The following is a 52,500-nucleotide window of genomic DNA, read 5'->3' on the forward strand; positions in this document are numbered from 1 at the left end:
CTTCCACATAATTGGAAACCGCTGCAAGATTAATCATCTCACTGCAACCAACAATATGCAGTTGCTTGTAGGTTTACATTTTATGAGTGTATGGAATTATTCCTCTTTCATTATTATCAAATGCTTCAACGCCGGGTTGTTTAGTAAACGCTCCATCTCTGAGTGAATAATCTCCTGTATGTCCTGCTTGATCTGCAAATAATTGCGCTGCACCATTTGATGGTTTAACTTACTGATCACAGGATTTCTTGATAATGCTCCTGTTCCTTTTTCAAGGCCTCGTGATCGTTTATGATGGAACAATGAAACGTTTTTAATTCTATTTTCTGCTGTACATCACCCATCACCATACCTACAAATTCACCAGCGGAAAGTGCAGCGATGGTTGAGGGGGGTATGGCGGATTCCAGCATCCTGGAATGGTTCACAGAAGTATGCATACAACATTATTCAGCCACACAAATGCACAAGTTAGGGAGTCATAAAGTAGGAGCCTGGTGGTAATTGTGATGTTTTCTTATTGATAAGTGTATTTAGGATGCCTATAATCAGACCAATTACTTCATTTCAACCCAAAGAAGCTTGTAGTTCGAATCTGCTCGGTACCTCTAAGTGAACCGGATTGGATTCAAACCATTAAACCTGTGATTGCAATGAGCATCAGATTGTGGTTCCGAGAATCTTAATGGTCTCCATATAACACAATTAAATGAATTAAGAATCTCCTACAGCTAAATTTTCTTTTCAACAGATCATTACCAGGCAAATGTTCTAACTATTCAAAGATGATTTGATAATACTCCGGTCATTTTTTTAGGAGTAAAATAGATTTGGCTGAAAACAGCAAAGGCATTAGACCTTTGTATGCTAAAAACCAGATCCAATGCCTTAAGAGTTGTAGAAGCAACTCTAGGTAAAGTTAAGAAAGTAAGTCGACCAGTGGCAAAATTTATGGTGCACATAATGGAGTTATGGCTATCGATGAACTGTCGTTATGTGTTTGCTAATATGCAGCGCTGGGGCGGTAAAGCAGAAAAGTCCTACCGCAGGATGTTTCAGAAGTTCTTTGACTGGTTCAGCTTTAACCTTCAACTGGTCAAGCAGACTTGTGGAGGGGAAATCATAGCAGTCTTTGATCCCTGCTTCATTAAAAAGAGCGGCAAACGCACTTATGGATTAGACAAATTCTGGAGTGGGACTGCAGGCAAGGCCTTGAAGGGCTTGGAAGTAGGCTGTCTTTGCTTTGTGGATGTGGAGGCCGGCACCGCTTTGCACGCTCTAGCCGAGCAAACACCACCACAGCAGATCCTGAAACAAAAAGGGCAAACCTTAGTGAGTCATTATGTAGGTGTGGTGAAAAAGCACCTGAACAAGATCTTGAAGGTGAGCCGCTATTTGGCTGCGGATGGCTATTTTATGAAGCGGGAGTTTATCTGCCCACTACTGCAAAAGGGATTACACCTCATTACCAAAGCCAGAAGAGATGCGAACTTTCGCTACCTGTATAAAGGCCCTCACAAGCAGACCAGAGGCAGACCTAAGTTGTATGAGGGGAAGGTGGATACAGGTCATATTGACAAGCGTAGGATTCAATGCTGCTACCGGGATAGTGAAGTGAAGATTTATACAGCTGTAGTGTATGCGATGCAGTTGAAGATGAAAGTGCTGGCAGCCTTTGTCTACTACAGGGATAAAGAGCAACCGGAGATCATTATCTCAACTGACACCCAAATGGATGCCCTTGTGATGTGCCGCTATTATGGGTTGCGCTTTCAAGTAGAGTTCCTCATCCGGGATGCCAAGCAGTATGCAGGTATGGAGGACTGCCAAGCCAGAAGTAAGCAGAAATTGCACACCCATTTTAATGTGGCATTGACAGCTGTATCCCTGGCCAAAGCAGTTTATTACCTGAGTTTGCCTAAAGAAAAGCGAGACAGTTTTTCTATGGCAGACATTAAGATGCTACATATGAACCAACTAATTACCAATAGAATATTTATCAACTTAGAGCTGGATCAGAATGATAGAAAAATAAAACAACTTTATCACCAATGCCTGAACTTCGTCAGACTTAGAGCTTAAAAAATTACCGGAGTATTGATTTGAAAAAGTTGAATAGAAATGGAGCGCCCTAAAATAGATTCAAGGTTTTATTTTAATTATAATCCCAATTCTCCATGATTCCCATGTATTTAGAAATGAACACATGACATCATTTATCTTAAATCAATTATATTGGCTTTATGTAAAAAAACAACCTTGTGCAATCAACTAATATAATTTTTAGTATTCAAAAGGGTCCGGATTAAAATATGGTACGCAATTAGCAATGGACATACTTATTTATCTTTTTACTTGAACTTTATACTTTTAATCATCATTAGCTACTGAAAAAACTTTCTATTGCATTATCCCTTTACTCTTAGTCAAGAACCGTTGACGGAGTAATTGCATATCCTCGCTCACCTTGCGGTCCAGAATCTTCGCATAATGCTGCGTGGTACGCAGGTTCTTATGTCCCAGCATCTTGCTCACCGATTCGATAGGCACACCATTGGAAAGCGTTACCGTAGTGGCAAACGTATGCCGGGCTATATGAAAAGTTAAGTGTTTGTGAATACCACACACATCTGCCATTTCCTTTAAATAAGCATTCATCTTCTGGTTGCTGAAAACCGGCAGCACTTTGTTCCCAAGTTTACAATTTTTATGATCCTTGTATTGTTCTATAATTTGGAGCGCAATGGGCAATAGAGGTACACGAGAAGGTTCTTCCGTTTTCTGCCGGCTGGTGAAAATCCATTGATCTCCGTCAACACCGCTAGAGATCTCAGTTCGTTTTAACTTTTTTACGTCCGCATAGGAAAGTCCGGTAAAACAGCAAAATAGAAATATGTCCCTTACCTGTCCCAACCGTTCAGAATGAAACCTTTTGTTTGCAATACGATCCAGTTCCTCTTCACTTAAGAAATCCCGGATCACTTCCCGCTTGTTCATCTTAAAGCCTGCAAAAGGATCTCTTTCGAGCCACCCATTCCGGATGCAACGATTGACAATTTTTCGAAAGTTAGAGATGTATTTGATGGCAGAGTTGTGGTTACACCTGCGTTCACTTTTGAGCCAGAACTCGTAGTCCGACACAAATTCAAAGTCCAGCTTTTTGATATCCATGTCCTGTACACTATATTTCCATCCTAGAAAAGACTCTGTGTGTTTAAAGGAAGTTTCATAACGCTCTAAAGTCGCTGCAGAATACTCTCCTCCTACCAGGGCTTTCATCTGCTCATTGTGCAGCCTGAAGATTTCCATCAGCATCCTGGGCTTTTCCTTTCCTCCTGTGAGCAGATTTTTAATGGCTTCCGAACTCACTTCCCTGCCCGCTTCCACCAACTGGCGCCTGGCTTCATATACTTTGGCTTGGAAGGTATCCAGGTAGGCGTTGAGCGCTTTGACTTCTTCTTTCGTACCGATGGCCCTACCCGCTTTTGTATTCCATCGATCCAGGAACCACTTGCGACCCACAGAAATTTCCTTAGGTATACCGTCCACGGTTATGCGCATATACAGTGGCTGGGGCTCAGTTCTTACAATTTTTTTTCCCTTCTTAGGATAAAACAGGAGACTGAAATTTTTGGCGATCATGTAGACTCATTTTTGGGGTTGATAAAATTAGAACCCTTGAGCGCTCCAGACAAGATGTTCAATCATTGAACATGTTCATTATCAACTCGTTACATCATTTTGCGTGAGTACTTTTTTTGAGCCGGGAAAGACTCACGAATTACTCACGATTTTTTGCATCAATCTGCACCATTTTGAGTCACGCCTAAAAACAAAAAAGCCTGCCAATCAACGATTTGCAGGCTTTTGAGCTATTTTGATACGGTCTTTTGGCGGAGAGAGAGGGATTCGAACCCCCGGAGGTGTTACCCTCAACGGTTTTCAAGACCGCCGCATTCGACCGCTCTGCCATCTCTCCGGCGCAAAAGTAAGGGGATGACATTTAACAGCAAAAAATATTGCTAAGCTTTTTCCCATTTTCTGAAAAATCTTACGGAAAGTTGTAATTTCCATTAAGTGTTTATCCTAAAACCAACTATTTATGAAGAGAGTTTCAGACATCTTATCCCGCAAGGGAAGTCATGTAATCTCCGTTACCCCCGACACTAATGTGTTTGACGCACTGCAATTAATGGCTGATCAAAACATCGGCTCAGTCGCAGTAATGAGCAATTCAACCTTTCTCGGTATCATGACCGAACGGGACTATTCCCGGAAGGTAGTTTTGAAAGGTAGATCTTCATCAGATACTTTGGTTGAAGATATTATGTCTACCGACTTGCCCTATGTAACATCTTTAGATACCATCGAACATTGCATGCAATTACTCTCCAACAGGCACATTCGCTATTTGCCTGTCTTCGACGGAGATGAAATTGGCGGGATCATTTCCATCAACGATGTGGTGACAGAAATGATTCTTTCACAGAAAGAAACCATATCCCATCTGACAGATTACCTGCATTCAGGTATGTAATATCATGGTATAAAAAAAGATCAAAGTGCTGGCATCATCCGCACTTTGATCTTTTACTATTTTATTCAACCCTATTATTGTTTATTCTACAGGAGGTTTGTCTTTTACAACAACCAAATCAGCAAGTTCAACAGTCAGCGGGATCAACCCCAGTTGAACAATCGCTTTACGACCCCTGATTTCCTTCACCTCTCCTACCTTATGATTCTTCTTCATCAACACTTTAGCGCCCAGGGTTATATCACCTCCAACTTCTTCATATTTTGAACTCAGTTTCTTCTTTACCTTCTCTGCTGATTGCTTTTCTTTCTGTTTAAAGAGCAACGACTGCATTTGCTTCATTAACTCTCTTTTATCTTCTGAGTTTTCTGCCTTCCGCCAGTCGAAAACAATTTGTTTCAACTTGCGCTCCATGTCCTTTAGGTATGCAATTCTTTCTTCTGTTATTTTATTCTGCTGCTTCAGCAACTCCACTTGCTGGAGGTGCTTTTCTTTATCTATCAGCACTTCCATTTCTTTCTTCAGACGGTTGTTTTCTTTCAGCAAAGTATTCAGTTCTTTTTGCTTCTGCTCAACCTGTTGTAAATCCTGTTCTGTACGGTTCAATAATTTATCCAGGCTAAAATGATCCTCATCTACCAACAGACGGGCACGGTCAATCAATTTTTTATCCATGCCGATGCGCTGCGCAATAGCAAAAGTGTATGAACTACCCGGCTTCCCAACGATTAATTTATACAAAGGCATCAGGCTTTTTTCATCGAATGCCATGGCACCATTGATAATACCTGGAGTTTTGTTGGCCATTACTTTCAGGTTCAGATAGTGCGTTGTTACAATCCCGAAAGCATGCTTCCTGGCCAATTCTTCAAGGATCACTTCCGCAAAGGCGCCACCAAGGTTAGGATCACTACCGCTTCCTAATTCATCGATGAAGAACAGGGTTTTTCCATTGGCTGCTTCCATGAAGTGCTTCATGCTCAATAAGTGACTACTATAAGTACTCAATTCAAATTCAATACTTTGAGTATCGCCTATATGTATCATTAATTGCTTGAAGATGCCAAACTCCGATGCTGGATGCACCGGCACCAACAAGCCACTTTGTACCATCATTTGCAGCAGGCCTACTGTTTTCATCGCCACGGTCTTTCCACCCGCATTCGGTCCGCTGATCACCAGGATCCTGTTCGAAGAATCTAATGTTAAATCAACCGGTATGGTAGGTTTGCCAGTTCTTTTGTTATATAATAAAAGCAAAGGATGATAAGCCTTTACCAAATGAATATGCGCCTTATCAAATACAACCGGGTATTCTGCCTGGATGTCGATCCCAAAGGAAGCTTTGGCCCTGATGAAGTCAAATTCACCAACAATAGAATGATAGGTCGTCAACAAGGGAGCATAGGATGAAAGTCTTCTCGTCAGGTCGCGTAAAATGCGGTGCACCTCCTTGCGTTCAGAATTTTCCAGGCTATAAATAGAGTTGTTCAGTTCAATCGTTTCTTCCGGTTCAATGAAAGCGGTCCTACGACTGTCACTTTCGCCATGTAAAATTCCTTTTACAGCTCTCTTTTGTTCTGCAAATACAGCAACCACACGCCGCCCATTCATGAAGCTTTCTTCTATATCAGACAGGTACCCCTGCTTGTTCAGTTTGCTGATAATACGGTCAAACAATTTCCTCAATTCATTCCGCTTCCGGTACAGGTTGATACGGATCGACTGCAGCTCTTCCGATGCATTATCCTTTACCACTCCGGTTTCATCAATGACCTCATTGATCAATTGGAGGATCGCCTTTTCATAATAGGTTCCTTCAATCACTAAGGCCAGTGACTCGTAAGAAATCCTCCTTTCTGCGTCAAACCATCGGAAGATGCTTTCAATACTCATAGCGAGCTTCCTGATTGAAACCAGTTGTTCGCCATTCATTACAGCACCTTCAATACCAAGTAGTTTGAGTTCCTTAGCAAGGTTTAAAACATAGTCATTGGGAAAATAAACACCGTTTTGAAGTAACTGCTTGTATTGGTGCGTTTGTTTCAGTTCCCTGTCGATAAAGTCTTTGCGTGTATGAATGCGTAGGTCTCTTGCTTTAGATTTCGCATATTCATACCTGCATTTATCATGGAGTAAGTCTTTAATTTTTTCAAATTCCAGTTGTACAGATGCTGATTCCGGGTATAATCTCATGTATTCTTAATCAAATAATTTCCAAATTTAGCAAACAACAATTTTGTGATATGACATTTAATATTTGAATTTCAGGTTTATATAAGTTATTAATGCTTTTTAAAGAAAGGGTTTAGATTAAATTATATAAAATGCATCCATAACTTAGAAAAATCCAGATATTCGAACGCTAAATTGATATTTCTGCAAATTTCGAATTCTTAATAAACTGCAAAAGCTTCACCAAACCATCTGTTAAATGTATTTTTTCATATATTCAGTGATTATTCTGATATGAACTTTATACAACAATATTTTTCGATGATGAAAACGGCTTTGGCATTTATCGTTGCAGCTTGTTTTTCGGCATGCACTTCAGAAAACAGATACAATTCATTAAGCTCATCCTTAGTTAATATGTCAGAACAAATAGATACAGCAACATTTGGAACAGGTTGTTTCTGGTGTACAGAAGCAATATTTGAACAATTGAACGGCGTTTTAAAAGTAACCTCCGGTTATTCCGGTGGTAAAGTTGATAATCCAAACTATAAACAAGTATGCACCGGCGAAACCGGGCATGCAGAATGCGTTCAGATCCAGTACGAGCCCAGTAAGATCTCCTACGACGAACTTTTAGAGGTATTCTGGCAGGTTCATGACCCTACAACCTTAAACCGTCAGGGTGCAGATGTCGGGACGCAATACCGCAGTGCTATATTTTATCATAATGAAGATCAAAGAAGAAAAGCTGAGCATTACAAGGCAGAACTAAATAAAAGCGGTGCTTATAAAGATCCCATTGTTACTGAAATTACACCTTTTTCAAAGTTTTACCCAGCTGAAGACTATCACCAGGAATACTATGCAAATAATAAAAATGCCAATCCTTATTGCGCTATGGTGATCAGGCCTAAGCTGGAGAAGTTTCAGAAAGTATTTGCACAGAAATTAAAATAATGAATAAGGCATTTTCCGCCTCACCACCAGTCCGCTTGTTGCTTTAGCCTCAGGCGGACTTTTTTTGATGTTCACCCTAAATCCTTAACGGCACCAAACAATCATCCATCTCCATAGATCTTTCCAAAACTTCCATCCCCATCTCCTTCTGCCATATAAACTTACAGCTCTCCTGCAACTGATAACTACCTCTAACAGTTTCCTCCTTCATAGTCTCCTTCCTTCCACTGCTCATCATGCCTCTGACTGCCAGCTGCTTCCTTAGCCACTGCTTATCCCCCTGCATGTTCATATACAACCGTATAGCCGCCTGGTAGACATGCTTCCGCTTCTTCCTGGGCAGTGTCTTTCGGAAGGCCTCCTTCCGTTCCGGATCTGAGAGGATCCACTGGGCATAGGCTACTGCCTCCTTAAACAAATCCCTCCTTACCCGCTGCTTTTCAGAAGCCACTATGCCACTCATGTCCGGGTACTTGGTGATCACAATCCTTTTCTTCCACTTCTTTTTCTTGTTCCCCCTATAATGCTTCACCACAAAGCACTTCCCAATCGAGCCCCGGATCATGCCCAACAAGAGTCTAGGTACCTTCTTGCCATCCTTGATCACCACCCTTTCTTTGCTATTGATATAGACCTGTTCCATATAACTCATCCATTTACCCCTAAAGCTACTCCGCCCCATTCACAACCAAAAACCTGTTGGCCGTTTTGGCATAAAATGGCAGGAAATGACCGGTTTTGTCCTCTTCAACCCCAGCTTTCAAGTAGGGATCCTTCGTACCTCAAGTATACCTGAAGCATACCATCAGTATACCTACAGTAGGGCAAGAGTATGCCCCCTTCGTTCCTAAACCTCAAAAAAGCATCTTTTCTTCCCCTTTCTCAATCTCCCAATAAAACCCCGACTCCTCCATCAAAAAATCCTATTCCTCCCTTTCTAATCGTGCAAATCCGCGATTCATCTTTCGTTGTTCAGCCATACTTGAGCCGTACTTGATCCATAGCTAAGCCTAGGAAAAGCCTAGAAAACCATTTTTACCCCCTTCTGGTCCACTCAATCACATGTGAAACTAAAAAGCCCCAACCCTACGGTCGAGGCTAATAATTTCTTAAATTTTTGGAATACTGCCCTTACTCTACAGTTTAATCATATCCGCAGCATAACTCCTGGCCTCACCATCACTTTCAAAATAATCTTCCAGGTTGGGCTTATCAATAAAAGGAACCTTTTGCATGGCATATTCTATAACGTCTGTCATATCGAGGAAGCCAATGCGGTTGCGCAAAAATGCATATACAGCAATCTCATTTGCGGCATTCAGCACACAGGGCAAATTCCCACCCTTATTCAAAGCCTCTACAGCCAGGGTCAAATTCCGGAAAGTGCGGAAGTCAGGCTCATCAAAAGTCAGGTTCCTTAACTTTTTAAAGTCGGCCCTTGGAAAATCATTGTGTATACGCCTGGGGAAAGCCATTGCATATTGAATAGGCAGTTTCATATCAGGCAATCCCATTTGCGCTTTAATGCTACCATCTTCAAATTGCACCATGGAGTGAATAATACTTTGTGGATGGACTACTATTTCAATTTGTTGAGGCTTTAAATTGAAAAGCCAGCGGGCTTCAATCATTTCCAGACCCTTATTCATTAAGGTAGCCGAGTCAATCGTTATTTTAGCGCCCATGCTCCAATTCGGATGTTGCAAGGCGTGCTCGCGGCGAACATTCACCAGGAAGTTTGGTTTCTTGCCAAAGAAAGGTCCACCTGAGGCTGTTAAAATCACTTTCTCTATAGGATTGCGCAATTCACCTACAAGGCATTGAAAAATGGCAGAATGTTCAGAGTCAACAGGAATGATCGGTACTCTCTTTTCAACAGCAGTGCGCATGACAATGTCGCCGGCAACTACAAGTGTTTCCTTATTCGCCAGGGCAATTGGCTTGCCTGCATGAATAGCATTTAATGTTGGTTTTAGTCCTGCATAACCAACAATGGCCGCCAGCATCAAGTCGTAGCAATCCATGGAAGCCACTTCCTCCAAAGCCTTCTCACCAGCAAATACCTTTATATCTGTTTTAGAGAGTGCTCCTTTTACAGCCTCATATTTTTGCTCATCTCCGATCACCACAATATTGGGCTGGTATTTCAATGCCTGGTCTATCAGTAAATCTGCATTAGCATTGGCTGTTAAGATCTCTACAGAAAATTTATCTGGGTTGGCTTCAATTACATCTAAGGCTTGCTTGCCTATAGATCCGGTTGAGCCAAATATAGCGATACGTTTAGTCGATGAATTCATGTTAATGAGCTAATGGGAAAATCCCGTAGCACGGGACAGTTTTTAAAAATGTGCTAATGATTTTCTGTCCAGGGTCTCAGTTCCTCTGCAAGTTTACGATCGTTGCTCAACCTCGGTACCTTATTCTGACCGCCTAACTTGCCTATTGATTTCATATAATCAATAAAGCCATTCTTTTTTACTATAGTAATTTTCAATGGCTGAAGGATGTTTCCTGTAATCAAATCATCATAATAGATGTTCTTGCTACGCAAATTGTCATCTACTTGCTTTGCAAACTTAGCTAAATCAACTGGAGACTTTTCAAATTCTATAAACCACTCATGGTAACTCTTCCCTTCGCCCTGTTGGATCATGGGCGCCACAGTAAACTCTGTGATGTGGACATTATTTTCCCTTACTGCTTTCATGAGACTGAATTCCACTTCCTCTCCTATTACATGTTCTCCAAAGGCTGAGATAAAATGTTTGATACGGCCTGAAACGACAAGACGGTAAGGATTGGTGGAAACAAATTTTACAGTGTCGCCAATGTTGTAACTCCACAAGCCAGCATTACTATTGATGATAAGGGCATAGTTCTCTCCCACTTTTACATCATGTAAAGAAAGGCGGGTAGGATTTTCATTGAATATTTCCGCGGTTGGTATAAACTCAAAGAAAATACCGCTGTTGGTGTTCAATAAAAGTCCTTCTTCCTTTTGAGTATCCTGGAAAGCAAAGAATCCCTCTGATGCAGGAAAGGTTTCTATCGTAGCCACATTTCTGCCAATGCTTTCGAGCAGCTTGGCCTTATAGGGCTGAAAGTTGACACCGCCATGAACCAGTACTTGGAAATTGGGGAATAGGTCACCAACTTTTTTTCCTGAGCGCTCTATCAATCGGTCAAAATACATCTGCACCCAAGGTGGAATACCACTGATCAGCGACATATCCATATTAATGGTTTCATCGACAATCTTATTGAGCTTGGTTTCCCAGTCTTCAATACAATTTGTCTCATAAGTGGGTAACTGATTCGTACGCAGATAATTCGGAATATGGTGGTTCACAATCCCACTCAGTCTCCCGGTAGGAATGTCAGCAATCCTTTCCAGTTCAGGAGAACCGGAAAGAAAGATCATTTTCTCATCTGCAAAACTGGTGTTGCCACTTTCGGACATGTAGCAAAGCAGGGCATTTCTTGCAGAATTGATATGGTTTGGAATAGACTCCTTAGTAATAGGTATGTACTTTACGCCACTGGTAGTTCCGGATGTCTTAGCGAAGTAGATAGGCTTACCACGCCATAATATATTATGCTTGCCCTCCTTTAGTTTTTGGATATAGGGCTTATATTGTTCATAGTCACGAATTGGCACTGCCTGTTTAAATTCCTGATAACTGGTAATTGCATCAAACCTGTGCTCTTTACCAAACTCTGTCGCTTTAGCAGTTTTTATCAGTTCTTTAAGAATTGCATTTTGATCCTCAAGAGCCGTAGCCATGCTTCGCTGAATACTCTTGTGTACATAAGATGCAAATGGTTTTGCCAGGAAAGATTTGATTTTCATAGCTTTGTGAACTTTTTCAGCCATTTTAAATATACGCTGAACTAGGCAGGCTGAAGACGCCACAAATATAGGTGATACAACTTAAGACCTTTGTAAATATCATTTAAAAGAAGTGACAAAATGTTTGTTGCTTCAAAAATTACTCTTACCTTTGCCGTCCTAATTTTTGAACCGTTATGTTTGCAGTTGTAAAAATAGCCGGCCAGCAATTCAAAGTTGAAAAGGATCAAACTTTGTATGTTCCTCACGTAGAAGGAAACGCCGGTGATAAGATTGAGCTTTCTGATGTGATTTTGGCTGATAGCGATGGTAATTTGACTGTAGGTGATGCCATTAAAGTAAAAGTACAGGCCGAGATTCTCGATCATGTAAAAGGCGAAACAGTAATTGCGTATAAACAAAAACGCAGAAAAGGTTTCCGCAAAAAGAAAGGTCATCGTACCCAGTATACAAAAATCAAAATCAGTGACATTGCATAACTGTTAGTTGTTTTTAAATAACAGGATATCAATTTCAAATTACTAATCTCAAAATTCAAATCTTTTTATCATGGCACATAAAAAAGGTGAAGGTAGTGTAAAGAACGGCCGCGATTCACAAAGCAAACGCTTAGGTGTTAAAATATTTGGTGGCCAACCAGCTACTGCAGGTAATATTTTAGTTCGTCAACGTGGTACTGTTTACCATCCTGGTAAAAACGTTGGTGTTGGTAAAGACTTTACTTTGTTTGCACTGACTGACGGCGTTGTTGAATTCCGTAAAGGCAGAAATGACAGAACGCTTGTTTCTGTAAATGCTGTTGAAGCCACTGCTTAAGATCATTGTTTGTTGAAGTCATTGCTTTAATAGCATGGCATGGAAGTTGTTAAAAATTTGTCAAGTAAAAATATTGTTTCTATTTTTACTTCGTCAAGTTTTTTACTAACCATTAAATTCAACAAACATGGCAACAGCAAAAAAAGCTGCTGTGAAAAAAGCAGCTGCTAAAAAAACAGCAGTTAAGAAGGCCGCCGTAAAGAAAGCAGCTCCCAAAAAAGCAGCTCCCAAAAAAGCAGCAGTAAAAAAAGTAGCCGTAAAGAAAGCCGCTCCTAAAAAAGTAGCAGTAAAAAAAGCAGCTCCTAAAAAAGCAGCTCCTAAAAAAGCAGCCGTAAAGAAAGCCGTAGCAAAAAAAGCCGCTCCTAAGAAAGCTGCAACTAGCAAGTCTTCCAAAAAATAAGACAGCTTCAAGAAGATCTCAGATTGTTCTTCTTAGTTATAAAGAAAAAAATAAAAAGGTCCCGGTTCTCCGGGACTTTTTTATTTTCCTCAATTTATAAATCAATACGGATTTAAAAGTTTTTAACAAAGGAGGAATTGGATGGCAAGTTGTCGTACAGGGTTTACTATTTTTACACTCTGACTAGCGACAAAAAAATCATTCAACTTCTGTTTATGGACAACTATGCAATAGCTGATCAATTATCATTGCTTTCTAAACTTATGGATATCCATGGAGAGAATCCTTTTAAGAGCAAAAGCTATTCAGGTGCTGCATTCACTATTGAAAAACTGCCTCAACCAATCACAACCCTTCCTCCTGAAAAATTAATTAAGATAAAAGGAATAGGAGAAAGCGTTGGGCAAAAAGTTCTTGAATTGATTGATACCGGGGAGTTACAAGTTCTGAAGGAGCTTGTTGCGATTACACCTGAAGGCGTATTGGAGATGATGAATATTAGAGGGTTAGGCCCCAAAAAAATTCATACGATCTGGAAAGAAATGCGTATAAGCACCATCGAAGAATTAAAAGTAGCTTGCCTCAATAAAAGAATTGCTGAAAAAAAAGGCTTCGGAGAAAAGACCCAACAAAGCATCTTAGAAGAAATACAATTCCAGGAAAATAATGTAGGTAAGGTCTTATACGCTCAGATAGAATACTTCGTGGATGCTTTCCAGCAAAAGTTCAAAGACCATTTCCCGGATCATAAAATTGAAGTTGTTGGCGAATTTCGCCGTCAGTTAGAGATCATTGATAATTTAGAGTGGGTAACAACTGCCGGTCGTCAGGAATTAACAAATTTTCTTTTACATCGAGGTTTTGAATTAGTAGCGGAAAAGGATACTAAAATCATAGTACAGACAGACAATAACTTACAATTTCAATTTTTCCTTGCCAATGAAGCAAACTTCTTTTCATTAGTATTTGAAAAAAGTTGCAGTAAAGATTTCTATACTGCCTGGCGGAGCATTAGTAAAGAAGTGATGGTCTCAACCCCGGGAAGCGAAGAAGAAATATTCCAATCTGCCAACCTTCCTTATATACCTCCCTTTTTAAGGGAAAAGAAGAGTATTATTGAAAGAATACATCATTTAAATCTGCCTGACCTTGTTCAAACATCTCAAATAAAAGGGCTGATACATTCTCACAGTAATTGGAGCGATGGTGCATATACAATCGAGGACATGGCTCAAGAACTCAAAAACATTGGTTTTGAGTACATGGTGATATCTGATCACTCAAAGGCGGCTTATTATGCCAATGGCCTTTCAGAGGAACGAATCCGGGAACAGCATTTTTATATTGACTCCTTGAATGCCCAATTGGCACCTTTTAAAATATTTAAAAGTATAGAATGCGATATTCTGAATGATGGTACTATGGATTATCCGGACAAGATTCTCGCCACTTTTGACATGGTAATTGCTTCCATTCACAGTAATTTAAATATGGATGAAGATAAAGCTATGAAGCGCATTCTTGGCGCTATTACCAATCCATATGTTACGATGCTTGGTCATCTTAGTGGACGAAGATTACTCATCAGAAGACCTTATCCTTTAGATTATAAAACCGTGATCGATGCCTGTGCTGAACACAAAGTCGTAATAGAGGTCAATGCATTTCCTGAACGTCTGGACATTGACTGGCGCTGGATTGATTATGCTTTAGAAAAAGGTGTGTTGCTTTCCATCAACTCAGATGCGCATTCATTGGATGACTTCAAAAACTTGAAATATGGGGTATTGGCAGCACAGAAAGGAGGATTAACAAACCAATACAACGTTAGCAGTTTTGGACTGGAACAATTTGAAAGTTTCTTGAAAGAACAGAAGATGGTAAGGGCATCAAAAGTATGAACTACTTTAAAAAGCATTGAATCTGGTAACGATTGTAGCCTCAAATGTTATCAGGTTCATCGACATATGATCCATGATTATTGACGATTGATGTCTCGATCTTTAGTTTCGCCGGTAATTGAACAAAAAAGGTTGTGCCTTTGCCTTCCTCTGTTTCAAACCAGATTTCACCGCCGGCTTGTTCAACGATTCCTTTGCACATGGCAAGTCCGAGCCCGGTACCGGACGACTTGGTTGTAAAGTTTGGAGTGAAAATTCTTTGGTGCATTTCAAAAGGAATTCCTTCACCATTATCTATAACGCTCACCAATATGGCATTGTCCCTGGAGACTTCGGATATTATAATTTTGCAGTGATCTTTTTGTGCGCAAGATTCTACCGCATTTGTCAAAAGATTGGTAAACAAACGGTTTATGTGTGTTCTGTCAGCATTTAGCTGTACCTCTCCTTCCAGCTTGTTCCAGGTGATCTTTACTTTGGGATTGGTTTTGTACAAATCCATCAAGGATTCCAGCACATGGTGAAGATCAAATTGCTCGATATTCCTGTTGCCTATATTGGCAAACCTTGAAAAATCTGCTGCTATTTTTGAAAGGTGATCAATTTGTTCAACTAAAGTATTGGCAACACGGGTAGTCAACTCATTTATGTTTGGCTGGTTGTTGTTGATCGCTTTTTGCAGGTACTGTATGCTCAATTTCATTGGAGTGAGAGGGTTTTTGATTTCATGTGCCACCTGCCTGGCCATTTCACGCCACGCTCCTTCTCTTTCACTTTTTGCAAGAGCTGCAGCGCTTTCTTCCAACTTGTGAACCATTTTATTGTAATGTTTAACCAGTTCTCCAATCTCATCTTTTTTCGTCCAAACAATTTCTTCGTTGGCTTTTCCAAGTGTAATTTCCCGCATTTTATTACCAATAACAGAGAAGGAGCGCGTAATCCTGTTGGTTATAAACAGTGCGATAACGCCTGCAATTAAGAATATAAATGCATTAAGGTTTATGATCGTAACTAAGAAGTTGGAAATTTCCTGTTGTAATTCCTGTCCTGTTGTAAAATATGGAATATTCAGGTAAGCATAAGCATGTCCGCTGTCATTGCGAACAGGTGTATAAATGCTAAGGTATTCAAGAGAGCTCATTGATTCTTTTTGAACATAGTGCACCTGGCGCAGCCTGTTCAAATGGTAATATGCAATAGGATGAATCTTTGTGCTGAGCACTCCTCTTTGATATACCTCTGCATTTGAATATACCTGCAAGTTCCCCTGTACATCATATACATTTACTTCACGATTATGGATATTAGCTACTTCCTCCACCAGCTTTTTTAGGTTGGCTTTAGATGCTGAGTCATAGATGTTTGAAATATCATCAATTGAGCCTTGTTCCGACATGCGCCTTTGCATCTCTTTCACCATAATACCCGAAGTTTCACTCAACTTATCAATGTTATTGCGATTGTAACGGGTAATAAAAAATGAGATCGTTGCGACACCAATAATTAAAAAGGATAAAACACTGATAAATATTACAGTGCCGTGTACCTGAGAGCGAATACTCAATTCAGAAAAGGCGTTTAAAAGGTTCCATCCGTATGTAGCGCGTAGAAGTAAAACCACTAATTGAAGTGAGGCGACCATGATCAGAAAAGCACAGAAAAAGTAGGAGAACAAAGTAATGCTTTCTAAAAAAGTATCACGCTTCTTTGCTGTCACTACAACTTTATTGTTTGTCGCCTTATACCAAAGTTCATCATAGTCTCCATTAACTCTTGTCTCATATTCCTTTTTAGGAATTTCTTTATATGTTAGAACGGTGGGAAATGGATATTTACTGGAGGCTGAAATTAGAATTCCTTTATTATTATAGACTGCAAAGGGATAATATTCTGATTCAATATCTCTTTTATTCACCTGCCGGAATAGCTCCGGAGTCAAATTTTCTGACCCATATTTAACTGGTGAAGAAACTATAAATACTGTTCCTTTAATACCCGTGGAATCCTCAACAATACGCCTGGTTATATAAGTTATCTTATCGAAAGAGGGTTCGTGGTAATAAAGGTCAGGAATACCAGTAGGCTTGCTGCGTATGGTAAATATACTGTTCAGTTCTGAAAATGTTGAAGGATCTGTGTTGTTCAAACCATGGTAGAGAGAATCGAAAACAAAAAGCTCTGTGTTATAGGCCCTGCGATAACCAGCAAACATGTTCTCTTTTATGATACTATCCCGTAAGAAACGGTTAGAAGTCGGATTTAAAAAACGATAATAGTTTTTTGCAAAGAACTCCTTGTCCAGGTAATTCAATGCAATACTTAAAGTTCGCTCCTGTGATGGATCTGTTAATTCATTCTGTTTCTCAGCAAAGTTTTTCTGTGTTTTCAACTCCTTTTTCTGGTTTTCACTCAAAATGACAACTGAAAGGGAAACAGAAAATACAAAGATCCAAAACAACATACCTGCAGTTGTTGCACGGAAACGGTTAATGATGGATTGTTCCTGACTTAAGAGAAACGTATAGATTACTAACCATAATAATACAGGGATATGAAAAAGAACTATTGAGTTGCCGGAATGGAAAGTAAGATTAAAAAGTCCCACGGCAACGATAATGAAATAAATCAGTATCTGCCTTTTTGCAAATGCAGGTAAGATTAATTGAAACAATAGCCTGGTAAAGTAATAATAAGATAATGAAAGAAGCGCCAGAACAATAAATCCAACTGCTGTATAAATTGTCAGCGTAAAAAAGAAGGTTACATTAAAAGAAATACTGGAATCTGCAACAAGACTCCGAACAATATCAGCCAGAAGAAATGTAGATAAAATCAGAACCCAAAGACACAAGCCCCCGACTATATAGCTCCAGGGTTCCTTAAAAAAAGCAGGCACCTGTCTTCCTGGACCTTTTTTATACCATGTAAAAAGAACAATCCAGCAAAAAACAATCGCATTAAAAAGGAGGTCGCCCAGGGATGGATTTAGCCAATTTGCACTGTATATCTGAGGATCGAACAATTGAAACTGCCGGAAGTAAAATATAGAAGGAAACAGGAAAAGAAATGCTCTAATGCTGATCAGGGCTGTTACAAGGAAAAGAACTCCTTTAACAGGACCTTTCTTCCGGACTATAGTTTCTGCTTCCAGGTGCAAAAACAAAAGTAGAAGTATCAAAGCAAATATCCTGAGCGTCAAGGTTATAGAATCAATGGCAGCGATAGGCATGTAGGTCTTGCCTTTTATATAAAAGAGAGGTTTCCCCTTTAAAGAATGTATAACAAATGGAGTTCTGGCCTCTGAGTAGTCCACCTTATTGATGGCATCTTTATCATGCGCAAAATGCGTGAGTAGGTATTCTGATCTATGTTCAAATTGATATAATATCGGAATGAGAGCAAAAGCCTGAATGTTATTACTCATTCCAGGAAACCTGAGGTTTTCTTTCAAAATCAGGTAATAACCATTGGAAAGCCGCTGAAAGTGTTCTCCATCCGGAAGTTGCAACGCTTTTTCAGACGGAATTACACTTTGGTTGTTCCAGAAAAAAAGAGAGGGGCCTGATAAGGTTTCAACATACAAAAAAATCCCATAGTTTTTCTTAGTGAGTTTCTGTAATTCCTCAAGGCTTTCGGTTTGTTGAACGAGTTTCCTAAGTAATGAAGTATCCTTCAACAGCGAATTGAAGTCATTTTGCTGTTTGTGAATATATTGTTCCAGCTTTTTTTCTTCGTAACTAGTAGAGGGATTGATCCGGAAATAGAAAGAAGAAACCAATGAAAGCAACAATAGTACTGTTGCAGCAATGATCAGGCTTTGTTTTGAAGCCGAGTTTCTATATAAATATAAAATGTTCAACTTTTGCGCTGTTTGATCTCATTCCAGATAGCATCCATTTCTTCCAGGCTCATTTTGTTGAGATCTTTTCCTTTTGACAAAGCCTGCTCCTCCATTTTTGTGAACCGGTGAATGAATTTTTTATTGGTCAGTTCTAAGGCATTTTCGGCATCTATTTTCAAAAATCGTGCAAAATTAACCATGGAAAACATAAGGTCTCCGAACTCCTCCTCTACTTTTTGTTGGTTGTTCAATTGGATAGCCTCCTGTAGTTCCCTGGCTTCCTCCTCCACTTTTTCCCATACCTGGCCTTTATGTTCCCATTCGAAACCAACCTGCTTAGCCTTTTCCTGTAGACGCATAGCCTTCACCAATGCAGGAAGTGTTTTAGGCACTCCTGATAGAACAGACTTTTTACCTTCCTTAAGCTTTAATTTTTCCCAATTTCTTTTAACATCCTCTTCATTTTCAACCTGAACGTCGCCATAAATATGAGGGTGTCTGGCTATGAGCTTATCACAAATACCGTTGATGACATCTTTAATGGTAAACAAGTTTTCTTCAGAAGCAATTTTTGAATAGAAAACGATATGCAGCAATAAATCGCCGAGTTCTTCCTTTATTGCATTCCAATCATTTTCCGTAATTGAATCAGCCAATTCATAGGCCTCTTCCAATGTCTGCTGACGCAGGCTTTGAATTGTCTGTTTTTTATCCCAAGGGCATTTCGCTCTCAACTCCTCCATAATGGCTATCAGCCTGTCGAATTCATTGCTATTATTGTTCATTTATATAGAAATTAGAAAAAATAAAAACTATAAGCAAGATCAAAATAATGCAAAAAGTAATCCTGCCAACTTATTTAATATCAAAAACTTACCCAAAGTATTTATCAAACAATTCTCCTTAAACTTTAACTTAAAAGTTACCCACAAATCTTAAAGATCACTAAAGTAAGCATGTTGTTTGATTAATTTTGCCCGTTAATCCTGTAAGAGCCTTATGAAATAAAAGAAAGGTGCTGAACAGTGATTGATCGTTTAACCTGATCTTCATTTGAATATGAATATGTTAAAGAAAATTCTTCCTGTTGCATTTTTACTCTTTACCGGCAAACTTGTAATGGCTCAATACTATTATAAAGATATTATTGGAACCAGAGAAACAGCAGAACTGATCAAAAATTATAATACCAATAAGGTAAGTAAAGTAGTACTTAGTAGTTATGATGCCGAGAATACCAGGAATGAGGATTTTTATGTTGAACAAGTATTTGATCCTTCTTCCATGGTATTAAGGACGGAAACCCGCTCCGGAGTTTCAGATGCTTCAGTATTGATTTCCTTTACCGATAAGAGTGGTAATGTTGTTAAAACTATTGACAGTAGTGAAACCAGTATCAGTACAACTGTTTATCATTATAGCCCGGAAGGCCTGCTTCTTAATGTAAACAGTATATCTTCTGATACTTCTTTAAAGGCACCTCAAACAGAAGATCACATCTGGCAATTTGAAAACAACAAAGTAAAAGGAATGCTTCGGATTAAAAACAAGGTGGATACGACTGTAGTGTCTTTCAAATTTGACGAAAAAGGCAATATATCTGAAGAATCAAGTATACGAAGAGGCATTCAGTCAGAACCTGTTTATTACTATTACGACAGTAATAACCGGCTTACGGATATTGTTCGTTTTAATAAAAAAGCAAGACGATTGTTACCGGAGTATATGTTTGAATATTCACAAGCCAACCAGGTAATCCAAAGGATAACTGTACCGGGCAACGGTTCGGATTACCTTATTTGGCGATACCAGTATAACAGCAATGGGCTTAAAACGAAAGAAGTTGTATACAACAAGCAAAAGCAACTAACCGGTAAGATTGAGTACCAGTATGTTTTTAACAATTAAAAATAAAGCCTCAAGCCGTTTATACTCACATAAGTAACATTCATGTTGATATAAAAAATCAGCAGTTGCTTTACAAAAATGTTTTATACCTGAGCTTTCAAGATTCTTGAGAGGAACTTTGTTATGTAATACTTCAAGAAAAATTCAGTCATCCAACCCTTTATTTTGGTATAGTTTTTTATACACATTATGTGTATAATCAGCCATTGTTTCAGAGAAGAAAAATGCTAACTTGTAACAAATGTGTTACCAACAAAGCGACAGTAATGCCGGCTTAATCCGGGATTTTGAAAATTAAATTTTATGCATTGAGAGAAACAATAATTAATCTGGAAACCGTTAACCCTATAGAGTTCTTTGGAGTAAATAATGGTAAACTGGACATTCTTAAGAAAAAATTCCCTCTACTTAAGATATTGTCACGAGGAACTCAATTGAAATTAAGTGGTGCACCCGAGCAGGTGGAAGGCGCGAAAGAAAAAATAGACCTAATCGTTCAATATTTAGAACGCAACGGACACATGAGCGAAAATTATTTCGAGCAAATTCTTGGCGGCGATGATGCCGAAACGGTTGATAATTTCATTGACCGTAATCCCAATGACATTCTTGTCTTTGGTCCAAATGGTAAAACAGTTCGTGCCCGAACTGCAAACCAGAAAAGATTAGTTCATTCTGCCGAAAAGAATGATATTGTTTTTGCCATTGGTCCGGCTGGAACAGGTAAAACGTATACTGCTGTAGCCATGGCGGTTAGGGCTTTAAAAAACAAAGTGGTAAAGAAAATCATTCTTACCCGACCAGCGGTGGAAGCAGGTGAAAGCTTGGGCTTTCTTCCCGGTGACCTAAAGGAAAAAATTGATCCGTACCTGCGTCCATTGTACGATGCTTTGGACGATATGATTCCGGCAGATAAACTGGGTTATTACATGAGCACAAGAACTATAGAAATTGCTCCATTAGCTTATATGCGGGGTCGAACTTTGGATAATTGCTTTATCATTCTGGATGAAGCGCAGAATGCCACCGATCTTCAAATAAAGATGTTTTTGACCCGTATTGGTGCTAATGCAAAAGCCATCATTACCGGCGATTTGACCCAGGTAGACCTCCCACGTCATCAAAAAAGTGGTTTAGCGAAAGCAAACAGAATCTTAAAAAATATTGATGGGATAGGCCATATAGAGTTGGATGAAGAAGACGTGGTAAGGCATAAACTCGTAAAAGCCATTTTAAAAGCATACGACAAAGAGTTTCAGAATGAGCAGGAGTCGGATGAGCGTGAAAAACAGGAAAGAAGGTCAAGATTTAATGAAAAGGAAAGAGAAAAGTAGATAATTACTAATTTTTAATTGTTGTTTACTTACTTTGCAGGAATGAGAAGCGTTTTATTCTTCAGCTTTTTATTCCTGCAATTTTTTTGTGCCTGTAAAAATAGCCCAGACAGGAGTGATACCACGCAAACATCTGAAAATGATGTAGATGCAGCCCGTAATTTTATCAGGCTTGCCCTTGATGGCAAATATGACAGGGCAAGAGAGATGGTGATAAACGATTCGCTTAATTACCAGTTTATTGACCAGGCGGAACGATATTACAAACAACGTATGGACATTTCAACCAGAATGGCTTATCGCTCGGCTTCAATAAATATCTTAAGTGTTGTTCCGCAAAATGACAGCGTAAGTATCGTACATTATTCTAATTCCTTCAAAAAACAGAAAGATTCTTTAAAAGTTGTCAATATTCATGGCCAGTGGATGGTTGACATGAAATATTCCTTCCCTTCTACAACAGGGCATTAAAGTAATTAATTTGATTCACATACAATAAGTAAACAAATGAGAAAAACGACCAACGTTTTACACCCGTGGCATGGGGCCAGTTTTGGAAATGCCGTTCCTGAAAAAGTAAATGCACTCATTGAAATTCCTCAAGGATCAAGAACTAAATATGAAATAGATAAGGAAACAGGTTTATTGATTATGGACAGAGTAATTCACTCTTCATTTCACTACCCTGTTAATTATGGCTTTATTCCACAAACGCTTGGGTTAGATGGAGATCCATTGGATATTTTGGTATTATGTTCTCAAACTATTCAGTCACTTTGTCTTGTAGAAGCAACTGTTATTGGTAATATGCAAATGATTGATAGTGGTGAAGAAGATGATAAAATCATTGCTGTTGCCACTAATGACCCTTCGGTAAACCACATCCGTGACATTAGTGAGCTCCCCAAGCATTTCTTTAATGAGCTCAAGCATTATTTTGAAGAATATAAAGTTTTGGAAAACAAGGAAGTGCGGATCGATAATTTTCAGACCAAAGAAGAAGCTTACGTCATAATTAAAGATGCCATCAATTTGTATAAGAAAAAGTTTGAAGACTAATTTTCATTTTAAATGTTCAATGGGTTCAAGATGTCCAATCAGGTTTGATACTTTCTCCTTAGAGTACTTTGAATATCTGTACCTCTTGACTCATTGAGCATTTACTTTCCTAAACCTGCTATATGAATGCCTACTATATTCTGGTTTTACTGATTATAGGGTTATCTGCTGGTATACTCAGCGGGTTGGTTGGAGTTGGAGGAGGTATTATTTTAGTACCTGCTCTTATTTATTTTATGAATTATACGCAACACCAGGCTCAGGGAAGTTCCCTTGGTGTTTTAACCTTACCGGTAGTTATTCTTGCATTCCTCAAGTATTACTCTGATTGTAAAAAGATGGGAACCCCTATTGATATCAAAGTAATCATCTTATTAGCTTGTGGTTTTATAATAGGCGGGTTCCTTGGAAGCAACATTGCATTAAAGTTAAATCAAGATGCTTTAAAAAAGATATTTGCACTCATCCTATTTTATACAGCCTTTAAGATGCTTGGGTGGGATAAAGCAATCCTGAACTTGTTCAGATGACATTTAGATATTTAAAGTTGATCCGGATAAGGTTAATGCTCCAATGTGGTTCTTTAAATGAAGGAATAAAAACTAACGGTTGATTTATGGAATTTTAACTTTATTGCATCTTATAAAAAACCATCACACAATTTGTGAAATCCGGCCGATTTGATCATATCACTGATACCCAATTACTCGATTTATTCTATTCGGATAAAGATCAAAAATGGATTGGAATATTACTGGAACGGTATACTCTTTTGCTATTTGGCTTGTGTATGAAATACCTAAAAGATGAAGTTGAAGCCAGAGATTGTGTTCAACAAATTTTTCTAAAGGTATTGACTGAGCTCCCTAAGTATAAGGTAGATTATTTCAAGTCATGGTTGTACATGGTGGCAAAAAACCAATGCCTGATGAAGCTAAGGGGGAAAAGCGTTAAAGAATTCAAAGAGTTGACAGAACATCTTGCCGTTGAGGAAAATTTCAATAAAGAAGCTATACTTGAGAATGAACTTACCTTTCAATTTCTTGAAGAGGCCCTTATCGAATTAAACGAAGAACAACGCCTTTGCGTAACTTTGTTTTATCTTCAAAAAGAAAGCTATTTGCAAATCAGTGAGCGGACGGGGTATTCGCTTCTTCAGGTAAAAAGCTATATACAAAATGGTAAACGCAATCTTAAACTGCTGCTTCTAAAGAAACTAAATGCCAATAAGGCAAACTAATGCAGGACAACCTGAAAGATATATTAAGCAATCTCTCCACAAACGTTGACCAGGAAACGCTATTGTTATACCTGCAAGGGAAGCTTTCGCCAGAAAAACAACACGAAGTTGAAAAGCAGATCACTGATTCTGAATTTGATTCAGATGCATTTGAAGGTCTTCAAAAAATTAAAGACCAACAGCGGATTAAATCGATTGTTCATCAATTGCACTACGATCTCAAGAAAAAGACGGCTAAGAAAAAAGCAACTAGAGAAAAGTTACGTCTTAAGGAAGATCCATTGCTTATGATTTCAATTATAATCATTTTACTGCTCATCATTATCAGCTTTATGATTATTCACAGGCATGGCTGATCCAAAATGCAACCTTTTCTTTAGCCCCGGCAATGATACCTTCTTCAAAAATACCACTACCAGGGCTGTATACTGACGATCATAATTAATACTTATTGATATTGTATATAAACCGGCTTGGGAGTTAGTTTTAGTAATGCTTCTGGTTGCATTACTTTGGTCTCCCCTACTCTTTTTGTATCATTTTTATAAAAGAGCTTAAACCCGCTAAACTGTACTGGTTGCGGATAAATAAATTGCCTGTAAGTATTTACTTTTTTTGCCGGAGCCCCCCAGCCGTCCATATCCATAACAATCTGAACTTCGGGCTGCAGTTTTATTTGTTTGTAGTTAGTAACCATTCCTTGCGTAAACCTGTGAACGACTAAAACCTTTGGAGGCAGATCATATTTTTTTACAATTTCAGCCAGATATTTGGATGCATAATTAATATCAGCAGCATCATAAGTGCCTATTACACTCCCTGGCTTGGCACCGGTTTTCATGGAGAACTCCGGATCTATACCCAAGTGTACCTGAGGCATAGCTAAATATTTTTCAAATTCTGGTAATTCTTGTTGGATTGTGCTTAGCCCTACCTGTATATCAATAAAAACCAATGCATTTATTTTTTTTGCCCAGTTTATAACTGTATCGATTTGATGGAAGGGCATCCTAAGGCGGTATTTGCCAGCAGCTCCGGGAGAGCCCTGGGCTGTAACAGCAATATAATGTAAGGCAGGAATTGCTGGCATCAAGCTGTCTGCTTCTGTCCATCTTTTTACTTCTCCCTGTAGCTTTTTCAACATAGAATCTTTAGGTAATTCACCTAAAATGCCCATTTGTTTAGAATATAGATTGCCATAATAGGAAATAATTCTATTAAAAGGCAGGACAGCTCCAACTTTTGGGTATTCATGTTTCACAGGCCAGCGCCCGGTAGAGTCGCCATTACTAATATGCTTTATTAGCTTATTATAAGTAATGGTATCTAACATCGGTTCAGGCTTGGGTTCTTCTTTAATTTCTACAGCTTTAGTAATTGCATTTACGGCCGGCTGAGACACCACCTGCTGACTTTCTCCCTTACAAGCAACAAGGAAGCTTAAAATGATTGGGGTAACGTAAAATGTATTTTTCATAAGTACGAGGCCGAAGATATTAAAACATAAATTAAAATCACGTATGATTCTAGTTAATGACAAAATCTTAACCAGAAATCCTGTTGAATTGAAAGCAAAGATGAAGCCTAATTTAAAAAGCCGGGCAGTTTTTATAGCTTCCCGATTTACATCCATTCTGCAATTTCATTATCTTTCAAATAAATAAAACGATTGTCAATGAAGCTTCAACTCTCATTCATTATTTTACTTGCAATTAACTCTTTGAATGCTTGTGCTCAGGAAAACGCTAAACCAGAAGATACGGAAGTATGGCAGCCTGTTCCTAAAGTAGTTAAGCCCGGTAATTCAAACAGCCATATCCCTTCAGATGCCATCATTTTATTCAATGGAAAAGACCTCAAACAGTGGGTATCCAGCCGAGATTCAACAAAAGCTGTCCAGTGGATTGTGAAAGATCAAGTTTTTACTGTTAAAAAAGGTACAGGTAATATACAAACCAAGCAGGCATTTACTGACTATCAGTTGCACTTAGAATGGAGAATACCCAAAAATATTACAGGTAAAGGGCAGGCAAGAGGTAATAGTGGGCTGTTTTTAGCAGGTTGGGGAATAGGCGATGAAGGCTATGAATTGCAGATTCTTGATTCTTATAATAATTCAACTTATGTAAACGGACAGGCGGGCAGCATTTACAAGCAATATGCTCCTTTGGCTAATCCACTGAATCCACCTGGAGAATGGAATGTATATGATGTTGCCTGGACAGCCCCCCGCTTTAACAGCGATGGCAGTTTAAAGAGTCCAGCACGGGTAACCGCATTTTTGAATGGAGTGTTGGTGCAAAACGGTGTTGAATTGAAGGGGCCTACCCAGTATATTGGAAAGCCATCTTACAAGCAGGCACATGGCCCCTTGCCCATTAAATTACAAGATCATGGCGACCCAAGTGAACCAATCAGTTTCAGAAATATTTGGATAAGGCCCATAGAAAGCATGAATACCCCTGAATAGAATATTCTACCCACCTCAATTAGAGGTGGGTATTTCCAATCGCATAGAGAATTCCACCCAGCAAATGCTTTAGAAAGTTCTCTTCAGAGTAAGATTCTTTGGTATGGCCCAAGGCTGTATAAAAAGCTCTTCCCCCTTCAAATTGATGAAACCAGGAAACCGGGTGGAAGTCACCATTTTTTCCTCCTTTATAACTTTTTTCATCAATTGTCAATAAAACTGTTACCTCGTTGTTCAGATTTTTGAAGTTGTACCATTCATCTTTGCGTTTCCATTCATCGGGAAGGTGATCGGTTGATATGTGTTTAACGCTGGTTTTCTTTAAAACAGCTTCCTGCTGTTCCGGATGGTTCAAAAAATAAGCACCGGCTAGTTTACCGTACCATGGCCAATCATATTCTGTATCTGTAGCAGAATGTACACCCACATAACCTCCGCCGGACCTGATATATTGTTCAAAGGCTTTTTCACCATCAGAACTCAGCACATTTCCTGTTGTACTTAAAAAGATAACTGCAGCATACTTTTTTAAATTGGCAGATGTGAAAAAAGTAGAATCAGTAGTCGTGTCTACTTCGAAATTGTTTTTACTGCCTAGCCTGGATATAGCTGCAATTCCATCAGGAATAGATTCATGGTAAAATCCAGCAGTTTTACAAAAGACAAGAACTCTTGGCTTGGGAGCAGACTTGCCACATGCAGTAAGAACTATGAACATTACAGCACATAAAATAATTGATTTCAAAGGAGAAGAATTCTTATTCATAATGGCGAATTTATTTATAAATTATTATAGGCTATTGTCTATGAAGATATTTATTTCCTTTTCATTCCTGACGCCAAACGTCATTTGAAGTATCAATCCTACCAGAACAACACCTAATGCTCCAATTGCATTTAACCATAAGAAGCTGATATCCGGAAGAAAACTGACTAATGGAATGTTTTCATTAAAGAATAAAAGAAGAATAAAACATTCAACGATCAGAGCTGCCCAGAAAGTTGCATGTCCTCCCACTTTTTTGACATAAAAAGCAATAAGGAATATACCCAGAATTACACCATAAAATAGAGATCCTAATACATTCACTGCTTCAATCAAGCTCTGTCCCAGTTTGTTTGCAAATTGAGCGACGAAGATGCAAAAGAGACCCCATGCCAATGTATACCATTTCGATATATGGTATTCACTCAATGGCTTTTCACCTGTTGAAATACGTTGGTGAAAGTCTAACATCGTACAAGCTGCGAGGGAATTTAAAGCAGCAGCTATCGAGCCCCAGGCTGCCAGAAAAACTATAGCGATCAAAAGTCCTTTTAAACCTGGAGGTAAGTATTCTTTTACAAACCCAAGGAATATGTAGTTCGTATCATTTGTGTCTTTATTACTGATCCTACTACTTATGGCTTTGAATTGATCTCTGTATTGATTGGATGTTTCATTCAGAATTTTGATTTCCGCGACTAAGTGTTCAAGGGAATCCTCCCTGCCGTTATTTAAAGCATTCGTATATGCCCTGGCCAATTGCTGCTTTTTCTTATTATTATCATCATATCTCTGTTGTAGTGCATTTACTGAATCTTTGTAAACAGAGGATTTTGCATCGGCAATCAGACTACTGTTGAATGAAATTGGAGCTGCCTTGTATTGGTAAAAAGAAAACACCAGAACACCGACAAGCAGAATAAAAAACTGTAAAGGAATTTTTACCAATCCGTTGATAAGCAGCCCGAGACGGCTTTCTGTATTATTTTGCGCAGTTAAATAGCGCCCCACCTGCGATTGATCTGTGCCGAAGTAAGAAAGGGCTAAAAAGAATCCACCAATGATCCCACTCCACATATTATAGCGGTCATTCCAGTTGAAACCTGATTGGTCTGTACCTGGCGTTATTATATTAAGCTTGCCCAATTTACCGCTAATATGAAGTGCATCATAAAAACCCACACCTTCCGGCATTAAGTGTACAACCATATAACCAGCCAAGAACATAGCCATTAAGACAATGATTAATTGAACTTGTTGTGTATAAGCAACAGCTTTCGCACCACCACTTACGGTATAAATAATTAATAATCCGCCCATTATTATATTAGTCCAGAAAATATCCCACCCAAACAGGGAGGAAAGAATTATAGATGGCGCATATATTGAAATTCCAGTTGATAAACCTCTTTGCAGCAGAAACAGGAAAGAAGTAAGTGTACGGGTTTTTGAATCGAATCGTTTTTCCAGAAATTCGTAGGCAGTATAAACTTTTAGTTTGTTGAAAATTGGAACAAATGTGATGCATATTACTACCATGGCCAATGGCAAACCAAAATAGTATTGTATGAACCTCATTCCATCAGTATATGCCTGACCGGGAGCAGAAAGGAATGTTATAGCGCTTGCCTGAGTACCCATAATACTCAATAACACCAAATACCAAGGAAGGCTACGGTTTGATAGAAAATAGCCCTCCAGGTTTTTGGTTGTACGGCTTTTATACAGGCCATAAATAACAATGCCAATCAGCGTAAAAGATAAAACCAGCCAGTCGGTAATTGTCATGAAAAATATTTAGTTATCAACCCAAAAGCTATGATCAATAAAAACAAAAAAGCAATAACGAAGATGTACCAGGTCTTCCAGGTTTTGAAAAGGGGAACTTTATAATCATCATTATACTTCATAAATGGTATAGCTTATTTTTCATTCTTCATACAGGAAATTCAAACTCCTACCTTCTCTTCAACATGCCTGAGGCTAAAAATCCAATTGACAAACCGATAATCAATCCATAATGGACCCTTTTGATCAAAAATCCTATTGCCAGGCCTAATAAGATCAAAAAGGCAAATGCAATACCTCCGCGTTTTTCATCGGGCTTTCTTTCCATTCACTATTTGTTTTTGTTTAATGCTATTAAATTTGCTAACAGGCGAAATGAGCCAGGAACGCCTGCAGGCAATTCTCTGAAAAATACAAGCCCGGTATAAGTAAAATAACCTTCTCCATACTTGGTAATAATCAAACTGCCATCATCCGGTGTTTCACCGGGATCTCCTATCCTTAAGATTGATTCAAAATTCTTATCCCATTCTGATGCATGGTAAATACTTCTTTCCTGAACCCAACCTTTAAAATCGTCAGCAGTTATTTTATTTGGATAGTTCAAAACCTTGTGTGTTGGCTTCAAAAATTGTACAGGAGCTGTCTCATCAGTTACCCGGTTGCGTGTAATATTAAAATTGTATGGTCCGATCTTAGCTCTCACTGGTCCAATTTGGTTGCTCGTGTTATATTGGACAATCAGATTGCCGCCTTCTTTCACATAATTCATCAAGTTTTCATAATGACTATTCAGCCATTCATTCGTATTGTAAGCACGCACACCCGCGATAATTGCATCGTATTTTTTAAGATGGTTGCGAGATAGTTCATTATCTGTGAGGAGTGTTACTTCAAATCCCATTTGCTCCAAAGCTTCGGGTACCTTATCACCAGCACCAACTATATAACCAATTTTATTCCCTTTGGTTTTTAGGTTGATGTTTAATAGCTTAATATCATCAGAGAAAAAATACTTTATGGTTGGAATATGATCGTATTGAATAGTTGTTGACGACAGGTGTGCATCAATCAATTGAGGACTGTTTGTGTAATAAGCGAATCCTTGCAGATTGATGCTATCGCGATTAGCAGAAGCAGTATTATTTATATTAAAAGTATAAGCTCTACTGGCCCCTTTTTCTAAAGAAAAAGTTGAATCCTTTCTAGATAAAGAAAAATTAGCAGACCTGAGTTCCACATTTGCAACCGTTGGATAAATTTTCTTATTCGCATTCAACTGTAATAGTGCCTCTTTACGTTCTTTCTCTCCTTTTCTGTAAATCAACACGTCAGGTGCAGCGGACACCGTAACTCCTGGCACTACAAATAAAGGTTCATACAATTCACCTTTTACAGGATCAGCAATCTTATACTGCACCGGCTTTTCAAAGGTGAATAGAGTTCCATCTATTTCCAATTCAAACCTGGTAACATAAGAAGGCGTATTATCGGGTTGCCCGATCAAAAGCAAGTCATTGACAACGTATTGGCCCACTTCCATTTTTTCCTTTAACCAAAAAGGCTGGCTAATTGGTTTGTCGAAGGGGACAAAAACAGATTTGTTAATAATCAGATTCTGATTTGTCTTCAAAGAAGTATTGAGTACACTATCAAATCCGTTTACTTGTATTCTTTTTAGCTTTATATCTGCCCCACTCCGGTTATTTAAAGTAAAATTGATACGAACAGAATCGCCCTGAACTGCATTTTGAATATTAGTGAAGGCATCTAACCACAATCCACTACTCCATAAAATCAGTTGTTTTACCTCTTCGAGCTTTTGAGTTTGCCAGTTGCTTTTGGGTAAATTCTTTAATGCATTATAAATTCCAGTTAATTGGCCAATTGACTTGTTTGGCTGAATAAAATCGAAGTTTTGAATTGCTGACTGAACCAACGGTGCGATTGTTTCTCCTCCATTAAGGCGGTTCCAATTCACGTTGATCTCATCCATAAGATCTTTATCTGGCCGGGTTCCATTTAAAGTAGCGAAGTATTCAATTGCTTCTCCCCTGGTGCGAGCTGCACCAAAGCCCTGGCTTTTATGTTGGCTACGGCTTTCGGCTGCGATTTCCCCATAACTCTTTCCTGAAACCGGATCAAACCCTCCAACATCTAAAGTAAATTGGTCCGGACGTTGTGTATTGTTACCACCGAAGTTGAAAGTGTTCCATAAAATACGTTTAGCCTGCCAGGGTTGTACGTATTTTAATTGTTCAGGAAAACGTTTTGGATCAGCTGCAGCTTTAAAAGCTTCAGTTGCTAATATTGCCGAAGCAGTATGATGCCCATGGCCACCTTCGCCTGTGGTGGGAAATCGAGTAATGATCACATCTGGTTGAAATTTGCGGATCACCCAAACGACGTCTCCTAATATTTTTTCTTTATCCCATTTCGTAAAGGTTTCCTCTGGATTTTTTGAAAAGCCGAAGTCAAAAGCACGCGTAAAAAACTGCTCGGCGCCATCTATCCTTCTTGCTGCCAAAAGTTCCTGAGTGCGAATTAAACCTAAAGCCACGCCCTGTTCATTGCCGATGAGGTTTTGTCCGCCATCACCCCTGGTCAGGGATAAATAGCCAGTTCGAAACATACGATCCTTGGCCAAGAATGTAAGTAAGCGTGTATTTTCATCATCCGGATGGGCTGCTATATACAAAACAGAACCAAGTACATTGAGTTTTTTTAACCCTTTATAGATATCAGCTGAGGAGGGCGTTGTTTGAGCCGTACATAATTTCGTAATAGCCAGGAGCCAAATTAGAATCAATTTTCGTTTCATGAATCTTCAAAGGAATTTTAAATCAAACGAATAAAGTTAAATAGCCAAATAGTAAAGAGTTCGTTAAAGAGATAAGTTTATAGCTTATAATTTAAGTTTACCTTGACTGTTGCATGAAATTTCTATTGTCCGACCAGGAACAATGCATTGCAGAACATTAACTTTCCACCTTCCCAAAAGTTGCGGAACAGGACATCATCAGCCAAATAAGTAATTGTCCCATTGCCAATCTCCTGTACACCGAACAGCATACCATCCTGAAGGCGGTTTTTCAGTTGTGAGCCTACAAAGCCAGCCACTTGCTTGTTCTTTTTCAAAACACCAACGTTCCAGCCGTCTTTCATAAACTCAAAAATGTTATCATCTTGTTTTAAGGTATAATAATATGCAGGATAACCAAACGCAAGTGGATGGGTATTGTCCAGTTCCACTTTAAAGATCGAACCGGGAGTCATAGATGGAATAATGTCTCGTTCACGGTTTTCAAACTTTTTTAATTGCTGATAAGACTCTTTTTCATCTGCAGTATCGGCAGCCTTTTTCAATTTAATTGTTCCTTCCATACGAGTTAACTGAGCCACGGCATTTTCCAAAGCAATCAAATGCCCGCCTTTTGCTATCCAGGATTTTAATTGTTCTGTTTGCGATTTATCGGACAAAAAACGGTAGTTCCCATTTGGCAAGATCATGACATCATAGTCATTCCAATTGGTAATACTGAAATCTGCCTGGTTGATCAAAGTAATGGGATAATCTAGTTCCTGTTCGAAGAAATGCCAGATCTCCCCTGCGGCATTGGCATTTATACCATCACCTGTCAGCATAGCCAATTTGCGCCGTTTGATACCGTGTACTTTTGAACTTCCAAAATCAGAGCCTTTTTCCACAAAGCCAGTTGTAACTGGTGTTAGTTGCACTTTATACTTATCGGCCAAATTCCTCACCACTGACCATAAATTTGAAAAATATTGGTTGCTTGTCTTTAATACTATGATAGTTCCCCTGTCAAAGATTTTTCCAGCTGTCTCAAACGGTTGTTCAGTGTAGCGAAGACGGATACCTTTCTGTAATAACTGTGAAACAAATTGAGCACTTTTCATACCGTTCCAGTTAAAAACATAACCGTATGGTTCCGCAGGCCCATTTTGCACCAATGCTTCTGAAGGTTCTGCACCAGCAGTTAGCGATTGGCGTGTGGCATAGGCTTTAATGCCGAAAACATAAGGTAAGGACCAGGCAGTAATATCGTAAGTGACTGAATCTACAACAACAGTATTGGGCTCAAACAATACTTTTACCAGTCCCCCTTTTGGCTGATTTGAAGGAATTATAATGTCGGAACTGGTAACGGAAACATTTTCTTCTCGTCCATTGTCATAATTGTAACCGCGGATATTTGCAGGTTTACCAACGCCAAAGTTTATTTTGTTTCTTCTTAATAAGTCTAATAAAGCACCAATTCGTTGTTCATCCTGAGTAGAAGATTTAATAATATATGACTTGTAATTTCCTATTCCCTTTGTTGCTGCATTTTGGAAGAAGTTTTGGTATTCGGTCATCAGTTTACCTGCGTTTTTAGAAGCTACTTCAATGGTACTCATACCAGTAGTAAAATGATGGATTGCCCTATCTGTGAGTGTTAAGGTATCGCCATCCTTGGTTAATGCACCCAAACCTCCTGAAGGACCGCCTGCTTGTTCATAGGTCATTCCAATAGAACCGTTATAGATAGGATATGTATCGCCATAAGAGGGATACAATAGATCAAATACTTCCTTTGTGAAGTATAACCAACCTTTTTCATCAAAATATTTTGCATGATTACGGCCAATTATGTTTTGGAAATCACGTTGCCAGGGAGTGATCACTTCGTGATAAGGTTGTGCCGCCGGGGCAAAATAATAAGGACTGTTCACGTTTTGCTCATGAAAATCAACATGCACCTCTGGCAACCAGTCATTGTATACTTTCATACGTTGCCGGGTTTCTATCTGCGTTTGCCATGCCCAGTCTCTGTTTAAATCGAAGTTGTAGTGGTTGGTTCTCCCACCCGGCCAAGGTTCTTTATGTTCCCTGGCATCTAAAGCCGGATTGTAATTTTTTCCAGCCACAGAAGTGTACCAGTTTACATAACGGTCTCTCCCATCCGGGTTCAAGCAAGGGTCTATAATTACTACGGTGTTTTTCAACCAAGTTTTTGTTTGTTGATTTGAGGGGTCGGCCAATGCATAAATGGTAAGCATAGAAGCTTCTGATGAAGAAGCTTCATTACCATGCACGTTATAACTTAACCAAACCACCACGGGCTCTGTTACAGACCCTTTATCAGTGCCTTCGAAACCTGCCAGTTTCAAATTATTGTTTCTAATAGCTTCGAGTCTGCTGATATTTTCGGAACTGGAAACATAAGCTACGATCAAGGGCCTCCCTTCGTATGTTTGTCCATATTCCTGCAGCTTTACCATACCTGGTGCGGTTGCTGCAACGTATTGAAAATAATCAACAATTTTCCAGTGTGGCGTGTACCGGGTTCCAATCTTATATCCCAGAAATTGTTCCGGGCTTTTTAACTGAGCCCAACTATAAAATGATATATAAAATAATATGAAGAAAAGTATACATCGTTTCATTTCGGAAAGATAATATGATCTACGTTTCTTAATTTACAAAATCTATTATTAATATTATATCTTATTATAGTATGGCAAGAATCCTGATTGTCATTTCCATATTCATTATCTGTTCCTGCTCAACACGTAAGTTTCCCGGACCTGAAAGCGTCAATTTCTATCAATATAGTTTTCAAAAAAGTGTCGTAGCCTCCCACGGAGCTGTGGTTTCTGCACACCCACTAGCTAGCCAGATTGGTGTAGAGATCATGAAGAAAGGAGGCAATGCAATAGACGCAGCCATAGCTACCCAATTGGCACTAGCTGTTGTATATCCCGGAGCTGGCAATATTGGAGGGGGTGGTTTTATGGTGGCTCATTTAGCAAATGGGAAACAAGTTGCACTTGATTTCAGGGAGAAAGCCCCTGCTTCGGCACACAGGAACATGTACCTGGATACGAACGGAAATGTAATCGCCAGTAAGAGCCTGAATGGCCATCTTTCCAGCGGCGTTCCGGGCACAATTGCGGGTTTGTTTGAAAGCATGCAATATGCAAAGCTTTCATTCAAAATATTGATACAACCGGCTATTGATTTGGCAGAGAAGGGTTTTGCAATAACTGAAAGAGAGGCAACTTCCCTTAATGAATTACAAAGTGATTTAAAGCAGTTTAATACTGTCCGCAGCGCTTTTCAAAAAGAATTACCGTGGAAAAAGGGAGATACCTTGATACAGAGGGAACTTGCGAATACTCTGATCAGAATCCGTGACCTTGGTGCTGCCGGATTTTACGAGGGCAAAACAGCCCTGTTGATTGTTGAAGAGATGAAACGAGGCGGCGGTATCATGACTTTAGATGATTTGAAAGGTTATAAAGCTAAATGGCGAACTCCTCACCAGTTTACTTACAAAGGTCACACGATTGTTTCTATGCCAATGCCAAGTAGTGGCGGTGTTTTGCTACACCAGATGATGAAAATGGTTGAAGATAAACCCTTACCGACGTTGGGATTTTTATCGCCCCTGGCAGTACAGTTAATGGTAGAATCTGAACGCAGGGCTTATGCAGACAGGGCTAAATATATGGGGGATCCCGACTTTTATCCTGTGCCAGTGGAGCAATTGACAAGTGAAAGCTATTTAAAAGAAAGAATGCATGATTTTGTAGCAGGTGTTGCTGGTAAAAGCGAGTCTATTGCACCTGGTACCATTAAAGAAAGTACCCAAACCACGCACATTAGTATTATAGACAGAGAAGGAAATGCAGTTTCCGTAACTACGACATTGAATAATTCTTATGGGAGCAAAACAGTAGTAGGTGGTGCAGGATTTCTCCTCAATGATGAAATGGATGATTTCAGTGCAAAGCCTGGTGTTCCTAACCTATATGGTGCTGTTGGAGGCGAAGCCAATGCTATAGAACCAGGCAAACGTATGCTTAGCTCAATGACACCAACCATCGTATTGAAAAATGGGGAACCATTTATTATAACAGGCACGCCAGGAGGAACAACAATTCCGACATCCGTATTCCAGACACTGGTGAATATTATAGATTTCAACTTATCAACCGAAGATGCTGTTAACAAGCCTAAGTTTCATCATCAATGGTTGCCTGATCTTGTTAGTGTTGAAGAAAGCTTTCCTTCCGAAGTTATATCGGCTTTGACCAGGATGGGTTATACAATCCAAAAGAGGGAAGCGATTGGTCGAGTGGAAACTATAAAGGTTCTTCCAGTGGGCAGATTTGAGGCTGTTGCTGATAATCGTGGGGATGACGCGGCGTATGGTTATTAGGGAATGAGGAATGGGGGAGAAAAGATGATAGATGGTAGATGATAGAAGGGAGTTTGAGGTTTGGAGTTTGAAGTTGGGGTTCAAAACTTGGAAGGTGGGGGTTGGTTTTGTACCTTTAGGCACAGTTCCATTGCCTCCGTTCTGGGCTTTGAAGGCGTTCTGCCTGCACGCTGTTTTCCCCTTATTTATGAGCATTTGCTCCATTCAGATCGAAGCATAGTCGAAAGATGGTCGAAGGATAGTCGAAGGATGGTCGAAGGATGGTCGAAGTAGCCTCGGCTTAAGTACGGCTAAAGTACGGCTGATGTACGGAGTTGGTACGGAGTAAGTAGGGAGTAGGCATCCAGTCAGCATGGAGTAGGAATGGGGTAGGTAGAGGGAATGGAGGGGCACTGTTGGAATACTCTAGGTATACTGATGGTATGCTTCAGGTATACTTAAGGTACGAAGGATGGATTCTGTTGAAGCGGACAAAGCGGTCATTTCCTGCCATTTTAGGCCAAAACGTCCACCAGGGTTTGGGGTGAGGGTAGGCAGCCCTAGCTTTAGGGGGTAAATGAATCAGCAAGATGAAACAGATCTACATTGATAACAGGGTCCGCCTGGTGGAGTTGGTGAATGGGCAATGGTCAATGGTGAATATGGGAGGGGTATATCTTTTGTAAATTATATTTATTACTTTAGGCGCTTATGAGAAATATTTACCTGAAAACTATAGTTACCAGTTTGTGTCTTTTTAGTGCTTTTGCATCATTTTCACAAGTGGAACTAGGCATCATCGGGGGGCCTCAAATTACATCTGCAAAATATAAAATCGAGGGAGAGGATCAACCCACTGATCATAAATATGGGGTTCAGGCCGGCTTAACCATGAAAGTTCCCTTTGAAAATAATTTATACTTTGCTCCAGCCTTTTATTACAGCCTCAAAGGCTATAAAGTCACTTTTAATAAAGGAGCTTTTCCTCCTTCTGATGAAGCTATCAATAATGATACAAAGATGCATACTGTTGAAACTGCAGCTTTGTTGCAATATGATCTATCCAAAAATCCAAATCACTTTTTTATTAAGGGTGGCTTTGCGGTGGATTTAATTATTAGTGGTAAGGAGCAGTTTGATGTACTCCCACGCGGAACCGTAAACCGGAATATGAAGTTTAGTTTTGGTGATTATGGTCGTATTACAGCATCTACCAACGTACATTTCGGTTATGAAACTAAAAGCGGCCTGATCATCTTTGCCCATTATGCACATGGTATCGGCAGTATGAACAATGCTGATTATGGACCAAGGATCTTTAACCGAATAGCAGGTATTTCTTTGGGGTATTTTTTGCGTAAAAATCCGAATGTACTGGATACAAAGGTGATCGATAAATAATCTGATCAAAAGGAATCCAATATAATGGATGTAATTGCAAGGTTGTTGTCAAAGATCAATCTTTAAGCGAGTTATCCTTCCTTTCAATCATTCTTTCTTCCCACTTATAAGGAACTTCTTCCGGGTGTTCCATTTGATGTAGCGGATCTTTCTTGCGGACCATTTTGATCGCTTGGATTATTGCGGTCAGCAAAAATATACCTCCTATAACCCAGTTTAAAATATTCTGATTGCTCGCAAGTTTATCAGCAATAAGTTTACCTCCGAATATAAAAACACAACTACCCAGTATGGTTCCTAATGCAATGCCAATGATATAAAAGTTATAGTGGCTGTTTCTAGGTAAAAGGATCTTTTTAGTAAACAAAACAGTGCTCCAGCCAAACCAGAAAGGTATTTGAACCGGATTAATAGCACTCATCAATAGTCCCAGCCAAAAGCGGTGCAGGGTGCTGCTCAGGATCACATTTTTCTTGACAGATGGATGTGCTGCTGCATAAAAGGAAGAAACTGCAAGTGCCAGTACAATCAACAGGGTAAGCCATTCCAGGATCATGAATAGCTTTTGCTGTTTGCGCACCCAGTCCATAGCGATCAATGAAAGCCTTACATATATTATTTCAACCAGCAGAGCTCCTGCAGCAAAGTTTGCAGCAGGAAAAATACCATCAGTGATAGAAATTTGCATTACGGCAACATTCAACGTTCCCAACGGCAAAGAACCTAGGAATGAGATGAACATCCCAGTAATCAGTATGCGAAACAGTTTAGCCATTCTTTTTTATATCAGGATTTTTGTATCCCATTCCTCCAGAATCTCAAAGTGTTTTTTGGATTGTTGCAAAAACTTCCAGCCTTTTAAAAAAGACCAATATGGTGTTCCATTCCGGTGGTTATATCGCGAAATCCTGAATAATACTTTCCAGTGCATGAGAATTTCTTTATAGGCCTGGAATAAGGAATAACCCATGTTGTAAACGTGGTTTGGCTCAGCTCCACTCCCATTAAATTCCAAAATGACGAAGTTTTTGCCCTGTTTCAAGTCTTCAATAGACTTACATTTAATATCATACCGCCCATAATAAAAGTTGGTATTCAAGCTTAATTCGTCGAAGATGAGGTGCAGATCTTCGTCAATTTCATGTTTTAGATTGACAAAACGGGCGCCACGGTTAAGATTAGCTGCATAGGTTAAGAAAAACCTCTCCCCTTTTGGCAAAACCATTTCCAGGTTGTCAGCATGTTTGATACGCATTTCTTCCAGGCGGTATTTAGCTTTGGGGTGTGCCTGTATCAGTTCAATTATTTTGCTTTTGCCGTCTCCAATGACCTCCATTAATTCTTTCTGTATAAAGCCAGTGATCACGCCCTTCTTTTGGTTGGGGTAGCGATAATAAAACACACTGATTTCCAAAGGGTACAATACCAGATCTTGAATTATATATTCGACCTGCATATTCTGGTGATAGTAAAGAAGAGCCTTTTCCTGGTCAACTTTCCGGAAGAGCAAACCTTTCATGCCCACATCAGGTTTTACGCAAAAGGGATATGTAAAACCGTGATCTGTTAATTTCTTTAAAAGGATTTCTTTTGGTTCTCCGGGTTGAATGTATATAGTTTTGGGATAGAGGTCTTTTGGCAATTGCTCGTACATTTCCTTTTTCCCTTCTCCTTCGAATCCTCCAAAAGTTATCGTTGGATTAGATGAACTGAAAAACCATACTGAGCCGGATCGAAGACAATACCAGATCCAAACAGGCGTAATAGCCAAATAGCGCAGCTTAAATGGCCACAATTCCCAGTTGACAAGTTTTTCCCAAATGCTCTTAACATTCATAAGGGCGGCAAAAATAGATAATTTGAATACTAAAATTATTATCTTAACAAAACGGGGAACTTATGATCTTCCTGACAAAATAAAATATAAACTGCATGCACATTAAAACTATGGCTGAAGCCTTTGCTGCCGGCGAATCGCCTGAAATCCTGTTTTGGGTAGGTTGTGCCGGTTCGTTTGATCAGAGGGCTCAGAGGATAACTAAAGCATTTGCCACCATTTTACATGCTACCGGGATTGATTTTGCTATACTTGGAAAAGAAGAAATGTGCACTGGCGATCCGGCCAGGAGGGCTGGTAATGAGTTTTTATTCCAGATGATGGCTTACCAGAACATCCAAATATTAAATAATTACAATGTAAAAAAGATAGTTACTGCTTGTCCGCACTGCTTTAATATCATCAAAAATGAATATCCTGAGTTGGGCGGTAATTATGAGGTCGTTCATCATACCACATTATTGCAACAGCTGATTGATGAAGGGAGGATCAAACTAAAAGAGGGCGGTACTTTTAAAGGACAGCGGATCACCTATCATGACAGTTGCTACCTTGGGCGGGGCAATGGTATTTATGAAGCTCCAAGGAAAGTATTGGAAGCTCTTGACGCTGAATTGGTTGAAATGAAGCGCTGTGGTAAAAATGGTTTTTGCTGTGGTGCCGGCGGTGCCCAGATGTTCAAGGAGGAAGAACCTGGAAAGATCCGCGTGAATTGGGAAAGGGCTAATGAAGCGATCAATACAGGTTCAACTATTGTGGCTTCAGCCTGCCCGTTTTGCAATACTATGCTTACGGATGGAGTGAAGGGCGCTGAAAAGGAGGAGACGGTGAAGGTGATGGATATTGCGGAGTTGGTGGAAAGGAGTCTTATGCCCCAGCACACCCCTGGTCCGCCTGAGGCGGAGAGGGACAGCGCTGCGTAGCCTTGGCTGTATAATAATATTCATTAAATATGAAGCCCTCACTATAATTGAGGGCTTTTTTTTATTTAATAGGTTTTGTGCGTGGATGCTCTCCGCCTAAGGCGGACTGGGGGTGTGGGCTGGGATGTGATTTGGAGAGTGGTTGGGGGATATTATCTTTGCAGCATGAACTTAGAATTTATTCAATTATTACCGGAAACATTTTCTCCTCATAGTCGTGTTTGGATATATCAAAGCAGCAGGTTATTTACTTTGTCGGAAGCTTTGGAAATAGAAGCACTGATCAATAAATTTTGTGGAGAGTGGCAATCGCATGGGGACTCAGTAAAGGCATATGGAAACCTTTTCTTTGGTCAATTTTTGGTATTGATGGCTGATGAAAGCCAGACAAGCGTTGGCGGATGTAGCACAGACAGTTCTATGCGCTTTGTCAAACAGTTAGGACAGCAATTTAAGGTTGATTTCTTTGATCGTAACGGGCTGGCTTTTGTGGTAAAAGACAAGGTTCAGGTACTTCCAATGAACCAACTTCAGTATGCATTTGAGAACAATTTTATTGATCCTGAAACTCTTTATTTTAATAATACTGTCCTTACCAAGGCTGAAATGGAATCTAACTGGATCATTCCTGTAAAGGCTTCGTGGATTGCTAAGAGGTTGAAGATGGAAGTGTAGGCACAGCCTCTCCACCCCGGTCTCCCCCCGGTCCGCCTGAGGCGGAGAGGGCAGCGCTACGCAGCCTTGGCGGTATAATAATATTCATAAAATATGAAGCCCTCTACTTATTAGGAAGTTGGGGGCCTTTCTTTTTAGGGGTTAGGTGTGTGGCTTTTTTGACCTTTTTACTAATGTTATAACTTAGGCTAAGCCTGTAGCTCCTGGATTGAGCAGCAGAGAAGCTCTCGACTGTAAAGTTCTTTCCATAGGTGAATGTGCGGTTTTGCTGCTGTGTAAATGGATCTATTGCATTCAACGTAACCGTCATTTTCTTATTCAGTAGCCTTGCTTGAAAGCCCAGGTTCATACTAAGGCTGCTTCGTACTTTTCCCTGAGGGTTGGCAAAACGGTTAAATGTAAAACTACCTGTAGTGGTATAGAGATCTTTCAGGGTATAATTAGCATTCATATTGGTGCTCAATGAGCCGCCGTCCCTGTAATTACGTTCCCTTTTATCATAATCGTTGTAGGTGTTATAAGTATAAGTGGCGCTCAGGTTTATCCTTGTTTTCTTAGCTAAGGTGTAGCCACTCCAAGTGCTGATTTCATATTCTTTACGCCCCGAGATGTTTTGCCATGTGATTTTTGTTTTTTCGTCATCCATCAGTACCCGGATCTGGCTGAAAATATCTTCAACAATGTTATATCCTAATCCCAGGTTGGCGTAGAATAATTTGTTTGACTTTCCAAATACGAGATCAAAATTGTGCGACAGGGAAGCCTCCAGGTCAGGATTCCCCATCCTGATATTATATGCATCAGAAAAGTCAATAGATGGATTTTGCTCATTAATGCCGGGACGCCGAATTGTGCGTCTATATGAAACAGTCATTGACAGGTCATTCACCCAGTTTCTATTGAAGTTGAAAAACGGCAGCAAACTCCAATATTGGTTTGAAGTGTCAGAATTGGTCCTGTACAATTCAAATAACGTATTGGTGGCTTCCAAGTTGGCTCCTGCTGATAAACTAAATCCAGGAGCAAAAACATGTTTCACGGATCCCCTGACATTTTTTATGAATTGATGGTACCGGAAATTATTCGATAAAGAATCCATGGACCGGAAGTTCATATCGTACCTGCCTTTCGAATTCGCGTCTACTATAATATGCGAATTGGAAACATTGTAATAAGAACCAAACGAAAGTGATGTTTTTTTGTTTTGTAAAGGCAGGTCATAACTTGCTCTTATATTATACCCGTTTGTTTGATTATCTGTGAACTGTTGTTGTGTAGAATCGTACCAAGGTGTTTGGTCCGGATAGAAATATTGCTGGTAAAAAATGCGGTCATTTTCGCTTGTGGAAGACAACAGATTTGTATACAATCTGAAGACATTACCCGGTTTCTTAGCCCGGAAAGTATAATTTATACTCAGATTGGGATTGTAATTATTTCCTGTAGTTGCATTATTTCTTTGGCTTAGCTTATACAATTGTTCAAAGCGATTAAAGTTCTGATAGCGCGTAAGATTACCATTATCCAGGCCATTCTGATTGTACTGCAGAACGAAGTTCAATGCATGCTGCTTATTGATCTCGTAATCGATATTAGCCCTAAGATTGGGACGGAAGTTTTTATTATTATAATTATTATTTGTATTCAGATGATTCACAGAATCTTTATAGGTATTTTCCCTGATGGAGTAACCGTTTCCTAAAGTGCGGTTATAACCTGCGCCTGCAGTTATATTAATGACTAATCCCTGTTTCCTATAATTATAATTACCATTGACTCCCGCCTCTCCTCTAGTTCCTGCATAAACTGTTACCCTACCAGAAACCCCTACCCTCCCTTTCCTGGTTACAATATTGATCACGCCTCCTTGTTCCGCCGCGTATTGAGGCGGAGGATTGGTCATCACTTCAATTTTTTCAATAGAACTCCCGGGCATAGATTCCAAAAGGTCCTGTAATTGTTGCAAATTCAGTTCAACCGGTTTATCATCTATCAGGATTTTTGGTTCTTTCCCCTTGACTGTAATATTTCCTGAAGGGTCTTTCGTAACCAGGGGGACATTGGTCAATAATTCTCCAGCATTGCTGGAAGCGCTCAAAGCAGATTCACCAACATTGTATGTGATATTTCCCTCCTTGCTTTCTATCAGGGGTTTTTCAGCGTAAACGACCACTTCTTTCAAACCCTGGGCTGCTCCGCCAGCCTTCAATTCAAGATCATTCAGATTAAAGTCGTAGCGCTCTTCGCGAAAGAAAATACTATCGATAAATAAAGGTGCAAATCCAACATGGCTTATCCGCAATTGATAGCGTCCAAACTGAATATTACCGAAAGAAAACTCCCCTTCCTTATCAGAAGTTGTTGATCTTATCACGGAACTATCTTTCAATAAAACCAATTGAGCAGTAGCGCCAGCAATGGCTTTTTTCTTTTCATCAACAATATTCCCAGTTAAAATACCTGTTTGGGCTTTGACTAAAAAAGTGCTGAGCAATAAGATTAAAAGTACGGAACACCTCATCAGTATCAAAGGTAACTGATGAGATCAAGAAAACATAAAACACAGGGTTATAAGGCATTAGGTGATCAGAATTGATTTTTGAGTTGTGGAATCAAATACTTCTTAAAATCTGCCATCCTGTCACAGTCCTAAGTTGAATTGGTTATCTTTGCAGCCAATTTTTTAGATTTTATGTTGGAAATAGCTACCAAAGTGCATGATGAAGCCCGTCAGGGCGAGGCTTTTGCGCCTTTTGCCAATGACCCCAATAAATACCAGCGTCGTTTTTATATAGAAAGCTATGGGTGCCAGATGAATTTTAGTGATAGTGAAATTGTTGCTTCCATTTTGAATGGAGAAGGATTTGGCGCCACCCGCAATTTTGAAGATGCAGATCTCATATTATTAAATACCTGCTCTATCAGGGAAAAGGCGGAACAAACTGTTCGTAAACGTCTTACTGAATTTAAAAAGCTGAAGCAGAGCCGCCCCTCCCTTTTGATCGGTGTACTTGGGTGCATGGCTGAGCGCCTGAAATCTAAATTCCTGGAAGAAGAAAAGCTGGTGGATATTGTTGTCGGCCCAGATGCATACAGGGCTTTACCACAGCTTATTACAGAAGCTGATGGCGGACAAAAAGCTGTAAATGTATTACTGAGCAGGGAAGAAACCTATGCCGATATTTCTCCTGTACGTTTAAACAGTAATGGGATTACTGCATTTGTTAGTATCATGCGCGGCTGTAATAACATGTGTACTTTTTGTGTGGTTCCATTTACCAGAGGAAGGGAAAGAAGCCGTGACCATCAAAGTATCCTAAAAGAATGTGCAGAGCTTTTTGAAGCCGGTTATAAAGAGGTAACCCTATTAGGCCAGAATGTTGACAGCTATTATTATAGTTCAGAAGGCAGTCAGCCTGTAACCTTTGCGCAACTTTTGGAAATGGTGGCATTGATCTCACCAGACCTGCGTGTGCGCTTCTCGACCTCACATCCGAAAGATATTACTGATGATGTTTTGCATACTATGGCCAAACATGAGAACATTTGCAAATACATTCATTTGCCTTTACAAAGTGGATCTACCCGCGTTTTACAACTGATGAACCGCAGTTATAGTCGTGAGTGGTATAAGGCTAAAGTGGAAAGGATCCGTGAGCTCATGCCTGATTGTGGCATCTCATCCGATATCATTGCTGGATTTTGTACAGAAACTGAAGAAGACCACCAGGACACCTTAAACCTGATGGAGTTTTCCCAGTATGACATGAGTTATATGTTTTTCTATAGTGAACGGCCAGGTACACTCGCGCAGCGCCGCTATGCTGATGATGTTCCTGAGGAGGTGAAAAAGCGCCGTTTGCAAGAAATTGTAGAAATGCAGAATGGCTTATCATTAAAGAGTAACCAGAATGATCTTGGTAAGACTTTCAAGGTGTTGATTGAAGGCACTTCTAAACGCAGTGAGCTGCATTGGATGGGCCGCAGCAGCCAGAACAAAGTGATTGTTTTTGCGAAGGAATCTTATGATTTAAAACCAGGAGACTATGTTCATGTAAAAGTGAACGATTGTACCCAAGCCACTTTACTGGGCGAAATAGTGGTTAACTAATCGTTATTTTCAATTCAGACGAAATCAAGTATTAAACGAAATCACAGAATGACAGATATCCAAAGCATTAAAAACAGGTTTGGCATTATAGGCAATTCGCCAGCACTTAATTACGCTTTACAGGTGGCGGTACAGGTGGCAAATACAGATCTGACTGTACTCATTGTAGGTGAAAGTGGTGTCGGCAAGGAAGCTTTTTCACATATCATACATACGCTTTCTGCACGAAAGCATAATCCTTTTATTGCTGTAAACTGTGGGGCTATTCCTGAAGGGACTATAGATTCGGAGTTATTTGGACATGAGAAGGGTTCATTTACAGGAGCTGTTGACAGCCGGAAAGGTTACTTTGAAACCGTGAACGGTGGAACAATTTTCCTGGATGAAATTGGGGAAATGCCATTAGGCACCCAGGCACGCCTTCTTCGTGTATTGGAATCAGGAGAGTTCATACGAGTCGGTTCATCTAAAGTTCAAAAAACTGATGTGCGGGTAATTACTGCAACTAATAAAGATCTATTACAACTTGTAGAACACAACAAGTTTCGCGAAGATCTTTATTACCGATTGAATACGGTGCCCATTCGAGTTCCGGCTTTGCGGGACAGAAAGGAAGACATCATAACACTCTTCAGGAAATTTGCTGTTGATTTTGCTGAGCGCTACCGAACTACCCCCATTCAACTGGATGAGGTGGCCAAGAATAAGTTGATCAATTATCCCTGGCCTGGTAATGTGCGGGAATTAAAAAATATAGCAGAACAGATTTCTGTTTTAGCTACAGACAGGCACGTTAATGGAAGAGAGTTAGATAGGTTTTTACCTATCATTAATAATCCAAACCGCTTACCCATCCTGGCTCACCAGAATGGAGGAGGGCAGCAACACGAGTTTGCTAACGAAAGAGAAATTTTGTATAAACTCTTTTTTGATATGAAAAAGGACGTAACGGAATTGAAGCGTCTTTTCGTTGAAGTGATGCAAAACCCTTCACTGGCGCATCAGAATCCGTCTATTCTCAATGAGATCAAAGAACTGCACCAGTCGCAAGAACATATGCAACCGGTATTGGTGCATCAACCTGTAGCGTCACAGGCTCAGCAGCCTTTAATCATGCATAAAGAAGATATACAAGAGCATGAAGAAGTAGAAGAAAGCCTGAATATTATGGACAAAGAAAAGGAGTTGATCATTAAGGCCTTGAAGAAGCATAAAGGCAAAAGAAAAGATGCGGCATCTGATTTAGGAATCAGTGAGCGTACTTTATACCGGAAGCTAAAAGAATATGATATAGACGAGTGAGGCTGTTGATTTTCAGGATTTAAGGAAATTAAAAAGGAAATCAAATAAGTGGCTTACTTAGTTGTATAAAATAAATTTAGAGTCATAAATAATTTATGGTAAAATAATGAAAAGACGTTTTGGGATTTCTGCATTCATCGTATTCATTAGTTTTATTTTCATCAATACCGTTTTTTCTCCGGGATGTGGTGTATACAGTTTTGCTGATGTATCTATACCTGACAGTATTAAAACAGTACGTGTCAATTTTATTGAAAATAAGGCCCGGTATGTTAATCCTCAACTAAGTCCACAGCTGACGGACAAATTACGGCAGAAGATCTTAAGTCAAACCCGGCTGACACAAACCAATAATGATAATGCACATTTAGATATAAGTGCGGAGGTGAGAGATTATTCAATTAGTACTTCCGGTATTTCTGAAAGTCAAACCCAAATGAACCGCCTAACTGTTGGTGTGCATCTGACTGTAAACAATCGATTAAGCAATACAACAGAAGAATATGATGTAAGCCGGAGTTTTGAATTTAATGCCAATCTTTCGTTACAGGCGGCTGAACGTCAGTTACTTGATGAAATGGTGCGTAGCCTTACAGATGATATGTTTAACCGAATGTTTTCCAACTGGTAAAGGTTTATTATACTCCATTGTAGTTAATACATAATTTCAAAGCTCAATTTCAGATATGAAGGTTTTTAAGTTCGGAGGAGCATCAGTAGATTCAGTTGAACGGATTCGCAATCTTAAAAGAATTCTGCAGTCTTATTCTCACGACAAAATCTTGGTGGTTGTATCAGCTATTGGAAAAACCACCAATGCCTTAGAGGAAGTCGTTAATGCGTTTTATAGCAAGGAAAAGCAGTTAGCTCTTGAATTATTTGATGCTATAAAGCAAAAGCATTTACAAATTGCAGAAGAATTATCAAGTCAACCTATAGATCAACTAACAGATTTGTTTACTGAAGTGGAATGGTTACTTCACGATAAGCCTGTAAGAGAGTACGACTATTATTACGACCAGGTTGTATGCATAGGGGAACTGCTTTCCACTAGCATTATCAGTAACTTTTTAAATGTTTCAGGTATTCATAATAAATGGGTAGACGTCAGGGATATTATCAGAACAGACGATAATTTCCGTGATGCCAGGATTGATTGGAATTATACCAATGCAAGGGTCCAGAATGCCATAGTCCCCTTTTTTAATGATTATAATATAGTCATTACACAAGGTTTTATAGGATCGACCGGTGAAAATGAAAGCACAACATTAGGCCGGGAGGGCAGTGATTATACGGCTGCTGTTTTTGCCAACTTACTGGCTTGCAGGAGCCAAACCATTTGGAAAGATGTCCAGGGGGTTTTGAATGCTGATCCTAAACTATATACCAAGGCGGAATGGATCAAAGAGTTGAATTATAAAGAAGTGATCGAGATGGCTTATTACGGAGCCCAGGTCATTCACCCTAAAACTATAAAGCCCTTACAGAATAAGGGAATTCCTCTTTATGTCAGGTCATTTCTCCAACCCGAGTCAGAGGGCACTGTGATTCACGACCGTAACGTGAACCACTTACCTCCTATTATAGTATATAAGAAAAACCAGGTTCTGATAGAATTAAGTTCGAAAGATTATTCTTTTGTAAGTGAAGGACTGAACACTGAAGTTGAGGAGTTGTTTCAGCAGTTCAAGTTCAAACCGAACTTAACTCAGATAGCGGCCATAAGCATGCTTTATGTTGTAGATGACCGTCAAAATAAAATTGAACCATTTGTATTCAAGGCTGCTGAGCAATTTGATGTAAAAGTCACTAAAGGGTTAACCTTGCTTACCATAAGGCATTATTCAGAAAATATACTTCAAGAACTTATTGAGGGAAAAGTGTTGTTGCAACAGCAGACACCGGAAACGGCACAAGTACTGATGCAACTATAAACCTTTTAATAAATGCAAAGCCCCGGCGGATGAGCAATCAGCGCGGGGCTTTATTTATATATTATATGAATTCAATTATTCAATTGCAAAACCCTGTCTTATTCTCTTAGCAACAGGTTTATCGTTCAGAACAGCAGGTTTCCATTGGGGCATGCGTTCTAAAACAGTAATCAATTCGTCATCAAATTCCTCGTTAACGCCTTTAACCATCTTAAAGTTGGTTGGTGTTCCATCTGTATCAACAATAAACTCTACGACTACATAAGCCTTCTTTTTTCCATCGGGCAGCGATTTTACCAGGGCATTTCCCATTTCTTCCAAATATTTTAAGAAGTAGTTACCACCACCAGGAAACTCAGGCCATTTATGCACAGCTTCTGCTATATTGGAGACGTCTCTTACACGATGAGGTACCGGCTCCCTTTTGGGCGTCGGTACAGGGGCAGGTTTAACTACCAGCCCATCATACACATAATCTCCGTGAATATTAGTCATGATTATTGGAAGCTGATGTGTCAATTCAAAGTGCTCGTAGACATTTTTCAGATTTTCTGTAAACTGTTTCAATTGGCTATCTGTTTTTGTCAGGGTAGCCAAGTAATCAGCACTTCTTTTTTTATTGTACCTAATTGGAAAAATGTGTACAGGGATGAAATCCTGTCCATTGCTTTTGGCATGAGCGGCAAGGATGTAAATTTCTTCGATCTGCTGATCATTTACTGGGATGCAGCCCACAGTAACACAACTCCCATGAATGTATATATCGCCTCCCGGGCGGTATAAATCGCTCAATACTTTGTCTGAAGGATTGGGGTAATTCACCTTCAGCGATAAGTTGTAAGTGCTTTTCGGGTTAAACTCATTGATATAGTAAAATCCTTCAGGTACCTGATAATCACCTTCCATTCTTTTTGGTCCTAATGAACCTGCCAATGCGCAGACTTTATAGGTTTTAAATAATTGGTATGGATCCTTGCGGTCATTCTTTACCCAAATTTCCAGTTCACTATCATACTTAAATGAACGTACGTACACATATTTGGCTGGCCATTCCAGTTTTTTGGCCGCGAATTGCTTTTGCAAAGTATCTTCTTTACGTTTCAGAGCGTCGCCCGGGCGGGGTAACGTGCGCTGAAAATCAATAAAGGATAAAGGCGCAGTACGGCTTACGGCACTGGCACCCTGGCTTATTGCACTAGCTCCCTGGCCAAAAGCAAAATAAGATTCAACAACTACAAAAAGGAGTATAACTATTCGTTTCATATCAATTTCTTACCCTCTAAACAACCGGCAATTTCGGTAACAAAATTCAAACAAATTATGAAATTGCCCGATTATTAAAGGATTAACATGAATTTTAACCAGGTACATGCGATCTTACAAATTTCCCCTGGCCTCCTGTTCCCTTTCCAAAGCTTCAAACAAGGCTTTAAAGTTTCCCTTACCAAAACTTTTTGCACCTTTTCGCTGGATGATTTCAAAAAATAGTGTAGGCCGGTCTTGTACGGGCTTGGAAAATAACTGAAGCAAATAGCCTTCCTCATCCCTGTCAACCAAGATGCCGTGTTCCTTGAGGGGTTCCAGGTCTTCATCTATCTTTCCCACCCTATCTAAAAGGTTATCATAGTAAGTTTGAGGCACACGGAGGAATTCAACTCCCCGGGATCTCAAGTGTGAAACTGTGTGAACAATATCATTGGTAGCCAGGGCTACATGCTGCACGCCTTCGCCGTTATAAAATTCCAGGTATTCTTCAACCTGTGATTTCTTTTTTCCTTCTGCGGGCTCATTAATTGGAAATTTCACATAACCATTACCGCTACTCATCACTTTACTCATCAGAGCAGAATATTCAGTGGAAATGTCTTTATCATCGAACGAAAGGATGTTTTTAAAGCCCATAACATCCTCATAGAATTTTACCCATTGATTCATCCGATTCCATCCAACATTCCCTACGCAGTGGTCTACATAGAGTAAGCCTGTCGGCTCGGGTTTGAAGTATTCATTTTCCCATTTTCTAAATCCTGGCATGAATGGTCCATTATAATTCTTACGTTCAATAAAGAGATGGACGGTATCTCCATAAGTGTGGATGCCACTAGTCACTACCTCGCCCCAATCATCGGTCATTCTCTGAGGTTTCTGAAAACTTTTAGCGCCCCGCTTTGTGGTTTGCATCCAGGCATCAGAAGCATCCTGAACCCTCAAAGCAAGGAACTTAACACCATCGCCGTGTTTATATATATGATCTGCAATTTCATTTTCGAAGCGTAAAGGCGTTGTTAACACGAAAGTCAGTTTATTCTGACGCAGTACGTAGCTGACTTTTTCCCTTACCCCTGTTTCAGGACCCGCATAAGCAATCGCCTGAAATCCAAAAGCAGTCATATAATAATGAGCTGCCTGCTTTGCATTGCCCACATAAAATTCTACAAAATCAGTTCCTTCTAAAGGGAGGAAGTCTGTTTGCGTTGTACTGTCTTGTTTTGGACTGGCAAGTGTAGACATAATGATTATTTGAAGAGGTTATCAATTTATGTACAAAAAGTATGCTGTTTCAAACAAGAAATCAAGAATGAAAACCTTAGTTCCTGCTATTATAAATAAATTATTTGAATCATAAGACACATAATCAACAAATCCGGTTTTCTTCTTATTAGTTCCTAGTTCTTACTTCGTAATTCGTACTTACTTTTGTCTGATGCAAAAAGTAGGAATTTTAGGCGGCGGACAATTAGGCAGGATGTTGTTACAGGCTGCAGCTAACTATCCTGTTGAAACACATGTTTTGGAAAATGACGATAACTGCCCAGCAGCGCACCTATGCAGGCATTTTATCAAAGGTGACATCCGTGATTTTGACACGGTATATAATTTCGGTAAGAACCTGAATGCCATTACCATCGAGATTGAGAATGTGAATGTGGAAGCTTTAGAAAAGTTAGAGCAAGAGGGTGTACAGGTATTTCCAAAGCCTTCGGTTTTGCGCACCATTAAAAATAAAGTGTTGCAAAAACAATACTACCATGAACATGGTATTCCAACTGCTGAGTTCACTATCCTGCAATCCAACCAGGAAATATTTGATTGGGCACACCTTCTACCGGGTGTACAGAAGTTGGCGACTGGAGGTTATGACGGGAAGGGCGTACAAATTATAGAAGATCTTTCCTCTTCACATTTTGGATTTGATGAACACAGTGTATTGGAGAAAAAAATCAAGATCAAGAAGGAAGTAGCACTTATGATCGCAGTAGGACAGGATGGAAAAACAGCATTGTATCCACCTGTTGAGATGTTATTCAATAAAGACCTGAATTTGCTTGATTTTCAAATTTGTCCTGCAGACATTGGAAAAGAGGTTTGGTGGAAAGCTGAAGCGATTTCCCTATCCGTAGTACGCAATTTTAATTCTCCAGGATTGTTTGCTGTTGAATTGTTTGTTGATGAGAACAATGAAGTATTTGTAAACGAAACAGCTCCCCGTGTTCATAACAGCGGCCACCACACTATTGAAGCCCATTATTCATCTCAATTTGACATGCTCTGGCGTATCATTTTAGGTTATCCACTAGGAAACACAAAGTATATTCTACCTTCTGCTATTATTAATCTTATCGGAAGTGACAATCATTCCGGTGAGCCTTATTATAATGGTTTGGAAGAGGTGCTTAGTATTGATAATGCCTTTCTGCATTTATATGGCAAACAGCAAACGAAGCCAGGCAGAAAAATGGGACACGTTACTGTATTGAGTTCAGAAAGAGCCGATCTCATTTATAAAGCCAATAAAATTAAACAAGCACTTACCGTGATCACCAAAGAATGATGTAAGTGGCAAAAATTAAATGAAGCTTCCGAAGAAGCTTCATTTGTTTTTGGAGTTAAGATGTCGGTACAGATTAAGAGACTTTCTGGTAAGCTTCTTTGCGTTGCAGTACTTTTTCTACGGCACCTACGATGTGTTCGGCATCCAGGCCGTACTTCTTCATCAGCTGGGCTGGTGTGCCACTCTCCCCAAAGCTGTCATTGACCGCTACATATTCCATCGGCAC

Annotated in this window: 43 protein-coding genes and 1 tRNA gene; 24 read left to right on the forward strand and 20 right to left on the reverse strand. The window is 39.6% G+C overall.

Features of this window, described 5'->3' with window-relative positions:
* Positions 1-236: 236 nt before the first annotated feature.
* Positions 237-440 (reverse strand): hypothetical protein, encoded by a 204-nt coding sequence (locus OCK74_RS25390; protein ID WP_279299921.1) that lies wholly within the window; start codon positions 438-440, stop codon positions 237-239.
* Between the two features lie 424 nt (positions 441-864).
* On the opposite strand from OCK74_RS25390, the gene OCK74_RS25395 reads away from it, so the two are divergent.
* Entirely contained in the window at positions 865-2,082 is a 1,218-nt protein-coding gene (locus tag OCK74_RS25395; RefSeq protein WP_279299922.1) for a transposase, read from the forward strand.
* Between the two features lie 318 nt (positions 2,083-2,400).
* Here the strand turns inward: OCK74_RS25395 and OCK74_RS25400 are convergent, their stop codons facing one another.
* Both OCK74_RS25400 and OCK74_RS25405 read right to left on the reverse strand, forming a co-directional pair.
* Positions 2,401-3,642 (reverse strand): site-specific integrase, encoded by a 1,242-nt coding sequence (locus OCK74_RS25400; RefSeq protein ID WP_279299923.1) that lies wholly within the window; start codon positions 3,640-3,642, stop codon positions 2,401-2,403.
* A 249-nt stretch (positions 3,643-3,891) separates the two neighbouring features.
* Positions 3,892-3,979: transfer RNA gene (locus tag OCK74_RS25405), tRNA-Ser, on the reverse strand.
* Between the two features lie 123 nt (positions 3,980-4,102).
* Between OCK74_RS25405 and OCK74_RS25410 the strand changes: the two genes are divergently transcribed.
* Positions 4,103-4,537 (forward strand): CBS domain-containing protein, encoded by a 435-nt coding sequence (locus OCK74_RS25410; RefSeq protein ID WP_279299924.1) that lies wholly within the window; start codon positions 4,103-4,105, stop codon positions 4,535-4,537.
* Between the two features lie 81 nt (positions 4,538-4,618).
* On the opposite strand, the gene OCK74_RS25415 is transcribed toward OCK74_RS25410, so the two are convergent.
* Positions 4,619-6,733 (reverse strand): endonuclease MutS2, encoded by a 2,115-nt coding sequence (locus tag OCK74_RS25415; protein WP_279299925.1) that lies wholly within the window; start codon positions 6,731-6,733, stop codon positions 4,619-4,621.
* A gap of 396 nt (positions 6,734-7,129) precedes the next feature.
* Between OCK74_RS25415 and msrA the strand changes: the two genes are divergently transcribed.
* Complete coding sequence (gene msrA / locus OCK74_RS25420; protein WP_279299926.1) at positions 7,130-7,672, forward strand: peptide-methionine (S)-S-oxide reductase MsrA; 543 nt, start codon at positions 7,130-7,132, stop codon at positions 7,670-7,672.
* Between the two features lie 76 nt (positions 7,673-7,748).
* On the opposite strand, the gene OCK74_RS25425 is transcribed toward msrA, so the two are convergent.
* The 3 genes from OCK74_RS25425 to OCK74_RS25435 all read right to left on the reverse strand — a co-directional run bounded on the left by OCK74_RS25425 (position 7,749) and on the right by OCK74_RS25435 (position 11,525).
* Positions 7,749-8,315 carry a hypothetical protein gene (locus tag OCK74_RS25425; RefSeq protein ID WP_279299927.1) on the reverse strand — a complete coding sequence of 189 codons (567 nt, stop codon included), beginning with the start codon at positions 8,313-8,315 and terminating at the stop codon, positions 7,749-7,751.
* A 493-nt stretch (positions 8,316-8,808) separates the two neighbouring features.
* Positions 8,809-9,972 carry a 1-deoxy-D-xylulose-5-phosphate reductoisomerase gene (locus tag OCK74_RS25430; RefSeq protein ID WP_279299928.1) on the reverse strand — a complete coding sequence of 388 codons (1,164 nt, stop codon included), beginning with the start codon at positions 9,970-9,972 and terminating at the stop codon, positions 8,809-8,811.
* Positions 9,973-10,025: 53 nt separating this feature from the next.
* Complete coding sequence (locus tag OCK74_RS25435; RefSeq protein ID WP_279299929.1) at positions 10,026-11,525, reverse strand: GH3 auxin-responsive promoter family protein; 1,500 nt, start codon at positions 11,523-11,525, stop codon at positions 10,026-10,028.
* Between the two features lie 176 nt (positions 11,526-11,701).
* Here OCK74_RS25435 and rplU point away from each other — a divergent pair, with 176 nt between their 5' ends.
* The 4 genes from rplU to OCK74_RS25455 all read left to right on the forward strand — a co-directional run bounded on the left by rplU (position 11,702) and on the right by OCK74_RS25455 (position 14,642).
* Positions 11,702-12,004 carry a 50S ribosomal protein L21 gene (gene rplU, locus OCK74_RS25440; protein ID WP_279299930.1) on the forward strand — a complete coding sequence of 101 codons (303 nt, stop codon included), beginning with the start codon at positions 11,702-11,704 and terminating at the stop codon, positions 12,002-12,004.
* Between the two features lie 70 nt (positions 12,005-12,074).
* Positions 12,075-12,341, forward strand: a complete 267-nt coding sequence (gene rpmA, locus OCK74_RS25445; protein ID WP_279299931.1) for a 50S ribosomal protein L27 — start codon at positions 12,075-12,077, stop codon at positions 12,339-12,341.
* A 127-nt stretch (positions 12,342-12,468) separates the two neighbouring features.
* Positions 12,469-12,741 carry a hypothetical protein gene (locus OCK74_RS25450; RefSeq protein WP_279299932.1) on the forward strand — a complete coding sequence of 91 codons (273 nt, stop codon included), beginning with the start codon at positions 12,469-12,471 and terminating at the stop codon, positions 12,739-12,741.
* A gap of 215 nt (positions 12,742-12,956) precedes the next feature.
* The gene (locus OCK74_RS25455) at positions 12,957-14,642 is read left to right on the forward strand and encodes a helix-hairpin-helix domain-containing protein (protein WP_279299933.1); all 1,686 of its coding nucleotides are present in this window, start codon (positions 12,957-12,959) and stop codon (positions 14,640-14,642) included.
* A gap of 40 nt (positions 14,643-14,682) precedes the next feature.
* Here OCK74_RS25455 and OCK74_RS25460 read toward each other — a convergent pair whose 3' ends face one another.
* Both OCK74_RS25460 and mazG read right to left on the reverse strand, forming a co-directional pair.
* The gene (locus OCK74_RS25460; RefSeq protein ID WP_279299934.1) at positions 14,683-18,501 is read right to left on the reverse strand and encodes a sensor histidine kinase; all 3,819 of its coding nucleotides are present in this window, start codon (positions 18,499-18,501) and stop codon (positions 14,683-14,685) included.
* A complete protein-coding gene (gene mazG, locus OCK74_RS25465; protein ID WP_279299935.1) occupies positions 18,498-19,268 on the reverse strand; it encodes a nucleoside triphosphate pyrophosphohydrolase in 771 nt (256 codons plus the stop codon). The genes OCK74_RS25460 and mazG overlap by 4 nt, the downstream gene beginning before the upstream one ends.
* A 280-nt stretch (positions 19,269-19,548) precedes the next feature.
* Between mazG and OCK74_RS25470 the strand changes: the two genes are divergently transcribed.
* The 7 genes from OCK74_RS25470 (at position 19,549) to OCK74_RS25500 (ending at position 24,380) form a co-directional block, all read left to right on the forward strand.
* On the forward strand, positions 19,549-20,391 hold the full coding sequence (locus OCK74_RS25470; protein ID WP_279299936.1) for a hypothetical protein: 843 nt from the start codon (positions 19,549-19,551) through the stop codon (positions 20,389-20,391).
* A 287-nt stretch (positions 20,392-20,678) separates the two neighbouring features.
* Positions 20,679-21,725 (forward strand): PhoH family protein, encoded by a 1,047-nt coding sequence (locus OCK74_RS25475; protein WP_279299937.1) that lies wholly within the window; start codon positions 20,679-20,681, stop codon positions 21,723-21,725.
* A gap of 42 nt (positions 21,726-21,767) precedes the next feature.
* Complete coding sequence (locus OCK74_RS25480) at positions 21,768-22,196, forward strand: hypothetical protein (RefSeq protein WP_279299938.1); 429 nt, start codon at positions 21,768-21,770, stop codon at positions 22,194-22,196.
* 36 nt (positions 22,197-22,232) lie between these two features.
* Complete coding sequence (locus OCK74_RS25485) at positions 22,233-22,784, forward strand: inorganic diphosphatase (RefSeq protein ID WP_279299939.1); 552 nt, start codon at positions 22,233-22,235, stop codon at positions 22,782-22,784.
* 122 nt (positions 22,785-22,906) lie between these two features.
* Entirely contained in the window at positions 22,907-23,314 is a 408-nt protein-coding gene (locus tag OCK74_RS25490; RefSeq protein WP_279299940.1) for a TSUP family transporter, read from the forward strand.
* Between the two features lie 134 nt (positions 23,315-23,448).
* On the forward strand, positions 23,449-24,024 hold the full coding sequence (locus OCK74_RS25495; protein WP_279299941.1) for an RNA polymerase sigma factor: 576 nt from the start codon (positions 23,449-23,451) through the stop codon (positions 24,022-24,024).
* Positions 24,024-24,380 (forward strand): hypothetical protein, encoded by a 357-nt coding sequence (locus OCK74_RS25500; RefSeq protein WP_279299942.1) that lies wholly within the window; start codon positions 24,024-24,026, stop codon positions 24,378-24,380. The genes OCK74_RS25495 and OCK74_RS25500 overlap by 1 nt, the downstream gene beginning before the upstream one ends.
* Positions 24,381-24,472: 92 nt before the next feature.
* Here OCK74_RS25500 and OCK74_RS25505 read toward each other — a convergent pair whose 3' ends face one another.
* Entirely contained in the window at positions 24,473-25,501 is a 1,029-nt protein-coding gene (locus OCK74_RS25505; protein ID WP_279299943.1) for a hypothetical protein, read from the reverse strand.
* A 198-nt stretch (positions 25,502-25,699) separates the two neighbouring features.
* On the opposite strand from OCK74_RS25505, the gene OCK74_RS25510 reads away from it, so the two are divergent.
* Positions 25,700-26,494, forward strand: coding sequence for a 3-keto-disaccharide hydrolase (locus OCK74_RS25510; RefSeq protein ID WP_279299944.1), 795 nt, complete (start codon positions 25,700-25,702; stop codon positions 26,492-26,494).
* Positions 26,495-26,513: 19 nt separating this feature from the next.
* On the opposite strand, the gene OCK74_RS25515 is transcribed toward OCK74_RS25510, so the two are convergent.
* The 5 genes from OCK74_RS25515 to OCK74_RS25535 form a co-directional block, all read right to left on the reverse strand.
* On the reverse strand, positions 26,514-27,260 hold the full coding sequence (locus OCK74_RS25515) for a ThuA domain-containing protein (RefSeq protein WP_279299945.1): 747 nt from the start codon (positions 27,258-27,260) through the stop codon (positions 26,514-26,516).
* Between the two features lie 24 nt (positions 27,261-27,284).
* Positions 27,285-29,048, reverse strand: coding sequence for a sodium:solute symporter family protein (locus tag OCK74_RS25520; protein WP_279299946.1), 1,764 nt, complete (start codon positions 29,046-29,048; stop codon positions 27,285-27,287).
* A gap of 169 nt (positions 29,049-29,217) precedes the next feature.
* Positions 29,218-29,376 (reverse strand): hypothetical protein, encoded by a 159-nt coding sequence (locus OCK74_RS25525; RefSeq protein WP_279299947.1) that lies wholly within the window; start codon positions 29,374-29,376, stop codon positions 29,218-29,220.
* A 3-nt stretch (positions 29,377-29,379) separates the two neighbouring features.
* A complete protein-coding gene (locus OCK74_RS25530) occupies positions 29,380-31,869 on the reverse strand; it encodes a PIG-L family deacetylase (protein ID WP_279299948.1) in 2,490 nt (829 codons plus the stop codon).
* Positions 31,870-31,991: 122 nt separating this feature from the next.
* Positions 31,992-34,499, reverse strand: coding sequence for a M14 metallopeptidase family protein (locus OCK74_RS25535; RefSeq protein WP_279299949.1), 2,508 nt, complete (start codon positions 34,497-34,499; stop codon positions 31,992-31,994).
* Between the two features lie 71 nt (positions 34,500-34,570).
* Between OCK74_RS25535 and ggt the strand changes: the two genes are divergently transcribed.
* Together ggt and OCK74_RS25545 are read left to right on the forward strand one after the other, a co-directional pair.
* Entirely contained in the window at positions 34,571-36,277 is a 1,707-nt protein-coding gene (gene ggt / locus OCK74_RS25540; RefSeq protein WP_279299950.1) for a gamma-glutamyltransferase, read from the forward strand.
* Positions 36,278-36,967: 690 nt separating this feature from the next.
* The gene (locus OCK74_RS25545) at positions 36,968-37,657 is read left to right on the forward strand and encodes a porin family protein (protein WP_279299951.1); all 690 of its coding nucleotides are present in this window, start codon (positions 36,968-36,970) and stop codon (positions 37,655-37,657) included.
* Positions 37,658-37,712: 55 nt separating this feature from the next.
* On the opposite strand, the gene OCK74_RS25550 is transcribed toward OCK74_RS25545, so the two are convergent.
* On the reverse strand, positions 37,713-38,432 hold the full coding sequence (locus OCK74_RS25550; RefSeq protein ID WP_279299952.1) for a LysE family translocator: 720 nt from the start codon (positions 38,430-38,432) through the stop codon (positions 37,713-37,715).
* A 6-nt stretch (positions 38,433-38,438) separates the two neighbouring features.
* A complete protein-coding gene (locus OCK74_RS25555; RefSeq protein WP_279299953.1) occupies positions 38,439-39,494 on the reverse strand; it encodes a hypothetical protein in 1,056 nt (351 codons plus the stop codon).
* 95 nt (positions 39,495-39,589) lie between these two features.
* On the opposite strand from OCK74_RS25555, the gene OCK74_RS25560 reads away from it, so the two are divergent.
* Both OCK74_RS25560 and OCK74_RS25565 read left to right on the forward strand, forming a co-directional pair.
* A complete protein-coding gene (locus tag OCK74_RS25560; protein WP_279299954.1) occupies positions 39,590-40,417 on the forward strand; it encodes a (Fe-S)-binding protein in 828 nt (275 codons plus the stop codon).
* A 165-nt stretch (positions 40,418-40,582) separates the two neighbouring features.
* Positions 40,583-41,092, forward strand: a complete 510-nt coding sequence (locus OCK74_RS25565) for a hypothetical protein (protein ID WP_279299955.1) — start codon at positions 40,583-40,585, stop codon at positions 41,090-41,092.
* 103 nt (positions 41,093-41,195) lie between these two features.
* Here OCK74_RS25565 and OCK74_RS25570 read toward each other — a convergent pair whose 3' ends face one another.
* A complete protein-coding gene (locus tag OCK74_RS25570; protein WP_279299956.1) occupies positions 41,196-43,613 on the reverse strand; it encodes an outer membrane beta-barrel protein in 2,418 nt (805 codons plus the stop codon).
* 171 nt (positions 43,614-43,784) lie between these two features.
* Between OCK74_RS25570 and miaB the strand changes: the two genes are divergently transcribed.
* The 4 genes from miaB to OCK74_RS25590 all read left to right on the forward strand — a co-directional run bounded on the left by miaB (position 43,785) and on the right by OCK74_RS25590 (position 48,442).
* Positions 43,785-45,203, forward strand: coding sequence for a tRNA (N6-isopentenyl adenosine(37)-C2)-methylthiotransferase MiaB (gene miaB, locus OCK74_RS25575; protein WP_279299957.1), 1,419 nt, complete (start codon positions 43,785-43,787; stop codon positions 45,201-45,203).
* A gap of 48 nt (positions 45,204-45,251) precedes the next feature.
* On the forward strand, positions 45,252-46,505 hold the full coding sequence (locus OCK74_RS25580) for a sigma-54 interaction domain-containing protein (protein ID WP_279299958.1): 1,254 nt from the start codon (positions 45,252-45,254) through the stop codon (positions 46,503-46,505).
* Positions 46,506-46,611: 106 nt separating this feature from the next.
* Positions 46,612-47,136 (forward strand): LPS assembly lipoprotein LptE, encoded by a 525-nt coding sequence (gene lptE, locus OCK74_RS25585; protein WP_279299959.1) that lies wholly within the window; start codon positions 46,612-46,614, stop codon positions 47,134-47,136.
* A gap of 55 nt (positions 47,137-47,191) precedes the next feature.
* Positions 47,192-48,442, forward strand: coding sequence for an aspartate kinase (locus tag OCK74_RS25590; protein WP_279299960.1), 1,251 nt, complete (start codon positions 47,192-47,194; stop codon positions 48,440-48,442).
* Between the two features lie 75 nt (positions 48,443-48,517).
* Here OCK74_RS25590 and OCK74_RS25595 read toward each other — a convergent pair whose 3' ends face one another.
* Positions 48,518-49,705 (reverse strand): L,D-transpeptidase family protein, encoded by a 1,188-nt coding sequence (locus OCK74_RS25595; RefSeq protein ID WP_279299961.1) that lies wholly within the window; start codon positions 49,703-49,705, stop codon positions 48,518-48,520.
* 114 nt (positions 49,706-49,819) lie between these two features.
* The gene (gene hppD / locus OCK74_RS25600) at positions 49,820-50,953 is read right to left on the reverse strand and encodes a 4-hydroxyphenylpyruvate dioxygenase (RefSeq protein ID WP_279299962.1); all 1,134 of its coding nucleotides are present in this window, start codon (positions 50,951-50,953) and stop codon (positions 49,820-49,822) included.
* Positions 50,954-51,146: 193 nt separating this feature from the next.
* On the opposite strand from hppD, the gene OCK74_RS25605 reads away from it, so the two are divergent.
* A complete protein-coding gene (locus OCK74_RS25605) occupies positions 51,147-52,274 on the forward strand; it encodes a 5-(carboxyamino)imidazole ribonucleotide synthase (RefSeq protein WP_279299963.1) in 1,128 nt (375 codons plus the stop codon).
* Positions 52,275-52,500: the final 226 nt, after the last annotated feature.

Source organism: Paraflavisolibacter caeni (assembly GCF_025628885.1).
GTDB classification, from domain to species: Bacteria; Bacteroidota; Bacteroidia; order Chitinophagales; family Chitinophagaceae; genus Flavisolibacter; species Flavisolibacter caeni.

Excerpts from the sequence above, each read along its gene's own strand:
- OCK74_RS25390 (WP_279299921.1), bottom strand. The coding sequence starts at position 440 with ATGCATACTTCTGTGAACCATTCCAGGATGCTGGAATCCGCCATACCC.
- OCK74_RS25395 (WP_279299922.1), top strand. The coding sequence starts at position 865 with ATGCTAAAAACCAGATCCAATGCCTTAAGAGTTGTAGAAGCAACTCTA.
- OCK74_RS25400 (WP_279299923.1), bottom strand. The coding sequence starts at position 3,642 with ATGATCGCCAAAAATTTCAGTCTCCTGTTTTATCCTAAGAAGGGAAAA.
- OCK74_RS25410 (WP_279299924.1), top strand. The coding sequence starts at position 4,103 with ATGAAGAGAGTTTCAGACATCTTATCCCGCAAGGGAAGTCATGTAATC.
- OCK74_RS25415 (WP_279299925.1), bottom strand. The coding sequence starts at position 6,733 with ATGAGATTATACCCGGAATCAGCATCTGTACAACTGGAATTTGAAAAA.
- msrA (WP_279299926.1), top strand. The coding sequence starts at position 7,130 with ATGTCAGAACAAATAGATACAGCAACATTTGGAACAGGTTGTTTCTGG.
- OCK74_RS25425 (WP_279299927.1), bottom strand. The coding sequence starts at position 8,315 with ATGGAACAGGTCTATATCAATAGCAAAGAAAGGGTGGTGATCAAGGAT.
- OCK74_RS25430 (WP_279299928.1), bottom strand. The coding sequence starts at position 9,972 with ATGAATTCATCGACTAAACGTATCGCTATATTTGGCTCAACCGGATCT.
- OCK74_RS25435 (WP_279299929.1), bottom strand. The coding sequence starts at position 11,525 with ATGAAAATCAAATCTTTCCTGGCAAAACCATTTGCATCTTATGTACAC.
- rplU (WP_279299930.1), top strand. The coding sequence starts at position 11,702 with ATGTTTGCAGTTGTAAAAATAGCCGGCCAGCAATTCAAAGTTGAAAAG.
- rpmA (WP_279299931.1), top strand. The coding sequence starts at position 12,075 with ATGGCACATAAAAAAGGTGAAGGTAGTGTAAAGAACGGCCGCGATTCA.
- OCK74_RS25450 (WP_279299932.1), top strand. The coding sequence starts at position 12,469 with ATGGCAACAGCAAAAAAAGCTGCTGTGAAAAAAGCAGCTGCTAAAAAA.
- OCK74_RS25455 (WP_279299933.1), top strand. The coding sequence starts at position 12,957 with ATGGACAACTATGCAATAGCTGATCAATTATCATTGCTTTCTAAACTT.
- mazG (WP_279299935.1), bottom strand. The coding sequence starts at position 19,268 with ATGAACAATAATAGCAATGAATTCGACAGGCTGATAGCCATTATGGAG.
- OCK74_RS25470 (WP_279299936.1), top strand. The coding sequence starts at position 19,549 with ATGTTAAAGAAAATTCTTCCTGTTGCATTTTTACTCTTTACCGGCAAA.
- OCK74_RS25480 (WP_279299938.1), top strand. The coding sequence starts at position 21,768 with ATGAGAAGCGTTTTATTCTTCAGCTTTTTATTCCTGCAATTTTTTTGT.
- OCK74_RS25485 (WP_279299939.1), top strand. The coding sequence starts at position 22,233 with ATGAGAAAAACGACCAACGTTTTACACCCGTGGCATGGGGCCAGTTTT.
- OCK74_RS25490 (WP_279299940.1), top strand. The coding sequence starts at position 22,907 with ATGAATGCCTACTATATTCTGGTTTTACTGATTATAGGGTTATCTGCT.
- OCK74_RS25500 (WP_279299942.1), top strand. The coding sequence starts at position 24,024 with ATGCAGGACAACCTGAAAGATATATTAAGCAATCTCTCCACAAACGTT.
- OCK74_RS25505 (WP_279299943.1), bottom strand. The coding sequence starts at position 25,501 with ATGAAAAATACATTTTACGTTACCCCAATCATTTTAAGCTTCCTTGTT.
- OCK74_RS25510 (WP_279299944.1), top strand. The coding sequence starts at position 25,700 with ATGAAGCTTCAACTCTCATTCATTATTTTACTTGCAATTAACTCTTTG.
- OCK74_RS25515 (WP_279299945.1), bottom strand. The coding sequence starts at position 27,260 with ATGAATAAGAATTCTTCTCCTTTGAAATCAATTATTTTATGTGCTGTA.
- OCK74_RS25520 (WP_279299946.1), bottom strand. The coding sequence starts at position 29,048 with ATGACAATTACCGACTGGCTGGTTTTATCTTTTACGCTGATTGGCATT.
- OCK74_RS25525 (WP_279299947.1), bottom strand. The coding sequence starts at position 29,376 with ATGGAAAGAAAGCCCGATGAAAAACGCGGAGGTATTGCATTTGCCTTT.
- OCK74_RS25530 (WP_279299948.1), bottom strand. The coding sequence starts at position 31,869 with ATGAAACGAAAATTGATTCTAATTTGGCTCCTGGCTATTACGAAATTA.
- OCK74_RS25535 (WP_279299949.1), bottom strand. The coding sequence starts at position 34,499 with ATGAAACGATGTATACTTTTCTTCATATTATTTTATATATCATTTTAT.
- ggt (WP_279299950.1), top strand. The coding sequence starts at position 34,571 with ATGGCAAGAATCCTGATTGTCATTTCCATATTCATTATCTGTTCCTGC.
- OCK74_RS25545 (WP_279299951.1), top strand. The coding sequence starts at position 36,968 with ATGAGAAATATTTACCTGAAAACTATAGTTACCAGTTTGTGTCTTTTT.
- OCK74_RS25550 (WP_279299952.1), bottom strand. The coding sequence starts at position 38,432 with ATGGCTAAACTGTTTCGCATACTGATTACTGGGATGTTCATCTCATTC.
- OCK74_RS25555 (WP_279299953.1), bottom strand. The coding sequence starts at position 39,494 with ATGAATGTTAAGAGCATTTGGGAAAAACTTGTCAACTGGGAATTGTGG.
- OCK74_RS25560 (WP_279299954.1), top strand. The coding sequence starts at position 39,590 with ATGCACATTAAAACTATGGCTGAAGCCTTTGCTGCCGGCGAATCGCCT.
- OCK74_RS25565 (WP_279299955.1), top strand. The coding sequence starts at position 40,583 with ATGAACTTAGAATTTATTCAATTATTACCGGAAACATTTTCTCCTCAT.
- OCK74_RS25570 (WP_279299956.1), bottom strand. The coding sequence starts at position 43,613 with ATGAGGTGTTCCGTACTTTTAATCTTATTGCTCAGCACTTTTTTAGTC.
- miaB (WP_279299957.1), top strand. The coding sequence starts at position 43,785 with ATGTTGGAAATAGCTACCAAAGTGCATGATGAAGCCCGTCAGGGCGAG.
- OCK74_RS25580 (WP_279299958.1), top strand. The coding sequence starts at position 45,252 with ATGACAGATATCCAAAGCATTAAAAACAGGTTTGGCATTATAGGCAAT.
- lptE (WP_279299959.1), top strand. The coding sequence starts at position 46,612 with ATGAAAAGACGTTTTGGGATTTCTGCATTCATCGTATTCATTAGTTTT.
- OCK74_RS25590 (WP_279299960.1), top strand. The coding sequence starts at position 47,192 with ATGAAGGTTTTTAAGTTCGGAGGAGCATCAGTAGATTCAGTTGAACGG.
- OCK74_RS25595 (WP_279299961.1), bottom strand. The coding sequence starts at position 49,705 with ATGAAACGAATAGTTATACTCCTTTTTGTAGTTGTTGAATCTTATTTT.
- hppD (WP_279299962.1), bottom strand. The coding sequence starts at position 50,953 with ATGTCTACACTTGCCAGTCCAAAACAAGACAGTACAACGCAAACAGAC.
- OCK74_RS25605 (WP_279299963.1), top strand. The coding sequence starts at position 51,147 with ATGCAAAAAGTAGGAATTTTAGGCGGCGGACAATTAGGCAGGATGTTG.